At 62.3% G+C, this 57,671-nt stretch carries 46 protein-coding genes, 1 tRNA gene and 4 pseudogenes; 27 read left to right on the top strand and 24 right to left on the bottom strand.

Annotated elements, in window-relative coordinates; all coding sequences use genetic code 11:
* Positions 1-167: 167 nt before the first annotated feature.
* From E5N76_RS02750 to E5N76_RS02735, 4 genes are read right to left on the bottom strand one after another with little or no spacing between them, the layout of a single operon-like run.
* Positions 168-1,778 (bottom strand): thiamine pyrophosphate-binding protein, encoded by a 1,611-nt coding sequence (locus tag E5N76_RS02750; protein WP_149535781.1) that lies wholly within the window; start codon positions 1,776-1,778, stop codon positions 168-170.
* Positions 1,775-2,743: a Bug family tripartite tricarboxylate transporter substrate binding protein gene (locus tag E5N76_RS02745; protein ID WP_149535780.1), complete on the bottom strand. Its 969-nt coding sequence runs from the start codon at positions 2,741-2,743 to the stop codon at positions 1,775-1,777. The genes E5N76_RS02750 and E5N76_RS02745 overlap by 4 nt, the downstream gene beginning before the upstream one ends.
* Positions 2,744-2,747: 4 nt before the next feature.
* Positions 2,748-3,653, bottom strand: a complete 906-nt coding sequence (locus E5N76_RS02740) for a TauD/TfdA dioxygenase family protein (RefSeq protein ID WP_149535779.1) — start codon at positions 3,651-3,653, stop codon at positions 2,748-2,750.
* Between the two features lie 34 nt (positions 3,654-3,687).
* The gene (locus tag E5N76_RS02735) at positions 3,688-4,653 is read right to left on the bottom strand and encodes a Bug family tripartite tricarboxylate transporter substrate binding protein (RefSeq protein ID WP_187829942.1); all 966 of its coding nucleotides are present in this window, start codon (positions 4,651-4,653) and stop codon (positions 3,688-3,690) included.
* A 317-nt stretch (positions 4,654-4,970) separates the two neighbouring features.
* Here E5N76_RS02735 and E5N76_RS02730 point away from each other — a divergent pair, with 317 nt between their 5' ends.
* Entirely contained in the window at positions 4,971-5,780 is an 810-nt protein-coding gene (locus tag E5N76_RS02730; protein WP_149535777.1) for an SDR family NAD(P)-dependent oxidoreductase, read from the top strand.
* A gap of 239 nt (positions 5,781-6,019) precedes the next feature.
* A complete protein-coding gene (locus E5N76_RS02725; protein ID WP_207791841.1) occupies positions 6,020-6,994 on the top strand; it encodes a LacI family DNA-binding transcriptional regulator in 975 nt (324 codons plus the stop codon).
* Positions 6,995-7,079: 85 nt separating this feature from the next.
* Here E5N76_RS02725 and E5N76_RS02720 read toward each other — a convergent pair whose 3' ends face one another.
* The 7 genes from E5N76_RS02720 to E5N76_RS02690 form a co-directional block, all read right to left on the bottom strand.
* Positions 7,080-8,180, bottom strand: coding sequence for an amidohydrolase family protein (locus tag E5N76_RS02720; RefSeq protein ID WP_149535775.1), 1,101 nt, complete (start codon positions 8,178-8,180; stop codon positions 7,080-7,082).
* Positions 8,177-9,280, bottom strand: coding sequence for an amidohydrolase family protein (locus E5N76_RS02715; RefSeq protein WP_149535774.1), 1,104 nt, complete (start codon positions 9,278-9,280; stop codon positions 8,177-8,179). Before E5N76_RS02715 ends, E5N76_RS02720 begins: the two co-directional genes overlap by 4 nt.
* Positions 9,281-9,290: 10 nt before the next feature.
* The gene (locus E5N76_RS02710) at positions 9,291-10,592 is read right to left on the bottom strand and encodes an extracellular solute-binding protein (RefSeq protein ID WP_187829941.1); all 1,302 of its coding nucleotides are present in this window, start codon (positions 10,590-10,592) and stop codon (positions 9,291-9,293) included.
* A 41-nt stretch (positions 10,593-10,633) separates the two neighbouring features.
* Positions 10,634-11,482, bottom strand: coding sequence for a carbohydrate ABC transporter permease (locus E5N76_RS02705; protein WP_149535772.1), 849 nt, complete (start codon positions 11,480-11,482; stop codon positions 10,634-10,636).
* Positions 11,482-12,420 carry a carbohydrate ABC transporter permease gene (locus tag E5N76_RS02700; protein WP_149535771.1) on the bottom strand — a complete coding sequence of 313 codons (939 nt, stop codon included), beginning with the start codon at positions 12,418-12,420 and terminating at the stop codon, positions 11,482-11,484. Before E5N76_RS02700 ends, E5N76_RS02705 begins: the two co-directional genes overlap by 1 nt.
* Positions 12,421-12,470: 50 nt before the next feature.
* Positions 12,471-12,884 carry a Rieske (2Fe-2S) protein gene (locus tag E5N76_RS02695; RefSeq protein ID WP_149535770.1) on the bottom strand — a complete coding sequence of 138 codons (414 nt, stop codon included), beginning with the start codon at positions 12,882-12,884 and terminating at the stop codon, positions 12,471-12,473.
* 81 nt (positions 12,885-12,965) lie between these two features.
* Positions 12,966-14,651 (bottom strand): ABC transporter substrate-binding protein, encoded by a 1,686-nt coding sequence (locus E5N76_RS02690; protein WP_149535769.1) that lies wholly within the window; start codon positions 14,649-14,651, stop codon positions 12,966-12,968.
* A gap of 148 nt (positions 14,652-14,799) precedes the next feature.
* Between E5N76_RS02690 and E5N76_RS02685 the strand changes: the two genes are divergently transcribed.
* Complete coding sequence (locus E5N76_RS02685; protein ID WP_235907570.1) at positions 14,800-15,855, top strand: ABC transporter ATP-binding protein; 1,056 nt, start codon at positions 14,800-14,802, stop codon at positions 15,853-15,855.
* The gene (locus tag E5N76_RS02680) at positions 15,852-16,862 is read left to right on the top strand and encodes an ABC transporter ATP-binding protein (protein WP_149535768.1); all 1,011 of its coding nucleotides are present in this window, start codon (positions 15,852-15,854) and stop codon (positions 16,860-16,862) included. Before E5N76_RS02685 ends, E5N76_RS02680 begins: the two co-directional genes overlap by 4 nt.
* On the opposite strand, the gene E5N76_RS02675 is transcribed toward E5N76_RS02680, so the two are convergent.
* Together E5N76_RS02675 and E5N76_RS02670 are read right to left on the bottom strand one after the other, a co-directional pair.
* Positions 16,859-17,764: an ABC transporter permease gene (locus E5N76_RS02675; RefSeq protein WP_149535767.1), complete on the bottom strand. Its 906-nt coding sequence runs from the start codon at positions 17,762-17,764 to the stop codon at positions 16,859-16,861. The genes E5N76_RS02680 and E5N76_RS02675 overlap by 4 nt on opposite strands.
* On the bottom strand, positions 17,761-18,717 hold the full coding sequence (locus tag E5N76_RS02670; protein WP_187829940.1) for an ABC transporter permease: 957 nt from the start codon (positions 18,715-18,717) through the stop codon (positions 17,761-17,763). The genes E5N76_RS02675 and E5N76_RS02670 overlap by 4 nt, the downstream gene beginning before the upstream one ends.
* A gap of 967 nt (positions 18,718-19,684) precedes the next feature.
* Between E5N76_RS02670 and E5N76_RS02665 the strand changes: the two genes are divergently transcribed.
* Both E5N76_RS02665 and E5N76_RS02660 read left to right on the top strand, forming a co-directional pair.
* On the top strand, positions 19,685-20,062 hold the full coding sequence (locus E5N76_RS02665) for a hypothetical protein (protein WP_149535765.1): 378 nt from the start codon (positions 19,685-19,687) through the stop codon (positions 20,060-20,062).
* Positions 20,059-21,336 (top strand): relaxase/mobilization nuclease domain-containing protein, encoded by a 1,278-nt coding sequence (locus E5N76_RS02660; RefSeq protein WP_149535764.1) that lies wholly within the window; start codon positions 20,059-20,061, stop codon positions 21,334-21,336. The genes E5N76_RS02665 and E5N76_RS02660 overlap by 4 nt, the downstream gene beginning before the upstream one ends.
* A gap of 121 nt (positions 21,337-21,457) precedes the next feature.
* Here the strand turns inward: E5N76_RS02660 and E5N76_RS02655 are convergent, their stop codons facing one another.
* Entirely contained in the window at positions 21,458-24,388 is a 2,931-nt protein-coding gene (locus E5N76_RS02655) for a hypothetical protein (protein ID WP_149535763.1), read from the bottom strand.
* A 253-nt stretch (positions 24,389-24,641) separates the two neighbouring features.
* Complete coding sequence (locus tag E5N76_RS02650; RefSeq protein ID WP_149535762.1) at positions 24,642-25,544, bottom strand: ArdC family protein; 903 nt, start codon at positions 25,542-25,544, stop codon at positions 24,642-24,644.
* Positions 25,545-25,922: 378 nt separating this feature from the next.
* On the opposite strand from E5N76_RS02650, the gene E5N76_RS02645 reads away from it, so the two are divergent.
* The 5 genes from E5N76_RS02645 (at position 25,923) to E5N76_RS02625 (ending at position 32,492) form a co-directional block, all read left to right on the top strand.
* Positions 25,923-27,170: a Fic family protein gene (locus tag E5N76_RS02645; protein WP_149535761.1), complete on the top strand. Its 1,248-nt coding sequence runs from the start codon at positions 25,923-25,925 to the stop codon at positions 27,168-27,170.
* 408 nt (positions 27,171-27,578) lie between these two features.
* A complete protein-coding gene (locus E5N76_RS02640) occupies positions 27,579-28,241 on the top strand; it encodes a hypothetical protein (RefSeq protein ID WP_149535760.1) in 663 nt (220 codons plus the stop codon).
* Entirely contained in the window at positions 28,238-28,987 is a 750-nt protein-coding gene (locus E5N76_RS02635) for a hypothetical protein (RefSeq protein WP_149535759.1), read from the top strand. Before E5N76_RS02640 ends, E5N76_RS02635 begins: the two co-directional genes overlap by 4 nt.
* Positions 28,977-31,166 (top strand): hypothetical protein, encoded by a 2,190-nt coding sequence (locus tag E5N76_RS02630; RefSeq protein WP_149535758.1) that lies wholly within the window; start codon positions 28,977-28,979, stop codon positions 31,164-31,166. The genes E5N76_RS02635 and E5N76_RS02630 overlap by 11 nt, the downstream gene beginning before the upstream one ends.
* 975 nt (positions 31,167-32,141) lie before the next feature.
* Positions 32,142-32,492 carry an H-NS histone family protein gene (locus tag E5N76_RS02625; protein ID WP_149535757.1) on the top strand — a complete coding sequence of 117 codons (351 nt, stop codon included), beginning with the start codon at positions 32,142-32,144 and terminating at the stop codon, positions 32,490-32,492.
* A gap of 186 nt (positions 32,493-32,678) precedes the next feature.
* On the opposite strand, the gene E5N76_RS02620 is transcribed toward E5N76_RS02625, so the two are convergent.
* Positions 32,679-32,918: a hypothetical protein gene (locus E5N76_RS02620; RefSeq protein ID WP_149535756.1), complete on the bottom strand. Its 240-nt coding sequence runs from the start codon at positions 32,916-32,918 to the stop codon at positions 32,679-32,681.
* Positions 32,919-33,200: 282 nt separating this feature from the next.
* Here E5N76_RS02620 and E5N76_RS02615 point away from each other — a divergent pair, with 282 nt between their 5' ends.
* Positions 33,201-34,262: a M48 family metalloprotease gene (locus E5N76_RS02615; RefSeq protein WP_149535755.1), complete on the top strand. Its 1,062-nt coding sequence runs from the start codon at positions 33,201-33,203 to the stop codon at positions 34,260-34,262.
* A gap of 317 nt (positions 34,263-34,579) precedes the next feature.
* Here E5N76_RS02615 and E5N76_RS02610 read toward each other — a convergent pair.
* Positions 34,580-35,670 (bottom strand): annotated as a pseudogene (locus E5N76_RS02610) (IS256 family transposase); the annotation flags it as partial.
* Between the two features lie 51 nt (positions 35,671-35,721).
* Here E5N76_RS02610 and E5N76_RS30235 point away from each other — a divergent pair.
* From E5N76_RS30235 to E5N76_RS02565, 7 genes and pseudogenes are all read left to right on the top strand, one after another.
* Positions 35,722-35,939, top strand: a pseudogene (locus tag E5N76_RS30235) (transposase); the annotation flags it as partial.
* A pseudogene (locus tag E5N76_RS02600) lies at positions 35,885-36,177 on the top strand (transposase); the annotation flags it as partial. The pseudogenes E5N76_RS30235 and E5N76_RS02600, both read left to right, overlap by 55 nt.
* 255 nt (positions 36,178-36,432) lie before the next feature.
* Positions 36,433-38,889, top strand: coding sequence for a GT-D fold domain-containing protein (locus E5N76_RS02595; protein WP_149535754.1), 2,457 nt, complete (start codon positions 36,433-36,435; stop codon positions 38,887-38,889).
* A gap of 344 nt (positions 38,890-39,233) precedes the next feature.
* On the top strand, positions 39,234-40,874 hold the full coding sequence (locus E5N76_RS02590) for a hypothetical protein (protein ID WP_149535753.1): 1,641 nt from the start codon (positions 39,234-39,236) through the stop codon (positions 40,872-40,874).
* 62 nt (positions 40,875-40,936) lie between these two features.
* Positions 40,937-41,638, top strand: a complete 702-nt coding sequence (locus E5N76_RS31540) for a DDE-type integrase/transposase/recombinase (protein WP_235907550.1) — start codon at positions 40,937-40,939, stop codon at positions 41,636-41,638.
* 75 nt (positions 41,639-41,713) lie between these two features.
* Positions 41,714-42,073, top strand: a complete 360-nt coding sequence (locus E5N76_RS29310; protein ID WP_187829939.1) for a hypothetical protein — start codon at positions 41,714-41,716, stop codon at positions 42,071-42,073.
* Between the two features lie 396 nt (positions 42,074-42,469).
* A complete protein-coding gene (locus E5N76_RS02565) occupies positions 42,470-42,811 on the top strand; it encodes a hypothetical protein (RefSeq protein WP_149535750.1) in 342 nt (113 codons plus the stop codon).
* A gap of 629 nt (positions 42,812-43,440) precedes the next feature.
* Here the strand turns inward: E5N76_RS02565 and E5N76_RS02560 are convergent.
* The 6 genes and pseudogenes from E5N76_RS02560 to E5N76_RS02535 form a co-directional block, all read right to left on the bottom strand.
* Positions 43,441-44,754 carry a UDP-glucose dehydrogenase family protein gene (locus tag E5N76_RS02560; protein WP_149535749.1) on the bottom strand — a complete coding sequence of 438 codons (1,314 nt, stop codon included), beginning with the start codon at positions 44,752-44,754 and terminating at the stop codon, positions 43,441-43,443.
* Positions 44,755-44,765: 11 nt separating this feature from the next.
* On the bottom strand, positions 44,766-45,827 hold the full coding sequence (locus E5N76_RS02555) for a glycosyltransferase family 4 protein (RefSeq protein ID WP_149535748.1): 1,062 nt from the start codon (positions 45,825-45,827) through the stop codon (positions 44,766-44,768).
* A gap of 1 nt (position 45,828) precedes the next feature.
* Entirely contained in the window at positions 45,829-47,853 is a 2,025-nt protein-coding gene (locus E5N76_RS02550) for a glycosyltransferase family 2 protein (RefSeq protein ID WP_149535747.1), read from the bottom strand.
* A gap of 156 nt (positions 47,854-48,009) precedes the next feature.
* Positions 48,010-48,687, bottom strand: a complete 678-nt coding sequence (locus tag E5N76_RS02545; RefSeq protein WP_149535746.1) for a class I SAM-dependent methyltransferase — start codon at positions 48,685-48,687, stop codon at positions 48,010-48,012.
* 703 nt (positions 48,688-49,390) lie between these two features.
* A pseudogene (locus E5N76_RS02540) lies at positions 49,391-49,883 on the bottom strand (IS5 family transposase); the annotation flags it as partial.
* A 76-nt stretch (positions 49,884-49,959) separates the two neighbouring features.
* The gene (locus E5N76_RS02535; RefSeq protein WP_149535745.1) at positions 49,960-50,763 is read right to left on the bottom strand and encodes a hypothetical protein; all 804 of its coding nucleotides are present in this window, start codon (positions 50,761-50,763) and stop codon (positions 49,960-49,962) included.
* A gap of 92 nt (positions 50,764-50,855) precedes the next feature.
* Here E5N76_RS02535 and E5N76_RS02530 point away from each other — a divergent pair, with 92 nt between their 5' ends.
* The 8 genes from E5N76_RS02530 (at position 50,856) to E5N76_RS31315 (ending at position 57,587) form a co-directional block, all read left to right on the top strand.
* Positions 50,856-52,103 (top strand): hypothetical protein, encoded by a 1,248-nt coding sequence (locus tag E5N76_RS02530; RefSeq protein WP_149535744.1) that lies wholly within the window; start codon positions 50,856-50,858, stop codon positions 52,101-52,103.
* 3 nt (positions 52,104-52,106) lie between these two features.
* A complete protein-coding gene (locus E5N76_RS02525) occupies positions 52,107-53,822 on the top strand; it encodes a type IV secretory system conjugative DNA transfer family protein (RefSeq protein ID WP_149535743.1) in 1,716 nt (571 codons plus the stop codon).
* Positions 53,815-54,081, top strand: coding sequence for a hypothetical protein (locus tag E5N76_RS02520; protein WP_149535742.1), 267 nt, complete (start codon positions 53,815-53,817; stop codon positions 54,079-54,081). The genes E5N76_RS02525 and E5N76_RS02520 overlap by 8 nt, the downstream gene beginning before the upstream one ends.
* Positions 54,082-54,084: 3 nt before the next feature.
* Positions 54,085-54,567 carry a hypothetical protein gene (locus E5N76_RS02515; protein ID WP_149535741.1) on the top strand — a complete coding sequence of 161 codons (483 nt, stop codon included), beginning with the start codon at positions 54,085-54,087 and terminating at the stop codon, positions 54,565-54,567.
* Positions 54,564-55,028 (top strand): hypothetical protein, encoded by a 465-nt coding sequence (locus E5N76_RS02510; protein ID WP_149535740.1) that lies wholly within the window; start codon positions 54,564-54,566, stop codon positions 55,026-55,028. The genes E5N76_RS02515 and E5N76_RS02510 overlap by 4 nt, the downstream gene beginning before the upstream one ends.
* A gap of 2 nt (positions 55,029-55,030) precedes the next feature.
* Complete coding sequence (locus E5N76_RS02505) at positions 55,031-55,441, top strand: hypothetical protein (RefSeq protein WP_149535739.1); 411 nt, start codon at positions 55,031-55,033, stop codon at positions 55,439-55,441.
* An 89-nt stretch (positions 55,442-55,530) separates the two neighbouring features.
* On the top strand, positions 55,531-55,710 hold the full coding sequence (locus tag E5N76_RS02500) for a hypothetical protein (protein WP_149535738.1): 180 nt from the start codon (positions 55,531-55,533) through the stop codon (positions 55,708-55,710).
* Positions 55,711-55,712: 2 nt separating this feature from the next.
* On the top strand, positions 55,713-57,587 hold the full coding sequence (locus E5N76_RS31315) for a recombinase family protein (protein WP_408021690.1): 1,875 nt from the start codon (positions 55,713-55,715) through the stop codon (positions 57,585-57,587).
* Here E5N76_RS31315 and E5N76_RS02485 read toward each other — a convergent pair.
* A tRNA-Met gene (locus tag E5N76_RS02485) sits at positions 57,544-57,620 on the bottom strand. The two genes, E5N76_RS31315 and E5N76_RS02485, sit on opposite strands and share 44 nt — an antisense overlap.
* Positions 57,621-57,671 lie beyond the last annotated feature (51 nt).

Genomic DNA, 57,671 nt, shown 5'->3' with positions numbered 1-57,671 from the left:
CTGGACCCCGCCGGGGAGGCGAGCGCCTCCCCGGACCCCGGCATTCGTTTTTCTGCGCGACGGTCGAACCAGCAGACTCACGGCGGGGTCCGGGGGCAAGCTCTTGCCCCCGGCGGGATGTAGGGGCAGAGCCCCTGCTAAGGGCTTGGCGACGAAGTCCCCAACCTCTACCCGCGCAACGCCGGCAGCAGTGTGTGATAGGCCTCGCGGTCCACCGCCACATCCACCAGCGCAGGCCGGTCCGCCGCGAAGGCTTCGCGCAGCGCCCCCACCAGCGCCTCCGGCCCCGTCACCCGCAGGCCGAGCCAGCCGAAGGCAGCGGCCGCGGCGGCGAAATCCGCGCTGCCATACTCCATGCCGCGCGCCGGGAATTGCCGCCGCCGCTGCTTCACCTCGATCATCGCCATGGCGGCGTCGTTGAACACCACCGTCACCAGCTTGCGGCAGCCCGCCTGCACCGCCGTCGCCAGCTCCGCCAGGCACATCATCAGCCCGCCATCGCCGGTGAAGGCGACCACGGGCCGCTCCGGCTCCGCCAGGCAGGCGCCGATCGCCGAAGGCAGCGCCCCGCCCATGGTGGCCAGGCCGCGCGAGATCAGCGCGCCGTGCGGCATCTCGGCCGGCCATAGCGCCATGACCGGCAGCATATGCGCGCCCGCATCCACCGCGATGCGCGCGCCGGCAGGCGCCGCAGCGACGACCGCATCCACCAGCGCATGCGGCGAGACGCCGCGCGAGGCCGTACCGGTGCGTGCCGCCGCCTGCATGGCGGCGCGCTGCGTGGCGATCTCGTCCCGGCTCCAGCCGCCCGGCGTCACCGCGCCTTCCAGCAGCCCGGCGCTGTCGGGCAGGCTGCCGACCACCTCCGCCGCCCAGGGGTGGAATTCGCGGTCGAAGCCATGGGTGGTCAGCATCACCGTGGGCGCCTTGTAGCGCCAGGGCGTCGGCAGGAATTCGATCGGATCGGTGCCGAACAGCAGGATGGCATCCGCCGCGCGCAGCAGCGCGTCCTCTGCCGCGCCGGCGATGAAGGGGCCGACGGCCAGCTCGTCGGTATCCGGGAAGGCGCCCTTGGCCATGTAGGTGGCGAGCACCGGCGCGCCCCAGGCCCGGGCCAGGCGGCGCAGGGCGGCGGCCGCGCCGGGCTCCGCGGCCTGCAGCCCGGCGATGATGACGGGTCGCCGGGCGGCGCGCAGCAACGCCTCGGCCGCCGCCACCGCCTCCGGCCCGGGGGTAGGCGGGGCGACGGGCGGCGGCGCGGCCGTGGCGACGGCCGGCAGAGGCGCACGGATGCGCTGGCCGACCAGCTCGACGTACACAGGCCCTTGCGGCGGCGTGCAGGCGGTGGCGATCAGCGCCTCGATCTCGGCCAGCGGATCGGCCTCGGCCAGCCAGCTCTCGGCCTTCACCAGCGGGCGCAGCACCGCAGCCTGGTCGAAGCGCTGGTGGCTGGCATGGGCCTGGTGCGGCTCATGCCCATCCGCCAGCACCAGCAGCGGCGCCCGGTCCAGCTTCGCTGCGGCGATGCCGTTCACCGCATTGGCGAGGCCCGGCCCGCGCGTCGTCATCAGCACGCCCGGCGCGCCGGTGAGCTGGGCGGTGGCAGCGGCCATGATGGCGCCCGCCGTTTCCGTCCGCGTCACCACGAATTCGATGCCGTGCCGCGCCGCCGCCTCAATCAGGTCCAGGCTGCAATCGCCGCCGGGCACGCCGAAGAAGCGGCGGACGCCATGCGCCGCCAGCCGCGCGGCCAGCGCCTCGATGATGGTATCGCTCATTCGGCCTGGATCCCTGCCTCGCGCGTGACCTCGGCCCAGCGGCGGATCTCGCTGTGGATGTAGTCCTGGAATTCGACGGGGGTGCCGGTGGTCACCTCGGCGCCCTGGCTGGCCAGCCGCGCCGTCATCTCCGGCTCCTGCACGATGCGGTTCAGCTCGGCATTCAGCCGGGTGACGATCGGCGCCGGCACGCCGCGCGGGGCGACGATGCCGAGCCAGCCCGTCACCTCGTAGCCGGGCAGCCCGGCCTCCGCGACGGTCGGGATCTCCGGCGCCGCCGCCAGCCGGCGCGGGCCGCTGACCGCCAGCGCCCGCACCCGCCCGTCCTTGATCTGCGGCAGGGTCAGCAGCGGGTCGCTGAAGGCGGCGGTGAGGTTGCCGGCGACGAGGTCGTTCAGCGCCGGCGCCGCGCCGCGATAGGGCACGTGCTCCATCTGGAGGCCGGCCATGCGGGCGAAGACCACCATGGCGAGGTGCGGCGAGCCGCCATTGCCCGGCGAGCCATAGGTGTTCGCCCCGGCCGGCCGCGTCCGCGCCCAGGCGATGAACTCCGCCATGGTGTGGGATGGGTTGGACGGGTGGACGACGAGGATATTCGCGAACCGCACCAGCCGCGCCACCGCCTCGAAATCCCGCGCCGGGTCGTAGCCGGGGTCGCGGTAGATGGCGGGGTTCACCGCCATGGCGCCGATGGTGCCCATCATCAGCGTATAGCCATCGGGCGCCGACCGGGCGGCGGCGACGGCGGCGATGTTGCCATTGGCGCCGGGGCGGGGGTCCACGACGATCTGCTGGCCCAGCACCTCGCCGAGCTTGGCGCCGACCTGGCGGGCGAGGATGTCCGAAGCGCCGCCGGCCGCCGTCGCGACGATCAGGCGGATCGGCCGGTCCGGGTAACCCGCGGTCTGTCCCTGGGCGCCCGCCGCCACAGGGGCCAGCAGCAGGGCCAGCAGCAGGCGGCGCATCGGCTCAGGCCGCCTGTTCGAGCGTCGGGGCGCAATCCTTCAGCGTCACCCGCCGCATGTCGCGCGGCCAGATCTTGTCCTCATAGGGCCGGCCGCGATGCATGGTGCAGCGGTTGTCCCACACCACCAGATCGCCTACCGACCAGCCATGGCTGTAGACGAAGCGCGGCTGGGTGGCGAATTCCGTCAGCTCGCGGATCAGCGCCATCGCCTCCGGCCGCGGCCAGCCCTGGATGGCGCCGATATGGGCGGAGAGGTAGAGCGAAAGCCGGCCGGAGCCGGGATGCCGCCGCACCAGCCGCTGCGGCACCGGCGTGCAGCGCGCCACCTCCTCCGGCGAGAAGGCCTCGAAGCCGAGCTGGGCGCGGGAGTAGATCAGCGAATGCTCGGTGACGAGGTCGCGGATCCGGGCCTTCATCTTCTCCGGCAGCGCATCCCAGGCGGCGCGCATATCGGCGAATTCCGTCTCGCCGCCCTCGGGCGGGATGACCCGGGCGTTCAGCATGGACCAATGCGCCGGCGTCGGCTTGAAGCTGCTGTCCGAGTGCCAGAGCAGGTTGCCGAGGTTGAACATCCGCCGCCGGTCATCGGCGGCGAGGATCTTGCCGTCGGCGCCGAGGTTGGAGATGTCGTTCACCTGGTTGTCGGCCAGGCGACGGCGTGCCTGGTCCACCAGGGTGGGCGTCTCCTCGATCTCGCCGAATTGGCGGCCGAAGGCGAGCTGCTCGTCATCCACGAAGGGCTGGCCGGGGAAGACCAGCACGGCGTAGCGGTCCATGGCGGCGCTGATGGCCGCCTGCTGCGCCGGCGTCAGCGGCTTCCGCAGATCCACCCCCTCCGCCCGCGCGGCGAAGACGGGGGTCAGGGGCGTGAGGCGCAGCCCGCCCTGGGTCACGAGATTCTCCGACATCGCTTCCTCCCTTCCCTCTCTCGGATCGCCCGTCCTATTCCAGCCGGATGTCGAGGTCCTTGACCACGGAGCCCCAGCGATCCCGGTCCGCGGCCAGGAAGGCCTGCATCTCGGCAGGGGTCTGCGTCACCGGCAACGCCGCCTGGACGCGGAAGATCTCCTGCACCTGGTCGTTCTTCAGCGTCTCCGCCACCACCGCGGCGATGCGCTCGGCGACCGGCGCCGGCAGGTGGGCGGGACCGAGCAGGCCGAACCAATTCGCCGCATCCACCGGCAGGCCGAGCTCCGCCATGGTGGCGGTGTTGGGGAGCTGCGGGATGCGGGCGCGGGAGCCGACGCCGAGGATCTTCGGCTTGCCGTCGCGCGCTGCGGCCTCGGCCGGGCCGACATTGAGGAACATGCAATCCACCTGCCCGGCGATCAGCGCCGTGGTCGCCGGCGCGGCGCCGGTGAAGGGCACGTGCAGCATCTCCACCTTCGCCTGCTTGATCAGCGCTTCCATCGCCAGGTGCGAGGTGCTGCCGATGCCCCAGGAGGCGAAGCTGACCTTGCCCGGCTCGCGGCGGACCAGGGCGAGGAAGGCGTCCAGCGTCTCCGGGCCCAGGCCGGGGCGGGTGATGAGGGCGAAGGGCCCGCTGGCGAAGGTCGTCACCGGGGTGAATTCCGTCACCGGGTTATAGGCCAGCTTCGGATAGATCAGCGGGTTGATGGCATGCGTCTCGGCATTGCCGAGGATGAGGGTATGGCCATCCGCGGGGGAGCGGGCGACGACCTGGGTGCCGACCGCGCCATTCGCGCCGGCCCGGTTCTCGATGACCACGGGCTGGCCGAGCAGCCGCCCCATGCCGGGCCCCAGCGCGCGCATCAGGATATCGGCGAGGCCGCCCGGATTCCACGGCACGACGACGCGCACCGGCTGCTCCGGAAAGGCAGCGAGGGCCGGCACGGCCAGCGGCAGGGCGGCTGCGGTGCCGAGCAGGAGGCGGCGGGAGATGGTCATGGGCCTCGGTCCTCCATGGTCCTTTGCGTCCGGGGCCGGGCCGGACGGTCGGACCCCCGTCCGGCGCCGGTCGGGGCGCAGCATTATGGGCGCCCTCATGCGGGCAGGCCACGCGGCGAGACCGGGCAAGGGGGCTTGCCGGTGGTCAGGGCCAGCTCTGGCAGGGCGCGGCGTGCTTGGGCCGGCATGAGGGTTTCCTGGACGTGGCGCGGCCGGCGGGCCGCGGGTTCGTGGTATCGGTAATCCTCGCCGTCGGAACTGTAAAGACCATAAGGCTTCGATTGCTTGCGAGGCCGAGGCTGGCCTAGGGTGCACCTATGTTACCGCTACCAGAAACCGCCAGCCCCTGGGCGGAACCGGGGCTGCGCGGGCGCACCGCCCTCGTCACCGGCTCCACCGGCGGTATCGGCCTTGCCGTGGCACGGGCCCTGGCCGCCGCAGGCTGCGACATCCGGCTGCACGGCCTCGCCTCCCCGGCGGAGGCAGCGCCGGCCCTGGCGGCGGTGGAGGCGCTTGGCGTCCGCGCCTTCTACCACCAGGCGGAGCTGGCGGATCCCGCCACCATCGCCGGGCTGATCGAGGCGGCGGGGCCGCCCGACATCCTGGTGAACAACGCCGCGACGCGGCATTTCGGCCCGGTGGAGGAGACGGCGCCGGAGGCCTGGGATGAGGATATCGCGGTCAATCTCTCGGCAGCCTTCCACCTGGTGCGGCTCAGCCTGCCGGAGATGCGGCGGCGGGGCTGGGGGCGGGTGATCAACATGTCCTCGATCTATGGGCTGATCGGCGCCGCCGGGCGCGTCGGCTATGTCACGACGAAGACGGCGCTGATCGGGCTGACCCGCGCCGTGGCGCTGGAGACGGCAAGGAGCGGCATCACCTGCAACGCGCTCTGCCCCGGCTCCACCCTGACGCCGAATATCGAGGCGCGGATCCGGGCCGCCATGGCGGCGGGCGGGCTGGACCGAGGGGCGGCGGAGGCGCAGTTCCTGGCAGGGAAGCAGCCCAGCGGCCGCTTCGTGCAGGCGGAGGCGGTGGGCGCCATGGCGGCCTTCCTGTGCAGCGAGGCAGGACGGGACATCACCGGCGCGGTGCTGCCGCTGGATGGCGGCTGGTCCGTGGCGTGAAGCGGGGCGTCAGGTCGGGGGCTCTGCCCTTTGGCGGCCGCGCCGCCACCCCCCGCCCGGGAGAAGACTCCTCCCCGGATCCCGGTCCGAGTCCCGGACCCGACAGCTTGAACCCGCAGACCCAGGGCGGGGTCCGGGGGGAAGCCTTCCCCCCGGCGGGGTGCAGGGGCAGAGCCCCTGCCGGGGGCATGGGGGCGGAGCCCCCATCCCTGGTACACGGCGCGACACGGATGCGCGACGTGGCGCGCGTGGCCCAGGTCTCCACCATGACCGTCTCCCGCGCCCTGAAGACGCCGGAGCGCGTCTCGCCCGAGGTGCGCGCCCGGGTGGAGGAGGCCGTCCGCGCCGTGGGCTATGTGCCCAACCGGCTGGCGGGCAGCCTCTCCTCCTCCCGCTCCAACGTCATCGGCCTCGTCGTGCCGAGCATCGAGAATTCCCTCTTCGCCGGCACCATCCAGGGCATTTCGGACGTGCTGCGGCGGCATGGGCATGAGCTGATGGTCGCTTCCTCCGGCTATGGCGCGGCGGCGGAGGAAACGGCGATCCGCGCCTTCCTCGGCCAGCGCGTCGCCGGGCTGATCCTGCACGACACGACGCACACGCCGGAGGCGGTGGCGATGATCCGCCGCGCCGGCATCCCAGTGGTGGAGAACGGCACCCTCACCCGCCAGCCGCTGGACATGGTGGTGAGCTATTCCAACGAGGATGCGGCACGCGCGATGACGCAGCATCTGCTGCGGCTGGGCTACCGGCGCATCGGCTTCGTGACCCTGCCGCTGGCGGCGAATGAGCGCAGCCGCGACCGCCGCCGCGGCTATGAGGCGGCGCTGGCGGAGGCCGGCCTGCCTTACGACCCGCGCCTGGTGCTGGAGGTGCCGCCCGGCCTGGCGGCCGGGGTGGAGGCGCTGTACCGGCTGCTGGAGAGTGGCGGCGAGCCGGATGCGATATTTTTTGCCGGTGATGTGCTGGCGATCGGCGCAGCGCTGGAATGCACCCGGCGCGGCTGGAAGGTGCCGGACAAGGTGGCGATCGCGGCCTTCGACAATATCGACCTGCTGGGCCATCTGGTGCCGCCGGTGACCACGCTGCGGCTGCCGCGGCAGGAGATCGGCCGCCGCAGCGCGGAGGTGCTGCTGGACCGCATCCAGGGCCGGGCCACGGGCCCGCTGGCGATCGACCTGCGCTTCGAGATCATCCACCGGGCGAGTACGTGAGGCGGCGCCTCCTGATGAGCGCCGTTCAGGTCGACGAGAAGTCCTCCATCGCTCGGCGCCGGCAGCTCCTTGCCGCCGCCGGGCGTCATTCGAACCGATAGACCGCCTCCGCATTCCCGCGGAAGATCGCCCGGCGCTCCGCCTCGCTGAGGCGGCAGGGGAAGGCGTAGCGCGGGTCGTCGAAATCCCAGTGCGGATAGTCGGTGGCGAACAGCACGCGGTCCCAGCCGATCCGCGACAGCACAAGCCGCAGATCCTCGGGGTTCTCCGGCTCCTCCATCGGCTGGGTGGAGACCCAGAGATTCTGCCGGATATAGGCCGAGGGCGGCTGCCTCAGGTGGGGCACCTCACCGCGCATCTTCTCCCAATGCCGGTCCAGCCGCCAGGCCAGCGGCGGCAGCCAGGCGAAGCCGCCCTCGATCATGATGATCTTGAGCGTGGGGAAGCGTTCGAACACCCCCTCCAGCACCATGCTGGTGATCTGGCACTGCATGGAGTGGCTGAGGCCGTGATGGTCCTCGATGTAGAAGGAGGGCCAGCCGGCGGCGGTCGGCCCATGCCCTGCCTCGCCGCCGATATGCAGCCCGATCGGCAGGCCGTGATGCGCCGCCGCCTCGAAGATCGGCCAGTAGCGCGGCCGGCCGAGCGGCTCCGTGCTGCGGGAGGTGAGCTGGATCTGCGCGAAATCACGGTTGGCGACCCGCTTGTCGATCTCGGCGACGGCGGCCTTCGCATCCTCGAACGGGATCTGGATGGAGGCGCGGAGCCGCTTCTCCTGCGAGGTGAAGGCGGCCACCTGCCAGTCATTGATGGCGCTGCACAGTGCGGCCCCGAGCTCGAGGTTGCGCACCAGGTTGCTTGGCATCAGCGGCTCGAGGATGCCGTATTCGATGTCGTAGAGGTCGAGCAATTGCTCGCGCATGAAGGCGAGGTCGGAGCCCGGCGGGCCGCCATTGGGCGGGAAGCTGTCCCGCCGCGCCAGGAAGGGCTGGAATCGCGGATAGGTGTTGCGCGCCGCATAGGGGCCGCGGCCGAGCTTGCCGTATTCGGCGATATGCTGCCGCCAGCGGGCCGGGAGGTAGGGGTTGAGGTCCGCCTCCGAACGCAGCGAGGGGTGGATGTCGCTGTCGATGATGCGCAGCTTGCTCGCCTGGGTCGCGGGGCGCGCTTCGAGGATCTCGCTCATGCGATGCTCTCCTGCAGCCTGGGGTAGGTGGCCAGCGGGTTGTCGACCATGATGCGCCGCAGCGTCTCGGGCGGGATGCCGGGCGGCAGGACGTTGCCGCCCTCGAACTGCCAGTGCGGGTAGTCCGTGGCGAAGAGCAGCATGTCGTCGGCGCCGATCTGGCGGAGGATATCGCCGGTGGCGGTGGCGTCGTCGGCAGGCACGTCGAAGGGCTGCACCGTCAGCCGGACATGTTCGCGGATGATCTCGGCCGGCGGCCGCTTCACCCAGGGCACCTCCGAGCGCACGCCGCGCCAGGTCTTCACGCTGCGCCACAGGAAGCCCGGCAGCCAGCTCACGCCCGATTCCAGCAGCACGATGCGCAGCTTAGGGAAGCGGACGAAGACGCCCTCCGAGACCAGGCTGAGCAACTGGTCCTCGAAGCTGTGGGACTGGCTGACATAGTCGTGCAGGTAATGCGAGGGCCAGCCATTCGAAGTCGGCGCGTAGCGGAACATGGCGCCGGCATGCAGCCCCACCGGCAGGCCGTGCTTCTCCGCCGCCGCCCAGATCGGCCAGTAATAGCTCTTGCCGTACAGCAGCTCGGCCGCCACCGGCAGCAGGACCTGCACGAAGCGGCGGTCGCCGGCCAGCCGCTCGATCTCCTCCGCCGCCAGATGCGGCGCCTGCGCCGGCACCACGATGGAGGCGCGCAGCCTTGGGTCGGCGGCCAGCCATTCCGCCGCGATCCAGTCATTGATGGCGCTGCAGATCGCCGCGCCCATCGTCTCGCTGACCGCCACCTGCCCGCCATAGAGCGTGTTGCAGATGGCGAAGCGCGTGCCGAAGCCGTCCAGCGCCTGGGCGCGGAATTGGGCAAGGTCGGTGCCCGGCTTGCCGCTGGCCGGCCGCCAATCCGGCCGGCAGGAGAGCGGGGCGCCGGGCGGGTAGCTGGCCAGGTCGAAGCCGTCCATGCCGCGGCGGACGAAGGAATCCCGCCAGAAATCGTTCATGTATGGCAGCAGCGTGGCGATGCCGGGCACGCCGGGATGCAGGTCGCAATCGATGGCGCCGCGCGTCACCGGGTTGGCGGTGGCCGCGCCGGGCAGAATGACGTTCATGCCGCTCTCCTCACCCGCGCCTGATGCCGGCACGGCGCAGGCTGCGCTGCCAATCCGCCGCCACCGTATCCAGCGCCTGCTTCGCCGTCTTCTGCCCCTGCAGCGTCTCGGAGATGCCGCTGCGCAGCGCCAGCTCCAGCGTGTCCCAGGCCGGGTGGGCGGGCGACGGGAACCCCGTCTCGATCGCCGCCGCGGCCGCCGGCGGCCAGCCCAGCTTGGCCACCATATCGCTGTCGCGCAGCACGGAGCCGCGCGGCGGCGCATTGCCGCGCTCCATCGAGCGCAGATGCCACTGCTTGCTGGCGGCCATGCGGATGAACTCGATCGACCAGTCAGCATTGCGGGTGTAGCGCGGCACCGCGAGGAAATGCCCGTCGATCCAGGTGCGGCTTTCCGCCTTCGCGGTGTGGCCCGGGACGGTGTCCCACGCCCAGCGGCCGGCGGTGCGGGAATTGGCCGGGTCGTTGATCAGGGTGCCGTAGGGGGCGAAGGTCTGGGCCATCACGTAGCGGTCGCGCTGGCCGCCGGCGATGATGTCGTCATATTCCCAGGTGGTGGCCTCGGGCGGCACGACCTTATGCTTCACCATCAGGTCGGCGTAGAATTGCAGCGCCTCCACCGCCTTCGGCTGGTTGATGAAGACCTCGCCGGTCTTGAAATCGACGAGCTGCCCGCCGGCGGAATAGAGCCAGGAGGCGAGGCTGGTGAAGCTGCCCGCCCCCTGCTTGCCCATGATGCCGAAGGCGTAGCGCTCGGGCGGCGTGTTCACCGCCAGCGCGGCGCGCTGGAACTCGGCGAAATTCTGCGGCGCCTGGGCGAAGCCGGCCTGGGCCAGCAGCGCCTTCTGGTAGTGCAGGATGCCGGTGGTGACGCGGTAGGGGATGCCGACCAGCTTGCCGTCATAGCTCGCCGCGCGCTTGCTGCCGCCGAGGAAATCGTCCCAGGCGAAGGTGGGATCGCGCTGCACGATCTTCGCCACCACCTCCTCATGGTCCACCAGGTGCGGCGCCATCCAGCCGGCCATCTGCACCGACCATTGCGCGATGTCGATGCCGGCGGAGCCGGCGCCGAGCTCGGCCTTCAGCCGGGCCCGCCAGGCATCCACCGGCAGCATGGTGAACTCCACCCGGATGCCGGTCTCGCGTTCGAAGGCCGGGGCGACCTCCTCCATCAGGGTGCGCTTCCAGCCGCCCTGGTTCTCGCCGATGTAGACCAGCTTCTCCGGCCGCGGCTGCGCCAGCGCGGGGGCGGCGAGCAGGGCGGCGGCGCCCAGCGAGGTCTGCAGGGCACGGCGGCGGTTCAGCCCGTCCATGGTCGTTCTCCCGTTTGTTGCGGCGGCAGCATCAGCGCCGTTCATCCCTTGACCGAGCCGGAGGACAGCCCGGCGACGAGGTGGCGTTGCGCCATGAAGGAGAAGACGATCACCGGCAGGATCACCAGCATGCCGGATGCCGTCATGGCCCCCCAATCCACGCCGGAATCGCCGCCGGAGAATCCGGCCATCAGCACAGGCAGGGTTTGCGTCGCGTTATTGGTCAGCACGGCGGCGAAGAGGAAGTCGTTCCACGCCAATTGCAGGCAGAGGATGCTGGCCGCGACCATGCCCGGCCGCGCCAGCGGCAGCACCACGCGCCAGAAGGCGCCATAGCGGGTGGCGCCGTCGATCCAGGCGCTTTCCTCCAGCTCCTTCGGCAGATCCTCGAAGAAGCCGCGCATGATCCAGACCACCAGCGGCAGGCTGAAGGTGGTGTAGGCCAGCACCACGCTGAGCCGCGTCGTCGCCAGGCCGAGCTTGGTGAACAGCACATACATCGGCACCAGCACCGCGATCGGCGGCAGCATGCGCATGACCAGCAGGGCGAAGAACAGGAAGGAGCGGCCGCGGAAGGGAAAGCGCGCGAAGGCATAGGCCGCCGGCACGCCGACGCCGAGCGAGAGCAGCACGGAAGCGGCCGAGACGATCAGCGTGTTGAGGAAGGCCTTGAGGAAATCCGCCCGCGACAGCACGTCCACATAGTGCTCGATGGTCGGCCACCACAGGTAGAGCGGCGGATCGCTGAAGATCTGCGGCCGGGTCTTCAGCGACAGCCCGAGCACCCAGAGCAGCGGGAACAGGAAGGCGGCCGTCAGCGCGGCCAGCGCCAGATAGACCAGCGCCGCCTCCAGCTTGCGGGTGCGGCGGGAGCCGGTGACGATGGCCATCAATTGGCGTCCCGGCGGCGGATCACCGCGATGAAGACCAGGCACATCAGCATCGACATCACCAGCATCATCCAGGAGGCGGCGGCGCCGAGGCTGAAATCGAACCGCACGAAGGAGACGAGATAGGTGAACATCGACAGCACCATGGTGCTGTTGGCCGGGCCGCCGCCGGTCATGGCGTAGATGTTGTCGAAGGCGCGGAACTCGAAGATCGTCCGCAGCAGCAGCGCCACCAGCAGATAGGGCCGCAGCAGCGGCAGGGTGACGTGGCGGAACATCTGCAGCCGGCTGGCGCCGTCGATCGCCGCCGCCTCGCCCGGCTCGCTGGGCAGGGACCGCAACCCGGCCAGCAGGATCAGCGCGACATAGGGCGTACTGTGCCACACATTCACTATCCAGACGGCGCCCAGCGCGGTGCCCGGCATGCCGAGCCAGACGATGCGCTCGCCGATCCAATGGTTGAACACGCCATGGCTGGGGTCCAGCAGCAGCTTCCAGCACAGCGCGCCGACGATGGGGGTGATCATCATCGGCACGATCAGCGCGGTGCGGAAGGCGCGCATATGCGGCAGATCCATGTTCAGCAGCAGCGCGATGGCGAGGCCGAGGCCGAGCTGCGCCGCGACCGCCGCGGCGGTGAAGCCGAAGGTGATGCCGAGGCTGCCGAGGAAGACCGGATCCTCCAGCAGATCCTGGTAATTCGCCCAGCCGACGAACTCGCCGCCCAGCAGGTCCTGGCTCAGCGACCAGCCGGTGAAGCTGAGATAGAGCGAGAAGAGCAGCGGCAGGCCGAACACCAGCAGCATCACCACGAAGGTCGGCAGCACCGCCAAAGGGGTGAACCAGCGGTCGAGCGAGCGACGCGTCGTACGGCCAGCGGAGCGTGCCGGCACAGGGATCGCCAAGCCATGCGGGGCAGCCCTGCTGCTCTCGCCCATGTGACCTTCCTCCGCGTTCCGGCTTCTGCCGGTTATCGTTCAGGCAGGCGTCAGACCTCGACGATGAGGTAGTCCTCCTCCACCGCCACGGCGACCTTCTCCGCGATATAGGGGCCTTTCACCAGCGCCTCGCCGGCGGCGATTTCCACCGGCACCTGCTTCGTCTTGATGCGCGATGGCTCGCACCAGGATTGCCCGGTGCGCACATCGAATTCCCAGCCATGCCAGGGGCAGCGGATGATCTCGCCCGGGCGCGACATCTGATACTCGCCAGGCGTGTCGGCGGTCATCAGCCCGGTGAGGTCGCCGGCGCAGAGCGGCGCGCCCTGGTGCGGGCAACGGTTCATTAGGCCGAAGAACTCGCCATCCAGGTTGAAGACCGCGATGGGCCGGCCCTTCACCGTCACCAGCTTGCGCTCGCCGGGCGGCAGCTCCGCCACCCGGGCGACGACATGCTTGCTCATGCCCGGCATTCTCCAGGGTTCATGATGCCGGGAGCCTAGCGAGCCGTGTCGCCACGCGGCAACCGAAATCTCCGGCCGGCTTCACTTGTCCAGCCACATCGTATCCATCCGGACCACGTCGTAGATGCCGAAATATTCGTTCGGCACATGGCCTTTCACGTAGTTGAACCAGCCATCCATGATCTTCTCCCACGCCACCGGTAGCAGCGGCGGGTTCTGTTCCATTATGGCCTCCGCTTGGCGGATCAGGCCCAGCCGCTTCTCGCTATCCACCTCGCTGTCGATCTGCGGCAGCAGCGGCTCCAGCTTCGGATCCGACCAGTTGGAGTAATTCTGCGAGCCGCCTTCCTTGTACCAGGCATTGAAGTAGTCGGACGGGTCGAGCAGGGTGGAGACGACGGCGCCGATCGCCAGGTCGTAATTGCCGGACCGCACATCGTCGAACCACACGGATTCCACCACGGAGCGCAGCCGGCATTCGACGTTCAGCGCCTGCTGCAGCATGGCCTGGATGGCCTGTGCCCAGAGCTTGAAGCTGGCGACGTCGCGCACGATGAAGTCCAGCCCGCGCACGCCGCGCCCCTGCCCGGCCGCCGCCATCAGCGCCTTGGCCTCGCGCACCGCCGCCGCGGTGTCGGTCCGGTAGCCGACGCGCTGCGCCAGCTCGGTGCGCGGCGTGGCGAATTCCGAGAAGGGGTAGATGAAGCCGCCAACCATCATCGGCGCGACATCCTTCACCACCTCCACCAGCACGTTCTTGTCCAGCACCAGATGCAGGGCGCGGCGCACCCGCGGGTCGTCCAGCGGCTTCTTCTTCGCATTGACCCAGGTGGCCTGGATCACGCTCTGATAGAAATCCGTCCCGGACATGCCGGGCGTCGCCCGCACCCTTCGGTTGGAGACCGGGTCCATGATGCGGGCATAATCGACGCGGCCGGACAGCAGGGCCGAGCCGAGCTCCGGCGAGAAGGGCAGCGCGTGGTAGAATTCCAGGCCATCCAGATAGGGCAGGCCCTTGTTCCAGTAATTGGCGTTGCGCTCCATCACCCACACCTCGTTCTCTACCCGCCGCACGGAGCGGAACGGGCCGGTGCCGGGGATGTTGACGACGCGGCGCAGATTGTAGCCGTTATCCTCCAGCGTCTTCTTGCGGAAGATGACGTTCCAGCCGCTGGCGAAGGCGCTCATGATGAAATTGGGCGGGCGCGCCTCGGCCAGCTTGAATTCGATGGTGTGCTTGTCGCGCGCCTTGATCTCGCTGACCGCGGTGAACAGCGTGCTGCGCGGGATGCTGATTCCGGCGGGCGGCCTGACGATGCGGTCATAGGTCGCCTTCACATCCTCGGCCGTCAGCTCTGCGCCGTCATGGAATTGCACGCCCCGGCGCAGGTGGAAGGTGTAGGTCTTGCCGTCTGGCGCGATCTGCCAGCTATGGGCGAGATCGGGGATGATGGTCTTGCCGCTGTCGCGCGGGTCGCGGCGGATCAGGTTGTCGAACATGCAGCCCTGGGCGCCGAGGCTGTTGATGGTGCCCGATTGGTGCACGTCGAAATGCGGCGGCCGGCTGGTGATGGCGTAGCGCAGCACGCCGCCGCGCTTCGGGTTTGGCTCCGGCGCGGCAAGCTGGAATTGCGACCCGTCGAACTCCAGCGGCAGCCCGGCGGACTCCGCCTGGCCCGGCAACAGGCCCAGCGTGCCGAGCGCGGCGGTGGCTTCCAGGAATTGGCGACGGCCGAACGCCGTGCCCGGCGAACCATGGCGCTTCATTCTGTCCTCCCTGCGGCCGGCGTGCGCGTTATGTGCATCTGCCGGCGACGGCGCCCGCCGATCGCCGTTGAGATCGGGCAACCGACAATGATACCGTCGCGGCAACAGGCTATACGCCGGCACCGGGAGGAGTCACGCCGTGAATCGAATCGTGCCGCGCGATGTCGCGAGCGACGGCGGGACCACGCCGGCCACCTCCGACATTGTGCTTGAGATCGAGGGGCTGCAGACCGAATTCCGTAGCCCGTCCGGAATTATCCGGGCGGTCGATGGTGTCTCCTACAACGTCCGGCGCGGGGAGACCCTCTGCGTCGTCGGGGAATCCGGCTGCGGCAAGAGCGTGACCGCGCTTTCCGTGCTGCGACTCATCACCAGCCCGCCTGGGCGCATCGCCGGCGGGCAGATCCGCTTCGAGGGAAGCGACCTGTTGGCGATGAGCGAGGCGGAGATGGAGCGCATTCGCGGCAACGAGATCTCGATGATCTTCCAGGAGCCGATGACCTCGCTCAACCCGCTCTACACCATCGGCCGCCAGGTGAGCGAGGCGATTGCGCTGCACCAGGGCCTCTCGCGGCGGGAGGCGATGGACCGGGCGGTGGCGATGCTGCAGCGCGTCGCCATCCCTGACGCCGCCAGCCGCGCCGGCAGCTACCCGCACCAATTGTCCGGCGGGATGCGGCAGCGCGTGATGATCGCCATGGCGCTGTCCTGCCACCCCAAGGTGCTGATCGCCGACGAGCCGACCACGGCGCTCGACGTGACCATCCAGGCGCAGATCCTCGATCTGATCCGCGAGCAGCGCGAGACGCTGGGCACCGCCGTCGTGCTCATCACCCATGATATGGGCGTGGTGGCGGAGACCGCCGACCGCGTGGTGGTGATGTATGCCGGCCGCAAGGTCGAGGAAGCCAATGTCGCCGACCTGTTCGAGCGACCGGCGCATCCCTATACCCGCGGCCTGCTCGGCTCCATCCCCGATATCGAGGGCGCGGCGCGCCACCCGGGCCGCCGGCCGCGGCTGACCGAGATCAAGGGCATGGTGCCATCATTGGCAAAGCTGCCATCCGGCTGCAGCTTCGCGCCGCGCTGCGGCCTGGCCACCGCCGCGTGTCAGGAGGTAGCGCCACCGCTCGTCCAGCATCGCCCCGGTCATTGGGCCGCCTGCTGGCGGGCGGAACAGGTGCTGGCGGGGATCGCGGCATGAGCGAAGCGACGCCGCTGGTCGAGGTGCGCGACCTGCAGAAGCATTTTCCCGTCCGGCGCGGGCTGTTCGGCGCCGGCAGCGGCCAGGTGCATGCGGTCGACGGCATCTCCTTCACGATCGCCGCAGGGGAAACGCTGGGGCTGGTGGGGGAGAGCGGCTGCGGCAAATCCACGGCGGGGCGGACCCTGCTGCGGCTGGTGCAGCCGAGCCAGGGCGAGATCCGCTTCCGCGGCGACGACATCACCAGCCTCGACGGCCCGGCCATGCTGCCCTACCGCCGCAGCATGCAGATGATCCAGCAGGACCCCTACGCTTCGCTCAACCCGCGCATGACCGCCGGCGAGATCGTCGAGGAGCCGCTGGTCATCCACCGCATCGGCGGCCGCACGGAGCGGCGGGAGCGGGTAGCGCAGCTCTTCGAGCGCGTGGGGTTGCGGCCGGAGCAGCGCCTCGCCTATCCGCATGAATTCTCCGGCGGCCAGCGCCAGCGCATCGGCATCGCCCGGGCCCTGGCGCTGAGCCCGGCACTGATCGTCTGCGACGAGCCGGTCTCGGCGCTCGATGTCTCGATCCAGGCACAGATCATCAACCTGCTGACCGATTTGCAGGAGGAACTCGGCCTCTCCTACCTCTTCGTCGCGCATGATCTGGCGGTGGTCGAGCATATCAGCCACCGCGTCGCCGTCATGTATCTCGGCCGCATCGTCGAGCTGACTGACCGCCGCAGCCTGTTCGAGACGCCGCTGCATCCCTATACCGAGGCGCTGCTCTCCGCCGTGCCGATCGCCAAGGTCTCGGCGCGCGGGCGCAAGCGGGTGGTGCTCTCCGGCGACGTGCCCAGCCCGGTGAATCGGCCGAGCGGCTGCCACTTCCACACCCGCTGCCCCTATGTGCATGCACGCTGCCGCAGCGAGGCACCGGCGCTGCACGCGGTGCGCGAGGGCCATCTGGTCGCCTGCCATCTGCACGAGGCCGGGCCAACCCTGCCCTTGGCGCGACCCAACTAGACGGAGCCGCGCAGCCGCGGGTCCAGCATGTCGCGAATGCCGTCGCCCAGCAGGTTGAAGGCCAGCACCGTCAGGGTGATGGCCAGCCCGGGGAACAGCACCAGCCACCAGGGCGGCACCAGCCCGGCATTCAGGCTGTCGGCCAGCATGTTGCCCCAGGTGGGCGTCGGCGGCGGGATGCCGACGCCGAGGAAGCCGAGCGACGCCTCGATGATGATGGCGACGCCGAGATGCGCGGTCGCCAGGATCAGGTAGGGCGCGACGCATTGCGGCAGGATGTGCCGCAGCATCAGCCGGCGGCTGGAAGCGCCGAGCCCGCGCGCCGCCTCGACGAAGGGCATCTCCTTCACCGACAGCACCACGGAGCGGATGACGCGCCCGCCGAAGGGGATGCGGGTGATGGCGATGGCGACGATCACCGTGCCGGTCCCGGCGCCGAGCGCCATTGCGATGGCCATCGCCAGGATCAAATCGGGAAAGGACTGCATGAACTCCATGGCGCGCTGGCTGTAATTGTCGAAGCGCCCGCCGAAGAAGCCGCAGGCCAGCCCCCACAGCGCGCCGGAGGTGGTGCCGAGCAGCACGGCGGCGGCGGCGACGGTCAGGGAGGTCTGGCTGCCATGGATGACGCGGCTGAACACGTCGCGCCCCACCTGGTCGGTGCCGAACAGGCCGGCCTCGCCAGGAGGCTTTCCCATCTGGCGGAAATTCGCCATCAGCGGGTCCTGCGGCGCGATCAGCGGGGCGAAGACCGCCACCAGCACGATGGCAGCAGCGACGATTCCCCAAAAGGCGGAGAGCGGCGAGCGGCGGGCGAACTTCGCCAGGGCGAAGCCGATGCGGCGCAGCAATCCTGGCTCGGGCGGCGTGGCGATGGCGGCGGCCGGCTGGGTGACGCTCATCGGAAGCGGATCCTCGGGTCGAGCCAGGCGATCAGGATGTCGATCATGATGTTCAGCGCGACGAAGACGATGGCGTAGAGGAAGACCAGATTCTGCATGACGAAGATGTCGCGCTCGCTGACCGCGGCGAACATGGCCGAGCCAAGCCCGGGCGTGCCGAAGGCCCGCTCCACCGGGATGGAGCCGGCAAGCACGAAGCCGAGCAGCACGCCGGACAAGGTGATGACCGGCAGCAGCGCATTCGGCAGCGCATGCAGGCTGATGACGGCCCGGCCGTTCAGGCCTTTGGCCCTGGCGGTGCGCACGTAATCCTCGCGGATCACCTCCAGCAGGCTGGAGCGCGCCATGCGGCTGATATAGGCGGCCTGGCCGAGCCCCAGCACCACGGCCGGGCCGATGATCATCTGCAGGGTCGTCCAGGGATCGCTCAGCAAGGAGGCGCCGGTCAGCGGCGCGCGGTAGCCGAAGGCGAAGAGCAGGCCGAGCACCACCAGCATGCCCAGCCAGAAGCCCGGCACGGCGAGGAACAGGATGCTGAGGAAGCGGGCGATGTTGTCGCCGAGGCTGTTGGGCCGCAGCGCGCTGATGACCGCGACCGGGATACCGACCAGCCAGGACAGCAGGACCGAAAGGAAGGCGATCTGCGCGGTCAGCGGGCCGCGGCGCAGGATCATCTCGGCCACGCTCTCGGATCGGAAGAAGGAATGGCCGAGATCGCCGCGCAGGATGTCCATCACCCAGCGCAGGTATTGCAGCGGCAGCGGGTCGCTGAGGCCGAGCTCGGCCATGTAGTGGGCGCGCTGCTCGTCGCTGAGCCGCGTGTAGCCATCGGCGCCGAAGATGGCGATCAGCGGATCGCCGGGCAGGATGCGCATGATGACGAACACGACGATGGACACGCCGAGCACCGTCAGCGCGCCGAACAGCAGGCGCCGGAGGATGTAGGCGGCCATCAGCTTGCTCCGGGCAAGGCTGCGCCGAGCGTGTCCAGCGCCATTCGGCGTCGTCCTCCCTGGTCGCGGTGATGCCATGTCCCGCGATCGTCCTTGGCAGCGGACGCTAGTGTTCAGGCCTTCTGCAGGTCAATGCAAAGTTTTGCTCAGGACCGGATGGTGCGAGGATGTGTGGCCTGGCCGGTCGCGATGCCTCGCCCAACCCTGCTTGCCGCGACAGGTCGTCCACCAGGTGGTTGTCCCGGCTGGGCGAATCCTCCGAATTCGGTTCGCGTCGGGAGGTGGCTGCGCAGGCGAGCTGGCTGGTGGAAGCACCGAGCTCCGCGAACCCCGCTGTGCTGCGTCATTCCAGGGCCGGGCATCTTGGCACGCAGGTACCTGCCTCATGCGAGAGGAACTCGGCAAGCGCGGCATTCGGGCCATCGACTGCACCACGGCATTTCATTGCGATAGTCGCAGCAGAGAGCACGGCCTGACTGTGCCGGGGGCCGGTGGTGGTGATCGGTGTCGATACCTCGGGCGGTTTGATGTGGCCCTTAACGCAGCTCCGGGTGGCCGCCATGCTCGCCCCCTACCACGCCGCCCGATGATGCCTAGGCGCTGCCGTGCTGGCCGAGCACGATGCGCTGCTGCTGAATAGCAGGCGAGGATTCGGGACTCATCTTTCGGTCGCGCCTCGTGCCGGGCTTTTCTTCCGTAGCGCACGGCATGAGCCCATCCGGCGGGCTGCGGGTGTTCGGCCCTTACGCCTGGCGCCCGGTCCTGGAATTGCTGAGTGGCCCGGCGATGTCGTCGGGGCGCTTGCGCTGGTTGGGCGGAGCGAGGGATGCGGGGAGGCGAACTAAGCGCCGCTTCATTCACGTAGCCTGGGACATCGGACCGAAGCCGGCGAGCATCTGAGCCTGCCGGTCGTCTCCGGCATCCTTGATCTCGTCTGCGATCTGTTCGGTTCTCACTGCGGGAATCGATGGGCAAGCCAAGGAAGCCGAAGACAACACCGATCTCGATCCGGTTGACGGACGCGGAGCGCGACGAGCTTACCGGACGGGCGGGGTCGCGAACCCTGAGCGACTATATTCGGGCGTGCCTCTTCGGCATTGCCGCCAAGGCGAGGAACGCTAAGACCCCGGCACCCGCCACACGTGACCTCGCGCATATCCTCGCCCGGCTAGGTGCGTCCGACCTCGGCCCGAGTCTTCGTGAGCTCGCTTATGCCGCAAAAATCGGGGCTTTGCCGGTGACGCCGGAAGTTGAAGGCGCCATCAAGTCGAGTTGCGATGCGATTGTCGAGCTTCGCGCCGAGCTCATACGCGCGACGGGGCTCAAAGAGGATCGAGTTCCATGATCCTCAAAGCCAGTCAGCGTGCCGGCGGAAAACAGCTCGCCGTGCATCTTCTCCGTGACGATGAAAACGACCATGTCGAGCTGCACCAGATACGTGGTTTCGCGGCCGACGACCTAAAGGGTGCCCTTCGGGAAGCCTATGCGATCAGCCGTGGTACGAAATGCACGCAATACCTTTTCTCCGTCAGCTTCAGCCCGCCCCAGGAGGAGAAGGTCAGCGTCGCCACATTCGAAGCTACCATTGATGAGCTTGAGCGCCGCATCGGACTATCTGGCCAGCCGCGCGTGATCGTCTTTCATGAGAAGAATGGGCGTCGGCACGCACACTGCGTTTGGTCGCGCATTCGCGCCGATGACCTTCGCGCCGTCAACATGGCACACTTCAAACTGAAGCTGCGGGAGTTATCGCGAGAGCTGTATATCGAGAACGGTTGGAAAATGCCAGTTGGCCTCGTCAATAGCGAAGAGCGCAATCCGCTCAATTTTACCCGCGATGAATGGCAGCAAGCCAAGCGCATTAGCCGCGATGCCGCAGGCATCAAAGCCGCGTTTCAGGATAGCTGGGCAACGTCCGATTCTCGGCAGGCTTTTATCCAAGCGCTCGAAGCACGTGGGTACTACCTAGCCCAAGGTGATCGGCGCGGCTTTGTAGCGGTTGACTATCTCGGCGAAGTTTACTCTTTCTCGCGGTGGAGCGGAATACGGGCAAAGGATCTTTCGAAGCGCCTTGGCGATCCAGTAAGCTTGCCAAGCGTTGACGAGAGGAAGCGCCATCTAAAGGACAAGGTTGCGGAAAAACTCGCATCCTTTGCAGCCGAGATCAAAGGAGAGTTCGAAACTGCACGTTTGGGCCTGCTAGAGCAGAAGAAGCGTCTGGTAACCTGGCAACGCGACGAGCGCGCGATGCTAAGGGAGTTACAGGCAGCAAGGGAAATGGCCGAGGCGCGAACGCGCTCGGAACGGTTTCGAAGCGGCTTAAAAGGATTGTGGGATCGGCTGATCGGCCGGCACGCCACGATCGCCCGTGCGAATGAAGCAGACTTCTTTGCATCAAAGCGGCGGGATGCTGCCGAGCACCAAGCGCTAGTTGATCGCCAGCTAGCAGAGCGCCGTGCGCTCCAACGGCAAATTGTGACGCATCGGGATCGTATGGAACGCAATTTGGCAACGTTGGAAACATCGAAGCGGCAAAAATTTGCAAAGCCAGAAATCCGGGTTATAGACGATCCAACTAGGCGACCTCTGCGCCGTCGAGGTCTTACACCCGATTTCTGAAACTGCTCGGCAAGCCACTTTGCTCAACTTCATCAGCTCAAATTGGTCATTTACAACAACGTGCCCTGCAATGGCGGGCGGATTATCGAGACGAGTTATTGTGGCGAGCGTTTTCAAAGGGTCACGAACCATATGCAAAAGGATCAATGTGATCGACGTCGTCGGTTGAATGTCCGTACCGCGCATCAAGCAGCTTTTTCATTGCAGAAAAATCGGGCGTTTGACGATGATTAGCCAGCCGCCAAGTGGAGAATACTATTGCAGGCAACATTTGGAGCTGCATCTTAATTCTATCCTCTGCGAAAACAGACAAGTCGAATATTGGATCACTATCTGACTCATCGCGCCACATGCGGTCCATAAGCGCTTTTTTCATTTTTTCTGGCGACGCCTGATATGAAAAGCCCATTTTTTCAACTTGCCATTGCCCAACGATATTGTAGATGACATTTAGTAAATGCCAGTCCAAACATCCCTCTTTCCGAAGCTTGCTTATAAGATTGCGGCAGCGGTTATCAGCAAGCATTCTTGGCAGAGTTAATCGAAGCCCGCCAATCATCACTTTATAGCGGTTTCCAATATATTCGCGCGCCTTTTCAACGGAATATCCGGGACCGGGGCCGTCCCGCCATCCAAGCTCGTCATTCTCTAACGGTAGGATATCCAAACTTAGAGAGGGCCGTTCTTGTGCCGCTAGCACAGCCATATCAAGCCCTTCTGGCTGCGCTAACTCCAGCAGTTCCCTCATGGGCCTTACGAATGATAGGCGGCTAGGCAAACCACGATCCAGCTTCTTTACGAAGATTTCGCTGATTTTATCCGATGGAAGTGCCGAAGCTCGCTCCATAACCGAAAATAGCACTCCCACGAGTGCGGCCTGATATTCCATTGTACGAGTTTTAGTATCATTCGGCATTTTCACTGACCAAATCAACGCGCCATTATCGGGCTGTTGAACGCACGAGGGTTTGGCTAAAGCTGATAGCTCGACGTTTACAACAACTTTAGATGGAATAATGAGCATATCAACGTCGGCTAGCTCAACTTGCGCGATCTGGAGGGAAGCAGCGACCTCAAGTGCCGCCGTCCAAACGGCCCGTTCCGGCGCGGATTTAACTTCCCACAATATTCCAAAGGCTGACCAACGCACCGACCTAATTTTCCCAAAATCACCAAAGGGATGCTGACCAATATTTTCTGAGATTTGAGCCAGAATGTCTGTCTCAGCCATGCTACTCCACGGCTCCGCCTCCGAGAGAGAACGAAATGCGTCAAGCTCGTGCGGTGGCAAGGGCCATTGCGCGATTGCTTGATCAATTGTAGACAATATAGCTGGGGTTAATCTTCGCGCAATCGCACGCAAAATAGTAGCATGTGCGATCGAGCGTTGGACTTTATAATGCTTTGTCCAGTCATGCGGGTCGGAAGCGACGTTGTGATGTGCGATTAGCGCCGTCGATATACTGTACAGATACGTAGCCCCCTCGCCTGCCACATAGAATGTATCCGAAATGCGGAACAATGCTGTGCCGATATATGACTTTATTTCTTCATCTTCTACGTGGAGTGCCAAAAAGAGCGCCGCCGAAGCGTAATGCCTTGCGGCAATATGGAGACCCAAGTCCTCATAGCACTGGCTCAGGAGGAGCATTGACAGGATGGCTCCTCTAACATGCTCGCCAGTGAATGACTCGCTTTTCATTCTATGCAGTTCGTCGATCGCGGCAATTTTTCTGTCTGACTTCAGATGCAGGAGCGCTCTACGTCGAGCCGCATCCGCTGCGGCCGCTTTGCCCGCTCGCTCGGCAACCAAACCATCAATTTTATCCAGGAGCGCCTTCATCCGATCAGAAAGCTCGATGAAATCGATGAGCGCCTCAAATATCTTTGCTATGCTTGACACTGGGAAGAGCGGTTGATGAGCAATTTCATTGAGCAGAGCCCCCCACCTTTCGAAAAAACGCTCCATGCCTGGCAAACGATCTGTTTCGCCAGGGCGCGGCAGGATTGCAAGCATTGCCCATCCTTCGAGCAACATGCATTTCTCACTTCCGACCGGTGCCTGATCGAGAGCTTCTTTCAATGCATCTTCCGTCTTATTCAGCCAGTCCGCGACCTGCTGCTCACTCAACGCGCTTTGGCCATTTAATCTTGAACCGAAGGCGTAATTAGCAAGTACCGCCGCATCAAGGAGTTCGACAGCAGGACGCATCGGCGTAATCGCTTCAAAGAAGCTGGAAATTTCTGCCATTGCAGGATCGAGTGACCCATGGCCACGTAGTTCGCCTACAGCAATCTCGTATCTTGCCTTTTGAATCAGACGCTCTGGCATACCATCCGCCAAAAAATTGCGCATAATTTCGATCCACCGCGCCAGATCACGTTTCGCGTCATCTTCGAAGGTCGCTGTACGCAGACCCTCTTTGATTTGCAAAAAGTCTGCGTAATTTTGGGGCGTGTTGGTCTGGATAAGCCACCGCTCCCGATGCTGCTGATAGTCCGCATCATACTCCGCGACAGGCCAAATGTTTGCCGGTATATCGAGGTATCTTTCGGCGATCCAGTGAAGATCCGTATCAGCCAACATATCCGCGATGGCCTCGCCATCGATGATGTCCAGACCGGCGGAATATTGCGTTTTGCAGAATTCCTTTAAGATATGTCGTTTTGCCACTGGCAGGTTGGCTTCACAAAAATACACCACCCGGGTCGGTCGCTCGCCGGAACCGAATATCGTCTTTAGATCCGACTTTATCTTGCCAAGGATTTTCTTATTGATGGTGACCGCCCCGGCAAGGATTCCTCCTTCTATCTTTGCGACAGCGCTGCCGCTTCGCAAGCCCGAGCCTGCTAAATACGATCTATAGCTTTCAAAATCTCTACCTTGATCCCCACCAGCCTGCACAGGCCCGGTGGCCGGAAGCAAATTCGACGCTATTCTCCTGCGGGCGACTTCAAATGCCAGACGCTCGAACTCGTGCTCCGCGTTTCGGGCCGAAAGTTGCGCCAGTTGATATCGTATATAGCCTTTGAGTTCGCTTTTATCGGCCATTTTCCGGTTCACATTGAGTTTGAAGATAGTTGCTCAGCCAAACGCGTCCATGCGAGAGGATGACAGCGCTATCGGGAATTTGAAATGCCGAAAATCAGAACGCGAATCGGCGCTGATAAGCGGCGTTTCCCAAATGAGACGCTATCAAGGTTCAGTGTCGATGCGCAACCGCAAATGCTGCTCTTGGGGCTTATGCGCAATAGAAGGACATCGAAACTCGTCTCCCATGTTAGGTAATGGCCGCCTGGCACTTTCACCCTTTGCAGTTGGTTTGCCTCAGGTAATCTACAGCCCGTTGGGCATGGCCCGCTGCCGAGAAGACGAACCGCCTATCGTCCTTCAGCACCTTCAGCCATGACGCAATGTAGGCGGCATGATCATCCCGTACCTCCGGCGTAATCCCAAGATCAGCGCAGAGGAAGGCGGCGCCGAGCTCGGCGACAAGCTCTTCGCTCGCATAACCTTCATCGCCGTATTTCACGCGGCCGAGGTCGCGCGCCAGGCGCTTCTCGTGCTTGGTCCAATGGGTGAGCTCGTGCGCCAGCGTCGCGGCGTAGCTCTCGGCATCGCGGAACGTCTCGAAGGGCGGCATCTGCACGTAGTCGCCACCTTCCGCGTAGTATGCGCGGGTTCCGCCATGACGGATATCGGCGCCGGTCGCGGCGAAGAACGCGTCGGCGGCCTCGATGCGCTGCATGGGGGTCAGCACGGGACCTGGGGCCTTGGTGTAGTAGTGAGCAGGCAAGCCCTCGCACTGCTCGGCATTGAAGACGGTGTAGCCCTTGAGAAAGGGAATTTCCCGCTCCGCCTCCGTGCCGTCGTCCTTGGTTTCGGTGCGGGTTATGGTGTTGGCGTAGACCACGAGCTCGCCGGTCTCACCCTTCCTGACATGGCCTCCAAGCTCAAGGGCCTGCTTGAACGTCAGCCACAACGGGCAGGCAAAGCCTCTCGCCACCGATGCCGACCAGAGCATCACGACGTTTATGCCGCGACAGGGAATGCCATTGTGCCGAAGCGGGCGCGTGATGCGCCCGGCAACATGATCCGCCGACCAGGGCTTCATCCAGGGCCGGACGCCGCTCTCCAGATCGGCGATGATTTTGTCCGTGATCCGGCTATAGACATCCGGCCGGGAGGCTTGTTGGTTGCTTGCCATATCTTTGATCTCCTTTGGTTTTGAGGAACAGCTCGTCTGTTCCTCTGCCCATCGGCGAGATCGGGGTGTGCAAGCGGAAAGGGGCTTCGCGGGGACCCGGCTGCACGGAGCCGAAGCGCAGCGAAGGCGGAGGAAGCTGGGCGGAAGCCCCTTGGAGCGCGCTGAGGGGCTGGCCCCTAAGCCTGGCGCAGCCAGGTCAGGCCGCGTCTGCGGCCAGCGTGCGATACCTCTTTGTGTGGACGCGGCCGGACGGCCAAGAAGCTCAGGATTCGACGTCAACTCGCACTGAAAGCGACCGCCAAACCGGTCTCCGAACCGGACTTCTAAACGGCTATCTTGGGGCTACCACCCCAACTAACAGTATGATATTATTGAGCTATGACACCGAATAAAGAGGACATAAAACCGGACACGAATGAGGCGCCAGATCGCGGCGAGACGATTGGGCTGATGGAACCCATGCTTATCGGTGAGAGCTCGCCTCGACGCGGCGAGATCGCTGATCTTGTCGTGGAGCTGGTGGCAAAATCAGCCGGATTCCGGCGCAGCCTCCAGCCGAGCATTGCAGCCTCGCTCGCCGATCTCGTGCGCTCGATGAACTGCTACTACAGCAACCTAATCGAAGGGCACGACACGCATCCGATCGACATCGAACGGGCGCTAAACGAAGACTTCAGCCAGGATGCTAAGAAGCGCGACCTCCAGCTTGAGGCTAAGGCGCATATAGCGGTCCAACAATGGATCGATGCCGGCGGTCTTAAAGGCCGGGCCTTCACCCTAGCCGGCATCACGGAAGCGCATCTTCGGTTCTGCGAACTGCTCCCACCCGACATGCTCTGGGCCGAGAATCCGGAAACCGAGGAACGTATCCCCATCGTTCCCGGTGAACTCCGCCAGCGCGATGTGATGGTCGGAAGCCACACCGCGGTCAGCCCCGGCGCAGTGCCACGCTTCTTCCAGCGCTTCGAAGGTGCGTATACGCGGCTTAGTAAAACGGACTCCATCATCGCCGCGGCGACCGCCCACCATCGCCTGCTGTGGCTTCACCCCTTCCTCGACGGCAACGGGCGCGTCGCGCGCCTCATGTCACATGCTGCGCTGCTGGAGACGCTCGACACCGGCGCACTCTGGTCCGTCGCCCGCGGCCTCGCGCGCAACGTCGCCGCCTACAAGAGCCACCTGGCCGCCTGCGATCTGCCCCGCCGCAATGATCTTGATGGCCGCGGCACGCTGAGTGAGGAGGCGTTGGCCGCATTCACCCAATTCTTCCTGCGGCTCTGCATCGACCAGGTCGAGTTCATGGAAGGGCTGATCCAACCCGACAAGCTGCGGGTGCGCATTGCGCTTTGGGCCGAGGAAGAAACTCGCCTTGGGAATCTGCCGCCCAAGGCGAAGGATGTGTTGGAAGTGCTGCAATATCGCGGGGAGCTGCCACGCAGCGAGCTGACCGAGATTGTCGGCACCGGCGAGCGTCAGGCGAGGCGGATTGTGGAGACGCTGACTAAGAAGGGTGTCGTGAAGGCAGCGACATCCCGCGCTCCATTACACCTCTCCTTCCCCGCCATACTGGCATCGCGCTGGATGCCCGGGTTGTTTCCGGATAAAGTTGTCGGCGACCAAATTTAAGTTTGGCTCGGAGTTGCATCAAGATATCGGGTCACGTTCCGGTGCCACATTCTACGCTTGCGCCATGACATTCGCTCAAGCGCCGTGGGACAACCATCGTCCGGATGTGGTTTGGTCCGAGGGACGGCAAAGTCGGTCCGTCACTGCGGTCTTCCACTCACCGGACGGTTGACAAACGCGCATAGTTGAGCTGGCCAATCAACATTGGAACACACAGTGTGGATATCCGCTATCATTTAAGACAACAGGTTGAAGTAGACAAGTCTAATTTCTACCAGAACTCAATGATAGCCCCCGCGAACGGTAGATCGCTTGACGTCAATACCTAGGTGCCTTGATTATGGTTGCGGCCATCGAATAGGCTGCGGCGTCTGCCTACACACCCGACTCCGGCGGAGGTAGTTCGATATGACGCTTGAAGCTGCCTTGGCGATGGCGATAGCGATCCCATCCGCCGTAAACGATACGATAGAGTTACTTCGTAAGATCATTAAGCGCTCGAATCAAGAAAGCAAGATCTCTGAAGAAGAACTAAACAATATACTTGATCGAGCACAAGAAATTCGGCAGGCAGTACGCGGATTTACCCACGTGACGGCTGATCTTCGGCCATGGAAACACGCTCATCATTGCACGAATCAAATAATACATAAAGAAATGAAAGCTTTGTTTAGCTACGACATAGAGCAAATTTCCGATCGAATGGATAAGAATCCCAAATCTATAGCCGCCGAGCTTCGGAAATCTTTTCATGGATCAGACGCCAGTTTTATATTTATACGAAGCAAGGATTTTTCGGAACTTGATTTAGATCTACCCGAAGGTATTAAAAGTTTATTGGACGGAAAAACGTGGTATGCATTCATACTGGATTGCGGTGACGTTCTATCTGATCACTTGAGATATCAGAACGTCGACAATTTTTTCTCTACTCTTTATAAGTACAATCTAGTCGTGACCATTCTGAATGAAGCAGCAGACAAACGACTTCTGCGTGGGTTAGATCTCATCTCAGATCGATTGGATCAAGTCAGGTCTATGCTCAGTTCCGGCGGAGGATCGGACCAATGACGCTCGGCTCCAAGTTCGTCGAGATTGCCGAGCGTTGGACTTGGAGCGAGCACAATCTTCTCGCAGATTTAGTAGAAGCTGGAATCGAAGAGCACCACCGACAACAGATCGTCTCGTTCTGCGAAACGCTTGTGGCTTTGGCTTCGGTTGCATATAGACACGATGAACGCACGCTGGGAAAGCGTTTTGTTGATCTATATGAGTACTGGAGATTTCGGACCATGAGCGCATTTGATTTCGAGTTCGAATGGCCCAACACTGGGCGAGCCCCTCTACCTACAAATCTCATGAAGGTATGGATCCGTGAAGAACGAGATCACACAGCTGGACATGGGGCGCTGATATCGCATCTGGACATAGGGAGCTTAGCGGACGACCCGATACTACTCTGCTCCCTCGCCGATCCAGAAATAGTAGATCTTTTAAAGATAGGGCCGCTATCGTCGATTTCTAAAAATAATATTGTTCAACTTCTAAGCGCCGTCGTCGAGGACGCCGAACCAGTTGACCGAATGTTAGCATTCCAACCTACAACCGCACGCAGCGAGCCGGAAAAAGTGATGTGGAGCTTCAGATTAACAGACCGCCGGATGCCCATGTGTCAAATATTATACTCCGTGCGCGAAGATTTTTTACTTTATTCTACTGCCGCAATTTTGGTTGATAAGCAAGCATACAAACTGCGAAAAGAGGGCGTGTTGTCGGGTCTTAGCAAGAAAATTATGGAGGTCGGCCGTGCGGCGTGACGAGATTATTTCGCGCGTTCGAAATCACCTTCGCGACGAAGAAAATATCGTTAAGGCTTTCCAAGCCCATCCAACTGTCGACAACGTACGTTTCGCGTGCGATTATTCAGAAATATTCGCCTATTCATTCGTGTTTTCAAATGGACGATCTGATTTGGGCTACGCTACCGGTTACGAGGCAGACCGGCAGATTGCCTTAAATGAAGCTTGGTCAAATAGGCTGTTTTTCCGCAAGGACGAACCTGTTCTCTTGTTGCCAACTTACAAAATTGAGTTGGACAACCTCGTTAAACGTATTCATCTACATCCCTTGGCAGAGGTCGCCGCTGCCATAACGCATATTCAAAGGCTGAGAGACGCAGATTCTAAGTTGCTAAAATGGCTTGAACAGCTGGAGACGCAGCTAGACGCAGCACTGAGAAATAACCTTACGCAGTCTCTCGACGCGTTCAGCATATTATCCAGCATATACGAAAATTCTCCTGCACTTTTGCTCTTAATGAGTGAAGAGCTAAAGCCCCAGTCACGACTCAAACACCTATTAAATAATGGGTCATTTTTGAACGCAGACGACGAAGAAGCTAAAATTGGTAGCATCCAAGGGCTGCCGGAAACCGAAGCATTTTGGGAAGGGGAGCTCCGCGCGCATAGGCCAAATGCATCTCATTCAACAAATATTATCGACGCAAAAGCTATCGCCACGCTACAAGCTATCAATGCCAACCATCGCACAGATAAATCGGTCATACTAATCGCAAGAAGCGAAATTATGAGAGACATACTCTGGCGGAATAGACACAAAAAAGAATGCATCGATGTATATATCGCCCATCCTCGCATAATAGGGTCATATATGTCAGCGGAGCAAGCCGGAAGGTCTCCAAGCGAGCTGATCAAAGAGCGCTATCGTCTTAGCAGGGAAATCCTCGATGAACTTGACTACGATAAAACACACTCAATGCCAGCGTTCAATTCTCATCGCGACGTGGCTTTGGAGCGAATTGACAACGTTTGGAATGAGCTCGACAGCTTTTCAATCGCCCGCGCTGTCTGGGTAGACGGAAAGGGATGGGTCGACGGAAAACCGACCCCCTCGACCTTTGGAAAGGCCGGTGAGAAAACGATTGAAGCCATATCGAAATTCGTAAAGAATCGGAGCAGTGTCAAAGAGTTGCTTGCCAGTCGATCGATTCAAATAGCAACGGATATCAGGCTGGGAAACGCCAATCTAGCAACCGCCGAAATCGCACAGTCCGGCGGTCACCCGACCCCAACGCTTCAGCTTCAGTCAAAATCGTATCGATCGCAGAGCACAGAGAAAACGTCTATAACAATACGATCCCCAAGCAAAACTATGCCTTACTCCCTTCAGATATATGATTCGGCATTCAGGGGCAGAATCAGAGCAGGCGTCGACCTTTCGGACGCGCTTGGCCGGATTCTCGCACAGGATTCCGAAGCCATCTACGAGCAGCTACTTGTAACTGGCTATATGCTCGCTTCGCTCGGTGAGTGGTCGATCGCCTTTGAATATTTTGATATCGCCACGACAATAGACGCTCGGGGTGTGCCGCAACAAGAAGCATTCTACTTCCGCGCGCTCGCTCGACGTCATGTTTTCGGTATGGACACCGCGCAGCTTATCGAAAACTCAAAGAATGACTTATTTACCGCAAACGCCATAAAAAAGGCGTGGCGTGGAACAGAGTATTGGGATCCTCGGTATCTGAACGAACTTGGCGTGCTACTGGCCTCGGGCCTCCATACCTCGGTTGATTTATCCTGGGCAGATCAGTGGAACAGAAGCCCTATTGCGCTATGGAATTATACGCTGAAGCGGATCATAGACGATCTTCTTTTAAAGACGCAAGTCTTCAACAATAAGGTTTACCATATGTTCGAAAAAAAGCGTTTTTACAAAAGAGACGAAATAAAAGAGGCCTTTACTGACTTCAGCGAGAGCCTCTCGAACCTCGATGCGCGGGACATCACCTACGGTGTAGAGCACACACTTATTATCCTCTCATTCTGGCTTAGTGACAGAGGCGATATTGCAAAGCGAAGCGCAGAGCAAAAGCTTACTAAACTCCTGAGCGACCCAGTTCCTCCTTCGTTGCGGACAGTTATTGTTGCCGACATCAAAGCACTTGAAGGTGGCCACGTGGGTTTTGATACTTAGATTTGCAGATTTAAAGTTTTTAACGTCCAGTACCGGCAAACGGGATAAATTATAGATAGTGCCTTTCTATTTCTTGCCTTATCAAACGATGCTTGTAAGCGCTGGCATCTCGCCGCGAATCTAGCGTCAGAGCTTGAGATCATTGTTATGTCGCCAAGCAATCGATTTTCATGATCTTTGCTAAGGCGTTCTGCAATCGCTATCATTAAGCTTTGACGGCCAGGTCGGTCCATTTGAACTCGATCACTAAACTTTAAAAAATTCGAAACGGTGCTCGGAAGCAAATCACATATACCGCGACCGGACCTTAAGCGCAACGATTTTCTTTTGTGGTAAATCTGTTGAGCATACTGCGGCCAACTTGGCATTTCAAATGGGAGGGTGGGCCAGTTGGCCCTGGCAAAATTGCTTCCCAGCCGAAAGGCCCGCGAGCGGCCGCTGCGCAAGCGACGATGGAGCCAAGCGGAAGAAACCGCCCCAAGCTGCACGCCGCGATTGACGCGGGTCGTGCGTAGCTTCGCTTGGGCTCCGCTTCCGTCGTCTTGCCCTTATGGCAACTGCCCCAAACCGTCGTCGGCCCACGTTTTGTCGCCCCGAACTCGTCAAGGCAACCATCTCCTTCGACTTCATCCACAGCACGCTCTAGCCGGGGGATGCAACGGGGGGGCCATTGCCCCCCCTTGCCGATGCGCCGCAGGCGCATCGCACTTCCGTGCTGTCATACAGCACACATCTTGCGGAACGTAGCCTTTTTCGTTCTTTTTCATATTTGGTTCTTTTTGCTTTGATCTGGTTTGGTTTTCAGACCTGCTTGTTTGATTTGTTCTTCTTTTTTTTGTATTTACCCTTTCGATTTTTTGTTTGTAGATATCTTAACTTTGCCACTTGAAGCTGGCTTTGGCTTTTCCTCTCTTCTCACCTATTGAACGGTAGTCCTACTGCCGATATGGAGGTGGTGCAGGATGGGAGACAGACATGGCCGATAAGCCGAAAATCGATCTCAATGGCAGGACGGCACAGGAGCTTATCGCCTTAAGGGACGAGATCGAAGCAAAGCTCTTGGAGCTCCAGGCCGAGGCGAAAGCGACCATGCTCGCCAAATGGCAGAGCGAGGCGGAAGCGGCGGGTTTGTCTGTTAAGGAAATCCTGGCGACCCAAGCGCCGCCAGCCACCCCGGACCGCAAGTCACGAAAGCCCTCGACGAAAGGCGCCCCCGTGACCCATCGTGGACCCAACGGCGAGACCTGGAGTGGACGGGGCCGGTTGCCGCGCTGGCTCGCCGCTATGGAAGCCGAGGGGCGAAAGCGAGACGAGTTCCGTATCTAGACATCGGGACGCCGCGACCGACCCTGTCAGCAGACGCCCAATGGCGGGCATGGGATCGATGATCAACTGGATGCTGCGGAACGAACGTGGAGCGGGTCATCTGCGGGTTCCGCAGCCTGACAGCGGCGTAGCCACCTCCCCTATCGGGGAGATGGCATCCAGCACCGCTGTAGTGGCGCTATCGCCCTACGCTGGGTCCGCATCTCCGCTGACGACGGGGACGAGAAACAGCACTCCTTGGCGTTGGGTGAGCTCGATGGGGATCAGGTCTAGCGAGATGACCCCGCCGGCCTTGTCACCCTTCCTTGCCCAGACGGCACCGATCTCTTTGGGGCGGGCAAGCTGATCGTTGCCGCTCGCATCTTTGCCGGTGATACGGGAGAATGTTACGCGGAACAGTGGACGGTCTGATTTCGTGGTGGTCATGGTCTTTTCCTTTCGCTTTAGCGGCTGGCCAATCCAGCCGATGCGCGGAAAGAACCAGGCGCAACGGCGCCCGCGTCATGGTCAACACGGGAGGGCTGCACGGCAGCCTGAATGGAGCGGGCCGGCCATTGATCGGGCGACGGCGTCTGGTAGGCGCATCGACATCAGGCTGGATTTGGCCTGTGCTGCGAAAGGACGGGAGCCAGCGCGATCATCGACACCTCCCGATGCCTTCCGCCGATATTCGTCGTATCCCGGTCAACCTGCGGGGATATTCCAACGATGACACCCTTCGATATCGGCGCAATCAGCGACGAGGGGCTGCGGCGGGAATATCAACATCTTCAGTCGCGCGTCAGATCAGTTGCGCGCTCGTTGAGGGAAGGTTACGGCCAAGGCCGCAAGCCGATTGAGTTCCGATACATAAACGACGGCAGCTTTAACGCCTATGCCGGCATGGATGCTGCGGCCTTCCGGATCGAAATCAATGCGTCGGTGCCGCTCTTCGTGACGATCTTGTTCTACCGCATTCTTTCCGACCGCAAGTTTCTACCCTTTCTCGACACCCGTGGGACGAGAGCCAGCCGCATGTCACTTCCGGCCGTTGTCGATCCATCGAACTTCGACCGCCGACAGACTTGGCATATCGCCCTGAACGGGATTCGCGCTTTTGCCGCCGGCACGATCGCCGATGCGTGCTCCAGCATCATTGCCTATCATGAGCTGGGACATATCGTCAGCGGCCATGTAGAGGCGCGTGCCGTGCTGGAGGGGAAGCATCGCGTCGCAGAGCTCTTGGAGCGGGCCATTGTGCCCGCGGAGATAGCGGAGCGGCGCCAAGCCTGGGAATATGAGGCGGACGGTGTCGCCAACACCCTTATTGCGCGCTTCATCGAGGAGCTGGTGGAGGAATGCGGTAAGAGTGAGCGGGTGGCCGCGGTCTTCGCCAGAGCCGACGGGCGGCATCTGGAGCATACGCTGGCCATTCTCGTCACCGCGGCGTTCGCTTTCTTCTCCTATGTGCAGGGCGTCCGGCGGAAAATCCGTAAAGTATCCTCTCATCCGGCGCCGATGGTTCGGGCTTATTATCTGAAGGATATGCTGTTTGCGATCTTTCGCCGGAAGGTTGAATTCGACCAACGGCTCTTTCTTGAACTGCTCGACAAGCGCATGGACGAGATGATTGGTGTGCTCGTCAAACTTGGGCTGATGGACCTGGATAGCTACACCGACGAGTACATCGATCAAATCGACGATGAGCTGGCGCGCCTCGCCGAACTGCAAATGCGATACCGCCCCGTTAGCGCCCCGTGGGCCTGGATCAGCTGGGACACCGTCGGATAGGGCGCTATCGGGCATGCTTTAGAAAGAGTGTGATCCGGCCGGTTGCGCGTTTGCCTTGAGGGACCAGGATGCGCTCCGCCAGCGTATTCAAGAGTTCCGCCCGGATGGGTGAGCCAGCGTCAGGTAAGGGTGCGGGCAGCGCAGTCTTTGGCGCATCCAGGACCACGAAAATGAAGATGTACTGACCAACTCGCTCGTCTTCGCGGAGCGGGTATGGTCGCCCCTCGCCATCGGTAGGTGGTGCCTCTCGGCGATTGAGGGTCGGCGCCTCCTCGCTGAGCGGCAGCAGATACCAAAGCGGCGTTTATAGGCCCTTGGTGCCTTCGGCTGCGGACGGCGCTGCGCGGCTTGGCATTCAATGCCTCGATCGCGTTCGTCGTGTAGAGGACACGACGGACCTCGGCCGGGAAGGCGTAGAACGGCACTACCTCGCCCAGGCGCGCCGCCAGCTCTGGCCGATGGCAGCGTTTTCCGGCCCCAGGGGCCGGCCTCGAAGGCTGCCAGAGCGGCTTCCGCTGCGGCGGGGTCGATGGCGCGGTAGATGTCCTTCAGCGCCGCCGCCACGGCCCGGCGGTCCTTCCAGGAGACAAAGTCCAAGCTGTGGTGCAGCAGGTGCACGATGCACGTCTGCACCGTGGCCTCAGGGAACACCGCCAGGATCGCCTCATGAAAGCCCTTCAGGCCGTCCACCACCGCCAGGAGGACATCCTCGACGCCGCGGTTGCGGAGCTCGTTCATCACCCGCAGCCAGAACTTGGCGCCCTCGTTCTGCTCGAGCCAAAGGCCAAGGATTTCCTTGGTGCCGTCGGCCCGGACGCCGAGCGCGATGTGCACCGCCTTGTTGCGGACCAGGCCCTCGTCCCTGATCTTCACCCGCAGGGCGTCGAAGAAGACCAAGGGATAGACCGGCTCCAGCGGCCGGGCCTGCCAGGTGGCGATCTCCTCCAGCACCGCGTCGGTGACGGCGCTGACCAGGTCCGGCGAGACCTCAATGCCGTAGAGCTCCAGCAGATGGCCGGAGATCGCGGGTGCTCATGCCGCGGGCGTACATCGACACGATCTTCTCGTCGAAACCGGGAAAGCGCCGCTGGTACTTGGCAATCAACTGGGGGGGCGAAGCTGCCCTGGCGGTCCCGCGGCACCTCCAGCCCGATCCGGCCGGTGTCGGTGACCACGCTCTTGCGGCCATAGCCGTTCCGGCTGTTCCCGACGCCGGCTTCACCCGCCAGGTGATGGTCCATCTCAGCGTTCAGCGCCCGCTCCGCCAGCGCCTTCTTCAGCTGATCCAACAGCCCGCCCTGGTCGAAGGCAGTCTGGCATCGGCACCAGACAACAGCTGGTCCAGCATCTCATCCGGGATCCGGGGCGCTTTGCGGCGGCCATGAGGGAACTCCTTCTTTCCCAGCATGACCGACCACACACGGAAATTCCGACAGACCCGGCGGTGGGCGCAAGCTAGCTCTACCTTCCGCCCTACAGCCCCGAGTTCAACCCCATCGAGCAGGCGTTCGCCAAGCTGAAGGCGATGCTGCGCAAGGCCGCTGAACGCCCCTTCGATGGCCTCTGGGCGCCATCGATCGCATCGCCGCAATCTTCACCCCAGCCGAGTGCACGAACTACTTGAGCTACGCAACCGCGGCGCGGAGGACCTTCTCCTGGCCGTTGTCGATGGCCTGAGGGGCTTCCCCGAGGTAATCCTGGCGGTATTCCCCGAGGCAACGGTGCAGACCTTCATCGTGCACCCGGTGCGCCACTGCCTGGGTTTGGTCTCCTGGAAGGACCGCCGGGTCGTGGCAGTTGCGCCGAAACACATCTACCGCGCCATCGCCCCGCTGCCGCTGAGGCCGCCCTGCCGGCCTTCGAGGCCGGGCCTTGGGGCCGGAAATACGCCGCTGTCGGCCAGAGTTGGCGACGCGCCGGCGCGAACGCCTTGGTTCTTCTTACCGAATGGAATGAGTTCCGCGCGCTCGATCTGAGCTGCCACGTTCAACGAAGGCGGGTACCGCACTACTCGATCTGCGAACAGTTATGATCAAGGGTTGATGCACAAGGCGGGATTCCGGTATCAATCAGTGGGTCGGCGGTAAGTTAAGGGTAGGCTGTTTCCCTTGGCCCAAGCCGGCGTATACGGCAGCTACAATTAGTACAAAATAATACAAAGGAGATCGCAATGGACTTCAAGCAACCAACCATCACAGTGTTTGGAAGCTGCCGCGTACACACGCCCTGCTCGATTCTGCATCAAAGAAAAGCTGCAGAAATGCATCAGGGTAATATATTTGGCTTTGCACACTACACGTCGGAAATATTCCAACAATTCGAGCTGATCACGGGATCCCGCCCCGTACCGTCGAGGTTGCGGCCATTTTTGAATATTCCGGACAATTGGCGAGTTCCGGAACATAACGATATCGCGGATTTTCATGACCAATTTGCGACGACAGACCTGTTCGTCGTCGAAGTGTCATCCATCCGTAAATTGCTCTTTAAGTCTGTCTATCTGCAAATTAACAGAACCCGAGAGCTTCTTGTGTCTGACGATAAGACACAAAAGAATTGGTGGCTGCCCCTGGTTAGACACGGCAGGAATATTATGTCGCAGTATAATTTTGAATCTGCCAATGATGTTCAAAGGGAGGTCGTTAATAATCTGAAGGTCGAAGATCAATCCTTTGAAGAAATTTTATCGGACATCAAGCGTATAAGGCGTTTTTTGAGAAAGCCCGTTCTTTTTGTGTCCCACTTCAACACAGACTACCAGGGAAAATCAGTGCCGCAACGCAGGCTGATCATCGAGGCGATGGAAGCCGCAGCGGTCGAGGCTGGTTGCAACGCCTTCGATCCGACACCTTACGTACTCAATGCCGGATTGGAAAATTCGATCCAGGATCTCGGCCACTATAAGCCGGCTTTTGAGATATGTATCGCCGAACGGCTGCAAGAGGCAATGCGAGCTACCCTCGCACCGGCATCATCCGTTCGAGCCAGAGCAAGGAGCAAGAGCACTGGCCGGGTCGCCAGTCAGCCACTCTCACTACGGTCCATGATCCGCGACAACGAGGCTGATGTGGGCGTCACCGACCGTACCCGGGTGCGGCATTTTGTGGCGCCGTTTCAAAAAAAGTTGAGCGTCAAACCGAATTCCCATGCTGCTGACATGATACGGCTGCTGGCACGCGGTCAGGCTGCGTCATGCATCGAGGTCGGCTGGGGCCTCGGTTTGTGGGCGGCGCGCGCCACACCGCATCCGTTGCTGGAAGGGCTAGATTTTACGACCGTCGATTACCCGTATTTTCTTCCTACTCTCCAACGTTTGGCTCCTGACCAGGCGTTCCGGCCGCTTTCGCAGAATTGGCAGCTTGTGTTACCCGACGGGAATAGCCAGCGCCGCATACTTCATCTGTCGGGCATCCTCGAGCGCGTGCCCGACCCTTTGGGTGTTCTCAAGGCTGCGGCCGAGTTGACGGAGCCCTCCTCGGCGATCGTTGTGAGCATGCGCCCTCTCACAGCCGCTTCGCGCAATTTGCCGGAAGACTGCTATCAGCAATGGACCGAAGAAGAATTCAAACGCCTTGCCGCTGCCGCCGGATTCCGCGTGTTAGCGCAGGCCAGCAATTCAGATTGGTGGTGCTATCTACTGGCATCGCCCGAAGCCACACTGGCTCAGCTCACAGGTGTGGAGGGGACTGTGATGAGCGGTATGACACTGCGCGTGGGTGGGTATGAGTACCGCTTCGAGATCGGCGTGGATGGCGTTCCACGACTCACCTCGGCCCCGTCGGACGCGCTACCCAAACTCGAAGCCTTTGAGATCGACGACCTCGAAAACCTCGACCACCTCAAGGCTTATGTGAGCACAGCAGTACAGGCGCATCCTCGTGAAATGAGGATGCCCACGAACGACTCGATTCTAAGGAGAATCGAAGAGAGCGTGCTGACGCGGAAGCCTTTGTCGGTAGTTAGGGTGAGCCACGCCGAAATCCGTGCCCTGGCATACCCAAACTTTTATCCCCCGGTTTGGCTGAATCGTTCCCTTAAAGTTTGCTTCGGCGCGGAGATCGAAGTCGGCGACTACGGTGCTTTCCTAAGCGATTTGGAAGCTGCTATCCGATCGTGCGACATTGTGGGCGTGCCGGATCCGCAATCCAGGGATCTTCAGCATGCTACCAACTCCATCCTACTTGATAAGGAAGGAATAACCACCGGGAAAGACAAATTTATCGGCGACCTGCATTTCAGATTGCTTAATGACGGCGTTCTCGACCGGTTGATAGCGAAATGTGCTAGCGTGTCGCTCATCACGTCCCGCAATATCCTCCATGGCTTCCGCCATAAGTATTCCCGGCCGGACGCAAGACTGATCCAAATTCCGGGCGAGGCTCGGTGGATGGGGGATAGCGTCCGCCGGCATGTTCCCGACGTCTACAATGAGATCGTGCGCGACTTGAAAGTACGTGAGCCCGGCGAACTGTTCCTTGTCGGGGCAGGTCTTGCGGCAAAGCGATACTGCCAACTCGTGCGTGATCAGGGTGGCATTGCTGTGGATATAGGCTCCGTGTTTGATCTTTGGGCCGGAGTGGCGACCCGGAGTGGGTTTGAAACAAGAACAGAGCTGAGCTTGGTGTGATGGTGATCCGAATGCCTGGCGCGCCTATACTAGAGTTTGTCGGCCATTTGGTTCGTGCAGGCAGGCTTCGGTGCTCACTACGCCCGCGGAGGCAGCTGACGGCGGCGCTTGCGGTTTCATTCGCTGCTCTAGTTTCGTGCGTCTCCTCACTTGCGTTAGCCGAGGAGCAGCACCCCGTATCGGAGGGCCTGGCTGGACGGCGGACGAAGATTTTGGTGAATCAAGTCCTGTATCCATTCCCCAATCCAAATTGCCCGGTGGACCAACCTGCTAGGGGAAGCTGTGTCGCAGGCCAAATCGCCCTCGCGCTGGCAATCCTAAACCTGCACCAGGAAGCGGGTCGCGTGGACGAAGCGAACCGTCTCCTGGGGACTGCGCTCGAGCGCACGGGCTTTGCGGTTGCAGCCGCGTATGGTGCTCCCGTACAGGATGCGTACCGTTCAAGGCCAGGCGCCGAAACCGTGGACTTTTCCTTCCTAGTGTCCACCCTATTGTTTCGGATTGTCGGGTTGTTCGGCGGTGAGACGCCATTGGTGGAGCACCGGCTTTCAGGCCAGGTAGACGAAGACATACGGAGGCTGTTTTTCGCTTGGGCGCAAGGCAACTGCCGGATCAGTGAAGCCGATCCGGTCAATGTATTGCGCCCGTGGGGAAGCGAGAATTTGGATCTGCAGCGTGTTCACACCTGCTGGGCCGCCGCAGAACTGCTCGAACAAGACCAGCGGTTTCGGAACAAGCCTTACAGCGACGGCTCGCACTCGTCAGCACAAAGGGCCGCCTGGACCGCTTACCTGAAAGCTTTCCTCCGATCACGCTTCATGTCCGGCCTTTCTGTGGAGTTCTTCTCGACGACCTATTCGAAATATTTCCTGAGCGTTGTTTACAACTTTATGGATTTCGCAACTGACCCGGCACTACGGGAGTCAAGCGAAAATTTCATTACGCTTTGGTGGGCAATTTGGGCTGAAGAGCAAATTGGCGGTGTACACGGCGGCAGCAAGGCACGAGCCTACCCTAGGCATCTGCTCGCCGGCAGACCGACCGATAACCTACCATGGCTCTACACAGGCCTAGGCGAATGCCCACGCGAGGCGTGGCACCCGGCCTACTTGCCAATGGTTACATCGCCTTACCGACTCCCGGGCGTGGTCGAGGACATCGCTCGGAACCCTCATAGATATGGCAGCTTCGCGGCTTGGACGCGCAACCTTGGCGTTGCAGCCGCGAAGTTTTCTGACGCCCGCTATTCTCTCTCGTCAGATCTAACCGCCATCACGCGCTACACGTTCTCTGCCCCCGGCTACGTCATGGGTGCGAGCATCGTCCCGCGCCTCCCCGCCGACCGGTGGGCCGCTATCAGTAGCCAGAACCGTTGGAACGGCGTGGTGCTGGGCGACAGCCTCGACGCTCGTGTCTACGCGACGCCCGCCCCTAAGGGAGGGCGTTCCACATACAATGCTGTGCTTGCAGCGCAGAGCCGTGGGACCCAAATCGTGCAGCGTCTCCCGTCTCCCTTCAGCCGCGGCACCGGCGACATGGCAATCTGGGTCGGCCCCCGGTTGCGGCGGATCGAGCGAGAAGGCTGGATTTTTGTCGAGGGCAGCGCCTACGTCGCCACCCGCCCAGTGTTTGGCGGCTATGTAGCCAATCCGACTGAATCGAGTTTCAGGCTACTGGACCAGCGATCGCCTGTCATCATCCAGGCCTCAGCGCGTTTGGATTACGAAAGCTTTGAAGCATTCCAGGCGGCTGTGCTCGCTGCGCCCCTGCGGGCAGACGCCGGGGAGGTGAGCTTCCAGGGCCTGGGAGGCGCCGGCCGCCTCCGCTTCTTCCGAGACAGCGACCGGCGGCCGGAGGTGGACAACAAGCCCATCGAGGCGCCTGCCGGCTGGGTACTTAGCAGCCCCTTTGTTCGGCAAGAGCTCGGTAGCAGCATGGTCGAAATTGGTGAAGGTTCTCGAACCCTTCAGTTGCGGTTTGACTAGGCTCGGCATTGTCACGTTCATTGCCCATGGCCTGAACGAGACGCCCAGGCGAAGCTGGCAGCATGAAGCCTGAGCGCACGACCTATCGCGGCTACCGCTTCCCTGCCGAGATCATCCACCATGCCGTCTGGCTCTATCACGTCTTCAGCCTGAGCCTGCGCGATGTCGAACTGATCCTGGCCAAGCGGGGATCATGGTCGCGCACGGGACCATCCGCCGCTGGTGCCTGGTGTTCGGCCAGGACCTCGTCTCGAAGCTACGCCGGCGACGGCCGCGGCCGGGCGACACCTGGCACCTCGACGAGGTCTTCCTCCGGATCGCCGGCAGGCTGCACTACCTCTGGCGCGCCGTCGACCATCATGGCGTCGTGCTCGATACCAGGATTGCCGGAATGCAGCGCGGCCAAGCGCTTCTTCAAGCGGCTGCTGCATGGAGTGCGGTATAAGCCGAAGCGCCTCGTCACCGACGGCCTGCGCAGCTACGGCGTGGCAAGGCGCGAGGAGTTGCCGCGGGTGAAGCATCGGCCAGCCGCTACCCGAACAAATAGGGCCGAGAACTCGCACCGGCCGACGCGCCGGCGTGAGCGGCAGAAGCAGGGCGTCAAATCGGCGGAGCAGGCGCAGCGCTTGCTGTCGGCCCATGCCTTCATCTATGGCCATTTCCGTCCGCTGCGGCATCTAATGATGGGTGGTCCGCATCGAAGGACGCGCGACAAGGTGTTCCGCATTTGGCGGCGGGAGACCTGCGCCCACTTGGCGGCGTAAGCTGTCACGAACTCCATCGTGCCCGCAGGCTCGCCAACTCGCCGCCTAACGTGACCATGCCTCCCAACGGCGCGGATGGACAGCAAAGTCGACTGGATTCTTCAGCTCCCTGACGATTTCGATAGCGATGCAGATCGCCTCAGCGACGCGCTCTGCGGCGTAGGCCACATCGGCGAAGGCGCGCAGGATGAAGGGGAAGCGCCACCGGGACGCCCGCAGCAGCGGGAGGTCGTGTCCCGGTCCCTGGAGGGAGGCCGCATGGCACTGCAGGACCAGCGAGCGGCCATCAGTGTCCACCATGGCGTGCCGCTTGCGACCTTGAACCTCCTTGCCAGCGTCGTAGCCCCGCGGTCACCGGCCTCGCTGCTCATGACACTCTGGCTCTCGATCACCGCCGCCGAGGGGCTGGCCTGCGTCTGGCGCGCTCGCGGTTGAGCAGGATCAGGTGGTGGTTCAGCGCCTCCCAAACGCGCGCGTCGCGAGAGGCAGCAAACCAGCCGTAGACGGTCTGGTGCGGCAGAAAGCAGTCCGGCAGCATCCGCCAGAAGTGCCGCCTTGCAGGGCTTAGAAGATCGCGTTGACCACCTCGCGCATCGGCCAACTCGGCAGCCGCCCCGCCGGCGATGGGGCGGGCAGTAGCGGTTGCAGCACCGCCCATTCCGCATCGACCAGGCCACTGGGAAAGCGCAGGCCGTCGCGCCTATGCTAGACGCGGGTGGTCGCGGTCCACATCGGGCAGAACATCCAACTCGGTCTCAACAACCCCTTGGAACCACACCCGCCGCGACCATCCAATCCGCATTCCCGCAGCGTTCAGAGACAGCCTCTAAGATGATCCGCATAACCAGCACTCAGCAGGCCCTTATCAGGGCCCGCTTTAGCGACGCCATCCTAGATTCGATACAATTTCTTGACGATACCGATGATCCGGTGGCGCAGTCCGTAATCGCCGCCGCATATCTGCCGGCCGGAATGGCAGCTGCTATCGGCATCGCCGCCGCCTCGCGCCATGGCTGGACTGTGCTGCAGGAAGTAATCGGCTACCGTGATGATCATTGGCGGGATCTGCACATGACCCCCGAAGAACGCGCCGAACTGCAAGACCGGGGCGTGCGGCTAAAAGCGCTGATGTTGGCTATTCAAGAATGGCAACAAAATCTCAGACAGAGTTAGTTTCTGGACTCATAACCAGCAGCAGCCGGCTGCGGCGAGGAAGTTGGCGGCCAACTTGTCGTAGCGGGTGGCGATACGGCGGAAGTCCTATAGGTGTTTGGTCCCGGGATGAAGTGGTGCGGGTTGATTCGCCGGTCGCCTCCGAGCGGGCCGGGTGCGGCCGATCCCGTCTCCCGCGCCATAGCGTACCAACGGATCGCGCTCGACACGCTCACCCCGAACCATGTCGCCGCCGCACGGCAGGACCCTCCCACCGCGACCACCCGCTCCCAAAGGTCGACCGACAGCGCCTTGGACATGGCCGTCGGCCTCCTCGCAGACAGACAGCTTGAATCAGATCCAACCCGCCTTGGGGAATCCCCTCCCGGTCTCTTACGTCAGATCTTGTCCACTAGGAGTCTGGCACACAGATGTGGCCCTAGTGCTCAGACGCATTCAGAAGATTCAGGTGCCAGCAGCGAGAGGCCCTTCACTGGGCGACATCTTCCCATCGGGGCTGCACCTTCCGTCTGGGTCAATGCACTAGAAAGGTAGCGCCACCGGTGACCAACACGCGCTTAAGCGTGTAGTCTTCGTTAATGTGATATGGCACAGTCGCCTCCGATTAATCTTAATCTAATGGTTCAATTTCAGCGGCCAACCGAAATGTAGTGAAACCCCGCTTCTCGCATTGTCTCCGGGTCATAGACATTGCGCAGGTCGAGCAGGACATTCCCTGCCATCGTCGCCTTCAGCTTTTCCGGCGAAAGGGCGCGAAACTCGTTCCATTCGGTCAGCAGCACCAGCGCATGGGCGCCCTTCGCGGCCTCCAGCGCGGAGTCGCAGAAGCCGACGGCGCCGGACAGCACCCGCCTGGCATGGGCCGGCTGCGGGTCAAAGGCGCGCACCGTGGCGCCGGCCTCCACCAGCCGCGGCACAACGACTAGGGAGGGCGCATCCCGCATGTCGTCGGTTTCCGGCTTGAAGGTCAGGCCGAGCACGGCAACGGCTTTGCCGGCAACGCTGCCGCCGCAAGCGGCGATGACGCGTTCCGCCATCTCCGCCTTGCGCGCCTCGTTCACCGCAATGGTGGTTTCCACCAGCCGCACCGGCGCGCCGTAATCCTGCGCGGTGCGGGCCAGCGCCAGTGTGTCCTTCGGGAAACAGCTGCCGCCATAGCCCGGCCCGGCATGCAGGAATTTCCGTCCGATCCGGCCATCCAGCCCCATGCCGCGTGCCACGTCATGCACATCGGCGCCGACCCTCTCGCAGAGATTGGCGATCTCGTTGATAAAGGTGATCTTCGTGGCGAGGAAGGCATTGGCGGCGTATTTGATCAGCTCCGCCGTCTCCAGCCTTGTTGTCAAGATCGGCACCTCGATGAGGTTAAGCGGGCGGTAGAGCCGGCGCAGCACCGCCGCCGCGCGCTCGCCGGACGGCCCCTCCTCCACTCCGATCACCACCCGGTCCGGCCGCATGAAATCGCCAATAGCGCTGCCCTCGCGGAGGAATTCCGGGTTGGAGGCGACGCTGATGGCGAGGTCCGGCCGTGCGCGACGGACGATCCGCAGCACTTCCTGCCCGGTGCCGACCGGCACGGTGGATTTCGTCACCAGCACCAGCGGGCCGGAGGCGGCCTTCGCCACCTGCTCGGCGGCGGCATAAACATAGGTGAGATCGGCATGGCCGTCGCCGCGCCGCGTCGGCGTGCCGACGGCGAGGAAGACGGCATCCGCCCCCCGCACCGCCTGCTCCAGCTCGGTGGTGAAGGTCAGGCGGCCATCCCGCGCATTCTCCTCCACCAGCTTGTCGAGCCCCGGCTCGTAGATGGGGATGCGGCCGGCGCGCAGGGCGTCGATCTTACCAGCATCGGTGTCCACGATGCAGACGTCGGTCCCGAACTCGGCGAAACATGCGCCGGAGACCAGACCGACATAACCCGCGCCAACCATCGCCACTCGCATCTACGTAATCCTTATGCAAAGCCGAAAGCGCGAAGTTCGGAAAGCGCCGCCGCGATCGGCGTAAATCCCATAACGGACTCGATTGCCGCAAGTCGCATTAACCGGATCTCCTCGCCACTCATTGAGAGCATCCGCTCGACAACAGTGAAAATCTCGGCTTCATCTCGAGTGTCGACAAGAAAAGAATTCCGACCATCTTCAATGAAATCGGAAGCTCCACCAACAACTGGAGCGAGGGAAATGGCGCCACATGCCATGGCCTCCGCTGCTGTGCGGCCAAAAGCCTGATAATCAGAAAGATCGAGAAAGAAATCCGTCTGCTGAAGCAGCGAAGCTACCTCTGTTTGTAGCAGCGAACCCATTACCTCAATACCGTTATAAACCGGCACTTTGAAAACATGAAGATCGGGTAGGTCGCCACCAAAAGTACGTATCTCGACCTGGTCGCCATACTTGGCTTTGATTCTAGCAAGGATGCGCATCGTACGATGCGGAGCCCGACGAGGTGTAAAAGGTCGCACCATGGCCGAGATCACTCGCTTATCCCCGGGAGACCGCCGAGTGGGATGGTATATGCCAAAGTCAATGCTCGGCACCACCACAGAGACGGAATGCATATGCACTGCGTAAACGATGTCTCGCAACCAGCGGGTCTTAGCAAAGTAAGTGCAATCTTTCAGAATATTAAAAGATGATACTGCAATATTCCAGTGTTGAGAGTTTACCTCATAAAATAGAGGCTCGTAATCCTGAACATAGTAGCCGGCACGAATAGGATTCTTAGCGATAGCAAACGCTTCCGCGATCGAATGTACAGACGTATTAGTTGTCGCAACCACCATGTCGAAGTTAGTAAGCGTCTCCCCCAGATCCTTCGGACCCGTAAACACGCCGACATCGGTCGCCACCCAGCCGAAGCGGCTGTAGTTTTTTTTGAAAGATCCTATATTTTTCTCATTAACTAAAATAGTGGCATCGACTCCAAGAGCGCGCATGGCTGTGACTTCCTGCACAACTGAGTGCGCACCACCGCCGCCCCCGGATACGGGGAGAATGAACGCAATGCGTGCCATCCTAGCGCAACCGGGTCCGGAGGTCAGCGAGCTGCGATCTCACACGCGTCAACGTTGGATTATCTTGCATGATCTGCTCCAAAGCCGCGGTAGAGGTGCCGACATGCTTGTTCATCAGCTCCATAGACCCAGCTCGACTAAGAGGCTTTCGGCCTTTCGTGCCAAAAGTCACACTTTTCCTGTGATAGACGAAGCAGTCATCGGCCAACAGCAGCTTAAAGCCGGCTTTCGTCGCCCTTAGACAAAGGTCCGTCTCTTCGCCATATCCAATAGGAAAGGCATCTTCATCGTATAAACCACAGCGTCGAAAAACCTCGCGATGAATCAACGTACAGAACCCGTTGAGGAGTGGTAAGGAAGGATAACCGCGTTCGGAAATTTCGCTGAGGACGCTCTGCACTCGAGGGACATCATCTGGCTCAATAAATTCATTTTTGGACCAGGTCCCATTTGGTTCCTTGACATTAGGAATAGATTGCCAAGTTGCCGCATTTGACAACGGCCCGACCATTCCAGCATCTGGATCAGACATTGCGGCATCGTGCATTTTCGCTAGCCAGCCATGTGAGACGACCGTATCGCTATTAAGGATGACCACCCATTCGGCGGAAGTGGCCTTAACAGCTTCATTGATGGACTTTGTATAGCCCTTGTTAAAGGTGCGGTCCAAAATGATAAACCGGGGGTCACTAGCCACAAAAGTACGCAACATTTCCCGGGTATGTTTCCGACTACCGTCGTTTATAATTACCGCCTGGAAGGGAGTCGTGGTTTCTCGCTGAATGGATTTTAAACATTCGACAACGACCGAGTCGCCATTATACGCCGGCACAACGATCTGTGTGAAGGGGTATTGACTTGACAGGCAAAGGGAAGATGCAAACGTGGCTTTCTCTTTAGCATCATCAGCCGTAGTCTGGCGCAATGGGGGTAACAGGGAATTAAATAGCTCGGCTTTGCTATTGGCCCGCGCAAGCTCACTGCACTTCTCAAACGCCTCAGCTAGACGAACGTCTTCGAAAGAGGCGAAACCTTCCGATGGCGGTTCATAAGGTCGGATGATTTGCGCCGGAAAGAAGCGCACGGAGCGGCATCGCTCGACCAGCAGTCCGATATGGAGGACCCGGGCTGCGGCCAGCTTTTGTTCTTTGTCCGTTAACGCAACCGCGTAAGTTAAAAGCGTTGGACGGCGGAAAATCCGCCCTCGGGAAAGGCGCCGAAGTTTTTCGAACCCCTCATTGGTTTGGCGGGTGAGCCAAATCTCGCACGGGCGCTGCATCAGCACCTCCTCCGCCGCACCGAGTGCCACCTCGAGAGAGAAGTCGGTCAGTGCTTGGAGCTGCTGAAATTTACGCAGTGCAACACGGTGGTGAATCCAGAGCGTGGAGGGGTGCTCAGCTTCTATACGTACTCCGTAGTAAGATGAATTTCGCGAATCGACCGGCCTAGTTTCAGCGACCATAAAGCTGGCATTACCAGCTTTCTCACCAAGAGCCACTACCAAGCCTGGCGTAATCTCCTGAACAGGCGAGGAGAGCGGCCCCTGCAGGCCATTCGGCCAAAGGGCTAAGTCTGGATTGACAAATGGACTTAGAGCTTGCGCATCGGCTAAATGCCGAAGTGTTGGCAATTCTATGCTAATAGGTGAACCAGGAAGCTCCCGGTCGTGATCGGCATGAAAAACACAAATCTCGTGCTGCTTACCGTCATGATAAGAGTGCGGAATCTGCCACTGGAAGGCGAAGCAGCCGTGACTGATACCTGCAGCTACCAGATCAGCACGAAATTCCTGCGGGTTAAGCGACACCAAATGCTCACCGTCGATGTGAATGTTCACACTGGCCGGTTGCGTCGGCTTAGCTTCGTTCCACGCCCAACCACATACGGCGAACTCGTCACTAATAAGATCTAGAGCACCAATGGGGGCTTTGGGGCCATCGGGTGCCAAGCTGGCATTGCGATGCCCAACGGCCTGAGGCGGCTTCTCGCCCACCTTAGCCTTTGCCTCTTTGGCATTGCCTTCCATCGCCTCGCCTCTTTCCTCAAAATACACAGCGAGCTCAGCACAACGAGCCTAGCCTGATTTAACCGCCGCCCCATGCTGGAGCCGCCGTACGTGTCGAGGACACGCACAAAGCAAGCCTCGAACAACTTCCCGCCCCGGAAGCCGCTGTTGCGATCTTCAGGCCGCGTTTTCCCATATATAAAGAGACTTCCCTGCTGCTGCTTTCTGCAGAGCCGAGCGAAACCGACCGACATCACGTCGACCGAAAATTACGCGAAGCGATCGAAAGGTGTTGGCGAGCGCCTCGCTACCGTCATTTCCGACGGCTGAACTCTCTAGGTTGATCGGCTCTGCCGCAGCAGAGCCGAGCCCAAAGATGCCAAGTCCGACCAAGCTCAGAGCCTTGCCGTTCCGCCGGGCGAAATTGAGGTAATCAGAGATGTTTGGCTTATACTGGATTCGCTTATGGTCATTAGAAGCCAATGCAGCCCCGCGCACTGCCAATTCGGCATCAGCATCAAAATAAGAATGCTGAATTACGCTATAATTACGGGCGGCACGCACCAGATTAGTAAGAGCCTTCTCAAAGGCCAGCCGCCCTTGGAGCTCTGGGAGCAGGTCCAGTGCAAATGTCGCAACGGCAACATTCCTCCCCTCGAACTCCAGCAGATTGCCGACTTGCGCAGAAATTCCTTTTGCCTTGCAAGTCTCAACCATCTGCGATGAAGTGTCGATGCCGAGCCCCTCACCGGGCTGCAGGGACGCGGCGAAAGAAAATGATCCACCGGAACCACAGCCGAAGTCTATAAACTGCAACTGCCGTTCAAGAGTAGCGGCCACGTTGATTTCTTTCATAGATTTTCGAACTACAGTCATTTTCGCCTCCGATCTCATCGCGATCGATTTCCTGGTAATCTTCGACTCGAAGTGTTACCGCATAATCAACGGGAAGGCTGTCTCGGCATCGACGTATCCGCAACATATTAGTTGTGGTGCATGGCGGTGATGAGCAGCAAGCCAGCTGCTTGGCAATGCGGTCGCTGGTCGCAAGCCTGAAGTATTTGGCAGCGCTGCAGCAGCATTATCCCGTCTCTCCGCTCTTGCACCCCGACTGTATTTTTTAGACAGCCTGAAACTGTCCTTGCATCGCGTAGGAGTAGCCCGGAGCTCTCCGCTGCAGCGCACAAAACGTTAGCATCTGACGAACGGCAGTCAAACCGATTTTTCGCCCAGCAGTGGATGGACGTTCCTCTAAGAGGCCGCTTGCGTGGTTCAGGCTGGGTTGATGAGAGCCTCGGTTGAGGCGAGGACGGCAGCGCAGGTAATGCGGGCTACGGAGACGTCGAGACGACCAGCGCGGTCGCAGGGTAGGCCGCCTCAATGGGTGAGCCAACCGAAGCTGCGTTCGATGACCCGGCGCCGGGGCAGGATGGCGAAGCCCTACTGAGGTAAGCGTCAGCTGATGGCCGCCTTGTGGTGATGAGCGTTGCTCGCCGATGTGGTGAGCATGACAGATGTGATGATCTCGCCTGTGTTTTCTGAGAGCCCGTCTCGAATCTCATCTGCAACGGCCGAGGCGGCGTAGCAGCAGCATGACGGAGGCGGCGTAGAGGAAGGCCTCGGCGGAGGCGACGGAGGCCTCGACGTCCTTAGCGAGACGGCGGTTGCGGCCGATCCAAGCGAAGAAGCGCTCGACCACCCACCTTCGCGCATGGACGGCGAAGCCGACCTCCCCCTTCGGCTTGCGCACGATCTCGATGCGGATGGGGCTGGCACCCGCGACGCGCTCGCCCGCGTAGCCCGCATCGGCGAGGGCGAGTTCGACGAAGGGCCATCGTGACCGCGAGGCGCGTAGCAGCGGCGGCGCGCCGTCGCGGTCCTGCACGCTGCCGGGGTGGGCGTGCAGCACCAGCGCGCGTCCGTCGGTGTCCACCCATGGCGTGCCGCTTGCGGCCCATCACCTTCTTGCCCGCGTCGTAGCCGCACGGGCCGCCCGCCTCGGTGGTCTTCGTGCTCTGGCTGTCGATCACCGCTGCCGTCGGACTGGCTTCGCCGAACTGCAAATGCGATACCGCCCCGTCAGCGCCCCCTGGGCCTGGATCAGCTGGGACACCGTCGGATAGAGCGCTACCGGGCATGCTTTAGAAAGAGTGTGATCCGGCCGGTTACGCGTTTGCCTTGGGGGACGGCCAGGATGCGCTCCGCCAGCGTATTCAAGAGTTCCGGCCGGACGGGCGAGCCAGTGTCAGGCAGGGGTGCGGGCAGCGCAGTCTTCGGCGCATCCAGGACCACGAAAATGAAAGTGTGCTGACCAACTCGCTCGTCTTCGCGGAGCGGGTATGGGCGCCCCTCCCCATCGGTAGGAAGAGCATTAGTGCCTCTCGACAATTCAAGGGTCGGCGCCTCCTCGCTGAGCGGCAGCAGATACCAAAGCCCATGCCGGCCGTGAAAAGCGATGGCGCGGCCAGGGATGGGCGCATCGATCTCGAAGTAGAATTCATCCATGAGGGCGAGGTCGGCGGGGTCTACCGGATGGCGCCGCGCGAAATCTAGCGCGCCAAGCCACGGCTCGCCCTTTAGGACACGAACCTGCAGCGAGGGGTCGAGTTGCCGAAGTGCCTCCCAGCCTGGCGGACCGTCGATAACGCGAGCAGCGCGTAGTTCGAGAACCGTAGTATGGACCGCAGCGGCGAGCGCCGCGTCGTGCCCGCGGAGCCATTCATACAGCTTCCAGGCTTTCGCTACCGCTATACGCCCGCTGGCTAGATTGCTCTCGTACTCCGTCCCGACGTGATCCCGCGGGCCAAACGCCTGCCGAAAAACCTCGCTCCAGGGAAGGCCAAGCCGCTGCCGAAGGGCGCGTACCGGGCCACTCAGGCAGGCCCGTTCCCGGTGCGTGGATTTCGACCAGTCGATGGAGTCGTCGCCCATTAAGCCGTCCCGTACCGGATTACCCCATCTTGCCTGCTTTTCGTACCGGATGGCGACCGCCTACGGCTTGCGTTGGCCAAGGAGGGCTTCGCATGCCTGAAACGGACGATCGCACATTAGAGCTTACCCGGCTGCCGCCGGGCCGCAAGCTGTCGTTCCAGTCGGTGACCCTGCTGGTCTGCGCGATCGCCTCGGCCGGCATCCTGGCGCTGGCCTTGCCCAACATCATCGGCGGCGACGGCTTCGGTGTCTGGATGAAGATCGCGCTGCTCGCGGTCGCGGCGATGGCGGTGTCCTATGGGGTCAATCGCCTCGCCGTCGAGCGTGGGGCGCCGCTGGCCAATATCGGCTATGCCGGCGCCGGCATCGCATCGGTCTTCTCCATCCTGGCGGTGGGGACTGGCCTGTGGACGGCCACGTTCTCGGGCCTGGTCCTGAAGGATGTCGCGCAGCTGAAGCTGGAGGAGCACGGCGCTAAGCTGACCGCAGTCGTGGCGGCGCAGAGCCAGGCGGCATCGCAAGCGGCCCGGGTCGTGCCGGCGATCAGCGCCGTAGTCGCGGATCTGGCCGCAAAGCGCGACTGCGAAATGCGCAGCTCCTGTCTCTCCGGCAGCGGGAATGGCGGCCGGGGGCCGGTGGCGCGCATCCTGGAGGAGCGGCTGGGCCGGGCGGAAGCAATTGCCGGCCAGGTTCTGGCCGGCAGCACGGCGCGGCCGGAGATCATCGCCCGGCTGGAAGAGATGCTTGGTCGATACCAAGACATCTTGCGCTCAGGCGACGGCCGGGCGAAGGAGAAGCGGTCTCAGCTCCAGGCCTTGGACGGCCACATCCGCCAGGCGCTCGGCGAGCTGGGCGAGGCGGTTCCCCGGATGCTGGTGGCCGCGTTTGCCGGTGAGCTGGCGAGCGGCGTCGATATTCCCGGCCGGACGGATGTCTCGCGGCAGCTGACCGGTATTCTCCGAGGCCACGCCGCTACGCTGCGCAGCGTGATCTCGTCGATCGGCGACCGCGGGCCGCAATTGCCGGCCTTCCCCGGCCAGGTGGGGGTGGCCGATGCGCTCGGCTATGTCGGGCATTTCGCGCCGATTGCAGCGATCACGGCGGTGGTCGAGCTGATCTTTCCCACGGTGCTGTGGGTCTACGCCTTCCTGACCTATCGCTGGGCCATGGAGCGCACCTCGCCGCGGCAGCCGCGCCGCGGAAGCGACGAAGACGAGGCCGTACAGCATCTCTTCGCGCTGCGTCAGCCTGCCCTGGGCGGCGAGGTGATCGAGATCGCCAAGCGCGGGCCGCAAAAGGGTGATCCGCGCCGACTTGGTCGCCACGATCCGGAGCGTTGACGGATGCAGAAGATCCGCCCCCGCGTCCGCAGCGGCAAGGTCAATCGCTCCTTCATCCTCGGCGCGGCCTTTCTCGGCCTCGCCTGGTGGAGCGCGCCGGGGCCGGGGAGCGGTGGCGTCCAACGCTTCTACCATGGGGTAGCGCTGATCTGCACAGCGGCCTGCGTCGCCCAAGGCTTGCGCCTGCTGGTGAAAGACTACCGCACCCGCCGCGACCTGGCGCTCAGCCAGCACGTCACCGAGGATCATGGATCGGCCCGGCAATCAACGGCCGCGGAACGCGCAGCACGCGGCATGGCGGTGCAGGACTACGGCGAGCTTCTCGGCCTCGATGACGATGGCCGCCCCGTCTGGCGGCCAGCAAAGACGCCTTTCATGCTTTGGGAGAGCCCGCCCGGCGGGTTCAAGACCGTGGCCGGCGTGATGGGCAGCATTATGCACCGCGCCCGGCTCGGCTTCTCCATCGTCGCACCCGACGTCAAAGAAGAGCTGGCGATGATGCTGGCGCGCGGTCTGCGCCGCGCCGGCTATGAGGTGTGGGTGCTCTCGCCGTCGAAACATCACCTGGATGTCGTCGGCGAAGCCGTCGTCAACCCTTACCAGGCCGTCATTGACGCCATGTATGGGGATGACAGGCAGCGTAAGGACGCCGTCAAACTTACCGCGGATCTCGCGGCAATCCACTACCCGCTAAAGAGCGAAGAGAAGAATCCGTATTTCGCTCATGGCTCTCGCAGGGTCACTCTGGTCGTCATCCTGAGCACCGCATACATCGATCCGGCCAACTGCACGCCGACGACAGCGTATCGCCTGCTGGCCGATCCCACCGCCTTCCTGAAGCGCTGCCAAGACATCGTCAGCAAGTGGGAGAGCTCGCGGCCGAACGATCGCATCCTGGCGGTGCTCAGGACCGAAGCGCGCAACATGCTGCATCGGGCGAAGAAAAACGAGGAGAACTTCGCCTCCTTCCTCGAGGGCGCGAGCCAGCGCTTCATCCCCTTCAACCCGGCCGGCCATCTGGGCGATTACGGACAGGCGGCGATCCACAATCTTAAGAGCCTGCGCGAGCGGCAGATCATCGTCTTCATCATGACGCCGCTGAGCCACATGCGGGAATTCTCGGACTACATCTCGCTGATCAACCACAACATCATCGCGGCCTGCAAGGCGCGGCCCAATGGCCATCCCATCCATATCGTGGGCGAGGAAGCCCTCAATTACCGCTTCCACGACCTGGTCTCTGACTTAGAGACCATGCGCCAGCTCGGCGTGACCGCGGACTTCTACATCCAGGGGTTTGACGGGCTCGAGGAGCGTTACGGCAAACAGGCAGCGGCAGCCATCGAGGCCTATTCCGATGTCCGTGTTTACGCCGGCCTTAATTCCCTGGCCCGCGCCAAGCATGTCAGCGAACAGCTCGCGCGGACCACGATCCGAACGCAGGAATACAGCTATCAGGCCTCGGTGAAGGACATCGGCCTGTCGAGCCGCGAGACCGCGCGTCCGCTGATGACGCCGGACGAGGTGCTGGCCATGCCGCGCGATCAGGCCTGGGTATTCGTGCGCGGCATGCATCCGGTGCGCGTGAAGCTTGTGCACTACGGCCAGGTGACGCCCTGGCGGGATTGGGTGGACCCGAGCCCGATCACCGGCACGAGGCTGCGCAGCAAGCCAGTCATTGAAGTCAGTTACCCGAAGAAGGAAGGCAAGAATGGCTGAGCGCAAGGCGATGGGCGGCCCGCTGCTCGTGGCGCCCGTGAGGGCGCGCAATCTGCTCTGGCTTGCCGTGCTGGGCGGCGGCTGGCTGGCGGCGACCATCTACGGCACGCCGCATTTGCGGGTGAGCTACGTTTGGTCCGGCCCGCGCGCCAGCCCCTACTATCATCGGTGCAGCTACTGGGGGCTGCATCCCTACGAGCTTGTGCGGGCGAATGGCGACTGCCCGCTGGTCGCCTTGGCGCATCGCCAGGAGCGATAGGCCATGGCGAAGAACGCCGGGAAGGCCGGCGCGGCCGGATCGGCATCTGCCGATTTCGAGCAGGCGACGCCGAAGAGCTTCACGCGCGCCGGTGGCAATCCGGCGACGGTGAAGGCGCTGTCCGCTGTCGAGCGACGTGCGGCCAAGCTCAAGGCGAAGGCGGTCGAGCACGCGCGAAGGTTTCAGGATCGCTGGACGGCGAAGGAGGCGATCCGGATCTGGCAGAAGCGGCTGGAGCAGCAGGCCAAGCATCCGGCACCGCCGGGTGAGGAGCGTACAGTCTTCCCGGAGGAGGTGCTCAAGCTGGCTTCCCGGGCAGTGCAAAGCCGCACCGCGCGGCGCCTGGCCACGATCAATGGCATCAAGGCGCGGATGAGCAACACCATCGTGCGCAACATGGACTCTCCCAAGCTGACCCGAGCCTTCACCGGGGCGGCTGGCGATCCTGCGCCAAAACCCGAACGTCAGCAGAGGAGGCAGCCGTGATCGAATGGCTTGATCGGATCCCGGATTCGATGGCCGGGGTTTTGGTCGCCTCGGCGCTGTGGCTCGGCTTCAACTACGTGGTGCTCGCGCCGCGCGCCATGGAACGGCAGCAGGTCGCCACGACGATCCCGAGCTGTGCGGACGCGTTGGAGCGCCGTCAGCAGCGTCTGCAAATCCCCGGCATTGGCCTCGGGGACACGTTGGGCTTGCCCGAGCTGCGGGCACTGGAGCAACGCCTGCGGGACCTGGCGATGCCGCGGCCTTTGTCCTCGGCCGAGAGGACGGGGCGCTGCACCTGCGCCGCGAAGCGCGCCGAGGCCGCAATGCGCTTCGACTACACCATTCATACCGCCAGCTTTCGCCTGGTGGAGCCGCAAGCCATTGCCGGCGTCGTCGATAGCGTCATCGACGTAGCGGTCAGCAACGTGTGCGGCATCCCTGCCCTTTCAGGTGTTCGATAATCATGGCAAAGCGCGTGTATGACGACGGGACGTATCTCGTCACCGAGGCGATCGTGGCCACGCCGCGGCGCTTCTATCCTGTGGCGAACACGACCGCCCATATTCGGCGCGATCCCCTCTGGCTGGCGCTGGGCATTGCCGGGTTAGGTCTGGCAACGCTTGGCGTCTACGGCGACCTCCTGCACCAAGGCGAAAAGGCCGGGCTGCTGGCAGTCTGTCTGGCCGGCCCCGTGGTGGGTCAGCAGGTCAGCATCCTGTCGATCGACGCCGTCGGACATAAGCGGGCCCTGATCGTCGGTCTTAAGCCGCGCATCCGGTGCCTTTACAGGGCGATCCGGGCCGTCCGAGTCGTCGATAGTGGCGGCCAGGCGGCCTTCAACCATGATTTCCAGGGCGAAAAAGGAACAAAATAGGATTTTTCTCCTTTTTTGTTCACTTTTTGTTCTTTTTAAGATATAGTACCCAATCCTGTGAGCAACTCGGTAAGAAAGGCAGGAAGACGTTGACGGCCAACGGCAGCAACAAAGAAGATCGGAAGGAAGGAGCGCCCAAACTCAAAGGGCGGGATCCGCGCGTCCTTGCTTTCGTGCGGCTGCTCGCCCGCCAAGCTGCCGACAAGGATTACGCCCATCTGCTGCGAACCTCCGGCAAGGCGCCTCAACCGCAAGCGGAAAAGGAATAGCCATGCCGCGCGTCGCCATCTACGCTAGGTACTCATCGGACAATCAGCGGGAAGCCTCGATCGAGGATCAGGTCCGCATCTGCCGCGAACGAGCTGATCGGGAGGGTTGGTCAGTTGTTCGGGTTCATACGGATTACGCCATCTCAGGCAGCTCGCTTCTTCTGCGACCTGGCATCCAGGCGCTTGTCCAGGATGCGTTGGCGGGAAAGGTGGACATCGTCCTTGCTGAATCGCTGGACCGCTTCTCCCGCGATCAGGAAGACATCGCTGGCGTCTTCAAGCGCACAAAGTTCGCCGGCGTCATGATGTTCACCCTCTCAGAGGGCGAGATCACCGAACTCCACATCGGCCTGAAAGGCACGATGTCGGCCCTCTATCTGAAGGACCTGGCGGACAAAACGCGGCGCGGATTGCGGGGCCGAGTTGAGAAGGGCCTGTCAGGCGGCGGGAAGTGCTACGGCTACGACGTCGTGAAGCGGATCGCCGATGATGGTGACTATACCCGCGGCGAACGCTCGATCAATGAGGTCGAAGCTGAGGTCGTCCGCGGCATCTTTGCGGATTATCTGCGAGGCTTGTCGCCCAAGACCATCGCTGCCGCCCTTAACCGTTCCGGCGTCAAAGCACCGTCCGGGGGCGAGTGGGGCGCCAGCACGATCTACGGCAATCGTGAGCGGGGCACTGGCATCCTCAACAATGAGCTGTACATCGGCGAGCTGGTGTGGAACCGGCTGCGCTACGTTAAAGACCCCGACACGGGCAAGCGCGTATCCCGTATGAATCCAGAGACCGATCTCATCCGAAGATCTGTTCCTGAATTGCGGATTGTCGATCAGGGTCTTTGGGATCGCGTCAAAGCGATGCAGGGCGAGCTGAACAAGAAGGACAAGCCGCTCTGGGCCAAGAACCGGCCCAAGAGCCTCTTCGCCGGTCTGACACGCTGTGGCAGTTGCGGTGGCGGTTTCACGACGATCGCGACCGACAGGCTTGGCTGTGCCGCAGCCCGGAACAAAGGCACCTGTACCAACCGACAGCTGATGCGGCGCGAAGAATTGGAGGGTGCAGTGCTGCGGGCACTACGTGATCACCTGATGGATGAGGAGCTCTGTGCCGAGTTCTGCGCAGCCTATACCGCGCGGATCAATGAGCTACGCAGACGGCACAACGCCTCCATCGATCGCTTCAGGGTGGAGCAGGCAAAGCTCGAGCGCGAGCGGCAGCAGATCATCCGGTCTATTGCGGAAGGGGTGCCGGCGGAGCTGATTCGGGACAGGGCCGTCGTCATCCAGCGTCGGCGAGAGGAACTCGAGCAACTATTGAACCAGACGGAAGAGGCCCCGGTCCTATTCCACCCGAACATGGCGAACCGGTATCAGAAGGAAATTCGCAACCTCATCGCCTCCATAGCGGACGAGGCAACGCGAATCGAGGCGGGGACCATCCTGCGCTCGCTGATCGACAAGATTGTGTTGACGCCCAGGGAGGGCGGCAAAGGCCTGACAGTGGACCTGGTTGGCGACCTGGCAGGTATCCTCTCTATCGCCACCAAGAGCGGCAGGCTCACCGTCGCGGGTGAACTGTCAAAACTTCAACCTGTGAATGAAACGGCGCTGGACAACAGCCCTGGATCGATCAGCGACTGCTTAGCAGAGGCCGCTATGACAGTGGCTGGCGGACACCTACCTAGCCAAGAACGCCGAGCAACCCCGACATCCCGGATAGTCCGGGACGCCGAGGCTGTAGTAGCGGTGGTTGCGGGGGAGCGATCTGTCCACGAACGCAAAGCAGCCCAAGACCGCCGGACTATCCGGGATACCTGGGCTGCGCTAGCGGTGGATGCGGGGACAGGATTTGAACCTGTGACCTTCAGGTTATGAGCCTGACGAGCTACCGGGCTGCTCCACCCCGCGGTGGTGTGGTGTGTGGCAGGTGGGTTTTCCGAGGATCCGGCGAGGTGGCCC

The organism is Siccirubricoccus phaeus, from assembly GCF_008360935.1.
Classification (GTDB): Bacteria; Pseudomonadota; Alphaproteobacteria; order Acetobacterales; family Acetobacteraceae; genus Siccirubricoccus; species Siccirubricoccus phaeus.
This window is presented reverse-complemented; position numbering and strand designations above follow the sequence as displayed.

Coding starts and splice junctions, on each gene's coding strand:
- E5N76_RS02750 (WP_149535781.1), bottom strand. CDS start 1,778: ATGAGCGATACCATCATCGAGGCGCTGGCCGCGCGGCTGGCGGCGCAT.
- E5N76_RS02745 (WP_149535780.1), bottom strand. CDS start 2,743: ATGCGCCGCCTGCTGCTGGCCCTGCTGCTGGCCCCTGTGGCGGCGGGC.
- E5N76_RS02740 (WP_149535779.1), bottom strand. CDS start 3,653: ATGTCGGAGAATCTCGTGACCCAGGGCGGGCTGCGCCTCACGCCCCTG.
- E5N76_RS02735 (WP_187829942.1), bottom strand. CDS start 4,653: ATGACCATCTCCCGCCGCCTCCTGCTCGGCACCGCAGCCGCCCTGCCG.
- E5N76_RS02730 (WP_149535777.1), top strand. CDS start 4,971: ATGTTACCGCTACCAGAAACCGCCAGCCCCTGGGCGGAACCGGGGCTG.
- E5N76_RS02720 (WP_149535775.1), bottom strand. CDS start 8,180: ATGAGCGAGATCCTCGAAGCGCGCCCCGCGACCCAGGCGAGCAAGCTG.
- E5N76_RS02715 (WP_149535774.1), bottom strand. CDS start 9,280: ATGAACGTCATTCTGCCCGGCGCGGCCACCGCCAACCCGGTGACGCGC.
- E5N76_RS02710 (WP_187829941.1), bottom strand. CDS start 10,592: ATGGACGGGCTGAACCGCCGCCGTGCCCTGCAGACCTCGCTGGGCGCC.
- E5N76_RS02705 (WP_149535772.1), bottom strand. CDS start 11,482: ATGGCCATCGTCACCGGCTCCCGCCGCACCCGCAAGCTGGAGGCGGCG.
- E5N76_RS02700 (WP_149535771.1), bottom strand. CDS start 12,420: ATGGGCGAGAGCAGCAGGGCTGCCCCGCATGGCTTGGCGATCCCTGTG.
- E5N76_RS02695 (WP_149535770.1), bottom strand. CDS start 12,884: ATGAGCAAGCATGTCGTCGCCCGGGTGGCGGAGCTGCCGCCCGGCGAG.
- E5N76_RS02690 (WP_149535769.1), bottom strand. CDS start 14,651: ATGAAGCGCCATGGTTCGCCGGGCACGGCGTTCGGCCGTCGCCAATTC.
- E5N76_RS02680 (WP_149535768.1), top strand. CDS start 15,852: ATGAGCGAAGCGACGCCGCTGGTCGAGGTGCGCGACCTGCAGAAGCAT.
- E5N76_RS02675 (WP_149535767.1), bottom strand. CDS start 17,764: ATGAGCGTCACCCAGCCGGCCGCCGCCATCGCCACGCCGCCCGAGCCA.
- E5N76_RS02670 (WP_187829940.1), bottom strand. CDS start 18,717: ATGGCCGCCTACATCCTCCGGCGCCTGCTGTTCGGCGCGCTGACGGTG.
- E5N76_RS02665 (WP_149535765.1), top strand. CDS start 19,685: ATGGGCAAGCCAAGGAAGCCGAAGACAACACCGATCTCGATCCGGTTG.
- E5N76_RS02660 (WP_149535764.1), top strand. CDS start 20,059: ATGATCCTCAAAGCCAGTCAGCGTGCCGGCGGAAAACAGCTCGCCGTG.
- E5N76_RS02655 (WP_149535763.1), bottom strand. CDS start 24,388: ATGGCCGATAAAAGCGAACTCAAAGGCTATATACGATATCAACTGGCG.
- E5N76_RS02650 (WP_149535762.1), bottom strand. CDS start 25,544: ATGGCAAGCAACCAACAAGCCTCCCGGCCGGATGTCTATAGCCGGATC.
- E5N76_RS02645 (WP_149535761.1), top strand. CDS start 25,923: ATGACACCGAATAAAGAGGACATAAAACCGGACACGAATGAGGCGCCA.
- E5N76_RS02640 (WP_149535760.1), top strand. CDS start 27,579: ATGACGCTTGAAGCTGCCTTGGCGATGGCGATAGCGATCCCATCCGCC.
- E5N76_RS02635 (WP_149535759.1), top strand. CDS start 28,238: ATGACGCTCGGCTCCAAGTTCGTCGAGATTGCCGAGCGTTGGACTTGG.
- E5N76_RS02625 (WP_149535757.1), top strand. CDS start 32,142: ATGGCCGATAAGCCGAAAATCGATCTCAATGGCAGGACGGCACAGGAG.
- E5N76_RS02620 (WP_149535756.1), bottom strand. CDS start 32,918: ATGACCACCACGAAATCAGACCGTCCACTGTTCCGCGTAACATTCTCC.
- E5N76_RS02615 (WP_149535755.1), top strand. CDS start 33,201: ATGACACCCTTCGATATCGGCGCAATCAGCGACGAGGGGCTGCGGCGG.
- E5N76_RS02595 (WP_149535754.1), top strand. CDS start 36,433: ATGGACTTCAAGCAACCAACCATCACAGTGTTTGGAAGCTGCCGCGTA.
- E5N76_RS31540 (WP_235907550.1), top strand. CDS start 40,937: ATGAAGCCTGAGCGCACGACCTATCGCGGCTACCGCTTCCCTGCCGAG.
- E5N76_RS29310 (WP_187829939.1), top strand. CDS start 41,714: ATGGACAGCAAAGTCGACTGGATTCTTCAGCTCCCTGACGATTTCGAT.
- E5N76_RS02565 (WP_149535750.1), top strand. CDS start 42,470: ATGATCCGCATAACCAGCACTCAGCAGGCCCTTATCAGGGCCCGCTTT.
- E5N76_RS02560 (WP_149535749.1), bottom strand. CDS start 44,754: ATGCGAGTGGCGATGGTTGGCGCGGGTTATGTCGGTCTGGTCTCCGGC.
- E5N76_RS02555 (WP_149535748.1), bottom strand. CDS start 45,827: ATGGCACGCATTGCGTTCATTCTCCCCGTATCCGGGGGCGGCGGTGGT.
- E5N76_RS02550 (WP_149535747.1), bottom strand. CDS start 47,853: ATGGAAGGCAATGCCAAAGAGGCAAAGGCTAAGGTGGGCGAGAAGCCG.
- E5N76_RS02545 (WP_149535746.1), bottom strand. CDS start 48,687: ATGAAAGAAATCAACGTGGCCGCTACTCTTGAACGGCAGTTGCAGTTT.
- E5N76_RS02535 (WP_149535745.1), bottom strand. CDS start 50,763: ATGGGCGACGACTCCATCGACTGGTCGAAATCCACGCACCGGGAACGG.
- E5N76_RS02530 (WP_149535744.1), top strand. CDS start 50,856: ATGCCTGAAACGGACGATCGCACATTAGAGCTTACCCGGCTGCCGCCG.
- E5N76_RS02525 (WP_149535743.1), top strand. CDS start 52,107: ATGCAGAAGATCCGCCCCCGCGTCCGCAGCGGCAAGGTCAATCGCTCC.
- E5N76_RS02520 (WP_149535742.1), top strand. CDS start 53,815: ATGGCTGAGCGCAAGGCGATGGGCGGCCCGCTGCTCGTGGCGCCCGTG.
- E5N76_RS02515 (WP_149535741.1), top strand. CDS start 54,085: ATGGCGAAGAACGCCGGGAAGGCCGGCGCGGCCGGATCGGCATCTGCC.
- E5N76_RS02505 (WP_149535739.1), top strand. CDS start 55,031: ATGGCAAAGCGCGTGTATGACGACGGGACGTATCTCGTCACCGAGGCG.
- E5N76_RS31315 (WP_408021690.1), top strand. CDS start 55,713: ATGCCGCGCGTCGCCATCTACGCTAGGTACTCATCGGACAATCAGCGG.